Source organism: Gordonia sp. ABSL11-1, assembly GCF_030315685.1.
GTDB lineage: Bacteria > Actinomycetota > Actinomycetes > Mycobacteriales > Mycobacteriaceae > Gordonia.
The window spans coordinates 114398-171648 of the sequence record NZ_JASXSI010000007.1 but is presented as its reverse complement, the minus strand read 5'-3'; the positions used below and the strand labels follow the sequence as shown (position 1 = coordinate 171648).

Annotated in this window: 54 protein-coding genes and 1 pseudogene (2 of these 55 running past the window's edge); 27 read left to right on the top strand and 28 right to left on the bottom strand. The window is 68.2% G+C overall.

Annotation, left to right across the window (positions count from 1 at the left end; all coding sequences use genetic code 11):
- The 4 genes from QSJ19_RS10590 to QSJ19_RS10575 form a co-directional block, all read right to left on the bottom strand.
- Positions 1-1219, bottom strand: the 5' portion of a protein-coding gene (locus QSJ19_RS10590) for an ATP-binding protein (protein ID WP_286320241.1). 1457 nt of this gene lie to the left of the window's left edge; 1219 of the gene's 2676 nt are visible here — the first part of the coding sequence; the start codon lies at positions 1217-1219; the stop codon falls past the left edge of the window.
- Between the two features lie 25 nt (positions 1220-1244).
- On the bottom strand, positions 1245-2465 hold the full coding sequence (locus QSJ19_RS10585; protein ID WP_286320239.1) for a metallophosphoesterase family protein: 1221 nt from the start codon (positions 2463-2465) through the stop codon (positions 1245-1247).
- Between the two features lie 109 nt (positions 2466-2574).
- Entirely contained in the window at positions 2575-4089 is a 1515-nt protein-coding gene (locus QSJ19_RS10580) for an MFS transporter (RefSeq protein WP_286320236.1), read from the bottom strand.
- Positions 4086-4766, bottom strand: coding sequence for a PadR family transcriptional regulator (locus QSJ19_RS10575; protein ID WP_286320234.1), 681 nt, complete (start codon positions 4764-4766; stop codon positions 4086-4088). Before QSJ19_RS10575 ends, QSJ19_RS10580 begins: the two co-directional genes overlap by 4 nt.
- Positions 4767-4829: 63 nt before the next feature.
- Between QSJ19_RS10575 and QSJ19_RS10570 the strand changes: the two genes are divergently transcribed.
- The 4 genes from QSJ19_RS10570 (at position 4830) to QSJ19_RS10555 (ending at position 14492) form a co-directional block, all read left to right on the top strand.
- A complete protein-coding gene (locus QSJ19_RS10570) occupies positions 4830-5912 on the top strand; it encodes a glutathione S-transferase family protein (RefSeq protein ID WP_286320232.1) in 1083 nt (360 codons plus the stop codon).
- A complete protein-coding gene (locus QSJ19_RS10565; protein ID WP_286320230.1) occupies positions 5905-6675 on the top strand; it encodes a hypothetical protein in 771 nt (256 codons plus the stop codon). The genes QSJ19_RS10570 and QSJ19_RS10565 overlap by 8 nt, the downstream gene beginning before the upstream one ends.
- Positions 6672-10532 (top strand): ABC transporter ATP-binding protein, encoded by a 3861-nt coding sequence (locus QSJ19_RS10560; protein ID WP_502876131.1) that lies wholly within the window; start codon positions 6672-6674, stop codon positions 10530-10532. Before QSJ19_RS10565 ends, QSJ19_RS10560 begins: the two co-directional genes overlap by 4 nt.
- Before the next feature lie 189 nt (positions 10533-10721).
- On the top strand, positions 10722-14492 hold the full coding sequence (locus tag QSJ19_RS10555) for a multifunctional oxoglutarate decarboxylase/oxoglutarate dehydrogenase thiamine pyrophosphate-binding subunit/dihydrolipoyllysine-residue succinyltransferase subunit (RefSeq protein ID WP_502876135.1): 3771 nt from the start codon (positions 10722-10724) through the stop codon (positions 14490-14492).
- Positions 14493-14633: 141 nt separating this feature from the next.
- Here QSJ19_RS10555 and QSJ19_RS10550 read toward each other — a convergent pair whose 3' ends face one another.
- Complete coding sequence (locus QSJ19_RS10550; RefSeq protein WP_286320227.1) at positions 14634-15203, bottom strand: TetR/AcrR family transcriptional regulator; 570 nt, start codon at positions 15201-15203, stop codon at positions 14634-14636.
- 154 nt (positions 15204-15357) lie between these two features.
- Here QSJ19_RS10550 and QSJ19_RS10545 point away from each other — a divergent pair, with 154 nt between their 5' ends.
- A complete protein-coding gene (locus tag QSJ19_RS10545) occupies positions 15358-16935 on the top strand; it encodes a flavin-containing monooxygenase (protein ID WP_286320226.1) in 1578 nt (525 codons plus the stop codon).
- A 35-nt stretch (positions 16936-16970) separates the two neighbouring features.
- Positions 16971-17801, top strand: coding sequence for an SDR family NAD(P)-dependent oxidoreductase (locus QSJ19_RS10540; RefSeq protein WP_286320224.1), 831 nt, complete (start codon positions 16971-16973; stop codon positions 17799-17801).
- A gap of 30 nt (positions 17802-17831) precedes the next feature.
- Here QSJ19_RS10540 and QSJ19_RS10535 read toward each other — a convergent pair whose 3' ends face one another.
- On the bottom strand, positions 17832-18806 hold the full coding sequence (locus QSJ19_RS10535) for a type 2 periplasmic-binding domain-containing protein (RefSeq protein WP_286320222.1): 975 nt from the start codon (positions 18804-18806) through the stop codon (positions 17832-17834).
- A 72-nt stretch (positions 18807-18878) separates the two neighbouring features.
- A complete protein-coding gene (locus tag QSJ19_RS10530) occupies positions 18879-19496 on the bottom strand; it encodes a MarC family protein (protein ID WP_286320220.1) in 618 nt (205 codons plus the stop codon).
- Between the two features lie 38 nt (positions 19497-19534).
- Here QSJ19_RS10530 and QSJ19_RS10525 point away from each other — a divergent pair, with 38 nt between their 5' ends.
- Entirely contained in the window at positions 19535-20608 is a 1074-nt protein-coding gene (locus QSJ19_RS10525) for a magnesium and cobalt transport protein CorA (RefSeq protein ID WP_286320312.1), read from the top strand.
- A gap of 19 nt (positions 20609-20627) precedes the next feature.
- Here the strand turns inward: QSJ19_RS10525 and QSJ19_RS10520 are convergent, their stop codons facing one another.
- A complete protein-coding gene (locus tag QSJ19_RS10520; protein WP_286320219.1) occupies positions 20628-21203 on the bottom strand; it encodes a suppressor of fused domain protein in 576 nt (191 codons plus the stop codon).
- Positions 21204-21250: 47 nt separating this feature from the next.
- On the opposite strand from QSJ19_RS10520, the gene QSJ19_RS10515 reads away from it, so the two are divergent.
- Genes QSJ19_RS10515 through QSJ19_RS10505 form a run of 3 tightly spaced genes read left to right on the top strand, consistent with a single transcriptional unit; the run spans position 21251 to position 23313 of the window.
- Positions 21251-21925, top strand: coding sequence for a metallophosphoesterase family protein (locus tag QSJ19_RS10515; protein ID WP_286320215.1), 675 nt, complete (start codon positions 21251-21253; stop codon positions 21923-21925).
- Positions 21915-22772, top strand: a complete 858-nt coding sequence (locus QSJ19_RS10510) for a chromosome partitioning protein ParB (protein ID WP_187589168.1) — start codon at positions 21915-21917, stop codon at positions 22770-22772. The genes QSJ19_RS10515 and QSJ19_RS10510 overlap by 11 nt, the downstream gene beginning before the upstream one ends.
- Positions 22773-22824: 52 nt before the next feature.
- Entirely contained in the window at positions 22825-23313 is a 489-nt protein-coding gene (locus QSJ19_RS10505; protein ID WP_286320213.1) for a nucleoside deaminase, read from the top strand.
- On the opposite strand, the gene QSJ19_RS10500 is transcribed toward QSJ19_RS10505, so the two are convergent.
- The 5 genes from QSJ19_RS10500 to QSJ19_RS10480 form a co-directional block, all read right to left on the bottom strand.
- Positions 23294-24469: an ABC transporter ATP-binding protein gene (locus QSJ19_RS10500; protein WP_286320210.1), complete on the bottom strand. Its 1176-nt coding sequence runs from the start codon at positions 24467-24469 to the stop codon at positions 23294-23296. The genes QSJ19_RS10505 and QSJ19_RS10500 overlap by 20 nt on opposite strands.
- Positions 24470-24471: 2 nt before the next feature.
- Positions 24472-25302 (bottom strand): carbohydrate ABC transporter permease, encoded by an 831-nt coding sequence (locus tag QSJ19_RS10495; protein ID WP_286320208.1) that lies wholly within the window; start codon positions 25300-25302, stop codon positions 24472-24474.
- A gap of 6 nt (positions 25303-25308) precedes the next feature.
- Complete coding sequence (locus tag QSJ19_RS10490; RefSeq protein WP_286320205.1) at positions 25309-26457, bottom strand: carbohydrate ABC transporter permease; 1149 nt, start codon at positions 26455-26457, stop codon at positions 25309-25311.
- A complete protein-coding gene (locus QSJ19_RS10485) occupies positions 26454-27875 on the bottom strand; it encodes an extracellular solute-binding protein (RefSeq protein WP_286320204.1) in 1422 nt (473 codons plus the stop codon). Before QSJ19_RS10485 ends, QSJ19_RS10490 begins: the two co-directional genes overlap by 4 nt.
- Before the next feature lie 317 nt (positions 27876-28192).
- Complete coding sequence (locus QSJ19_RS10480) at positions 28193-28681, bottom strand: YflT domain-containing protein (protein WP_286320203.1); 489 nt, start codon at positions 28679-28681, stop codon at positions 28193-28195.
- 164 nt (positions 28682-28845) lie between these two features.
- Between QSJ19_RS10480 and QSJ19_RS10475 the strand changes: the two genes are divergently transcribed.
- The 4 genes from QSJ19_RS10475 (at position 28846) to QSJ19_RS10460 (ending at position 33347) form a co-directional block, all read left to right on the top strand.
- The gene (locus QSJ19_RS10475; RefSeq protein WP_286320202.1) at positions 28846-30168 is read left to right on the top strand and encodes a magnesium transporter MgtE N-terminal domain-containing protein; all 1323 of its coding nucleotides are present in this window, start codon (positions 28846-28848) and stop codon (positions 30166-30168) included.
- A complete protein-coding gene (locus QSJ19_RS10470) occupies positions 30165-30698 on the top strand; it encodes a DUF1003 domain-containing protein (RefSeq protein ID WP_286320200.1) in 534 nt (177 codons plus the stop codon). The genes QSJ19_RS10475 and QSJ19_RS10470 overlap by 4 nt, the downstream gene beginning before the upstream one ends.
- Before the next feature lie 277 nt (positions 30699-30975).
- Positions 30976-32112, top strand: coding sequence for a lytic transglycosylase domain-containing protein (locus QSJ19_RS10465; RefSeq protein WP_286320199.1), 1137 nt, complete (start codon positions 30976-30978; stop codon positions 32110-32112).
- A gap of 89 nt (positions 32113-32201) precedes the next feature.
- Positions 32202-33347: an Mrp/NBP35 family ATP-binding protein gene (locus tag QSJ19_RS10460; RefSeq protein WP_286320197.1), complete on the top strand. Its 1146-nt coding sequence runs from the start codon at positions 32202-32204 to the stop codon at positions 33345-33347.
- A gap of 16 nt (positions 33348-33363) precedes the next feature.
- Here the strand turns inward: QSJ19_RS10460 and tatB are convergent, their stop codons facing one another.
- From tatB to sigE, 4 genes are all read right to left on the bottom strand, one after another.
- A complete protein-coding gene (tatB, locus tag QSJ19_RS10455) occupies positions 33364-33825 on the bottom strand; it encodes a Sec-independent protein translocase protein TatB (protein ID WP_286320194.1) in 462 nt (153 codons plus the stop codon).
- 17 nt (positions 33826-33842) lie between these two features.
- Positions 33843-35390 carry a trypsin-like peptidase domain-containing protein gene (locus QSJ19_RS10450; RefSeq protein ID WP_286320193.1) on the bottom strand — a complete coding sequence of 516 codons (1548 nt, stop codon included), beginning with the start codon at positions 35388-35390 and terminating at the stop codon, positions 33843-33845.
- A 36-nt stretch (positions 35391-35426) separates the two neighbouring features.
- Complete coding sequence (locus tag QSJ19_RS10445) at positions 35427-36044, bottom strand: zf-HC2 domain-containing protein (protein WP_286320191.1); 618 nt, start codon at positions 36042-36044, stop codon at positions 35427-35429.
- Between the two features lie 174 nt (positions 36045-36218).
- Complete coding sequence (sigE, locus tag QSJ19_RS10440) at positions 36219-36830, bottom strand: RNA polymerase sigma factor SigE (RefSeq protein ID WP_286320190.1); 612 nt, start codon at positions 36828-36830, stop codon at positions 36219-36221.
- A gap of 315 nt (positions 36831-37145) precedes the next feature.
- Between sigE and QSJ19_RS10435 the strand changes: the two genes are divergently transcribed.
- Positions 37146-37814: an O-methyltransferase gene (locus QSJ19_RS10435; protein ID WP_286320189.1), complete on the top strand. Its 669-nt coding sequence runs from the start codon at positions 37146-37148 to the stop codon at positions 37812-37814.
- 63 nt (positions 37815-37877) lie between these two features.
- Here the strand turns inward: QSJ19_RS10435 and manB are convergent, their stop codons facing one another.
- Genes manB through rfbD form a run of 3 tightly spaced genes read right to left on the bottom strand, consistent with a single transcriptional unit; the run spans position 37878 to position 40766 of the window.
- Positions 37878-38960: a mannose-1-phosphate guanylyltransferase gene (gene manB, locus QSJ19_RS10430; RefSeq protein WP_286320188.1), complete on the bottom strand. Its 1083-nt coding sequence runs from the start codon at positions 38958-38960 to the stop codon at positions 37878-37880.
- Positions 38950-39846, bottom strand: coding sequence for a glycosyltransferase family 2 protein (locus tag QSJ19_RS10425; protein WP_286320187.1), 897 nt, complete (start codon positions 39844-39846; stop codon positions 38950-38952). Before QSJ19_RS10425 ends, manB begins: the two co-directional genes overlap by 11 nt.
- Positions 39843-40766, bottom strand: a complete 924-nt coding sequence (gene rfbD, locus QSJ19_RS10420; RefSeq protein ID WP_286320186.1) for a dTDP-4-dehydrorhamnose reductase — start codon at positions 40764-40766, stop codon at positions 39843-39845. Before rfbD ends, QSJ19_RS10425 begins: the two co-directional genes overlap by 4 nt.
- Positions 40767-41007: 241 nt before the next feature.
- Here rfbD and QSJ19_RS10415 point away from each other — a divergent pair, with 241 nt between their 5' ends.
- The 4 genes from QSJ19_RS10415 to QSJ19_RS10400 are packed head-to-tail and all read left to right on the top strand — an operon-like array spanning position 41008 to position 45029.
- Positions 41008-43029: an LCP family protein gene (locus tag QSJ19_RS10415; protein ID WP_286320185.1), complete on the top strand. Its 2022-nt coding sequence runs from the start codon at positions 41008-41010 to the stop codon at positions 43027-43029.
- Entirely contained in the window at positions 43017-43754 is a 738-nt protein-coding gene (locus tag QSJ19_RS10410) for a TIGR03089 family protein (protein WP_353507138.1), read from the top strand. The genes QSJ19_RS10415 and QSJ19_RS10410 overlap by 13 nt, the downstream gene beginning before the upstream one ends.
- 59 nt (positions 43755-43813) lie before the next feature.
- A complete protein-coding gene (locus QSJ19_RS10405; protein WP_286320183.1) occupies positions 43814-44188 on the top strand; it encodes a nitroreductase family deazaflavin-dependent oxidoreductase in 375 nt (124 codons plus the stop codon).
- Positions 44189-44201: 13 nt separating this feature from the next.
- Entirely contained in the window at positions 44202-45029 is an 828-nt protein-coding gene (locus QSJ19_RS10400; RefSeq protein ID WP_286320181.1) for a dienelactone hydrolase family protein, read from the top strand.
- A 129-nt stretch (positions 45030-45158) separates the two neighbouring features.
- On the opposite strand, the gene purE is transcribed toward QSJ19_RS10400, so the two are convergent.
- Both purE and QSJ19_RS10390 read right to left on the bottom strand, forming a co-directional pair.
- Positions 45159-45791 (bottom strand): 5-(carboxyamino)imidazole ribonucleotide mutase, encoded by a 633-nt coding sequence (gene purE, locus QSJ19_RS10395; RefSeq protein ID WP_286320180.1) that lies wholly within the window; start codon positions 45789-45791, stop codon positions 45159-45161.
- Positions 45788-46984 (bottom strand): 5-(carboxyamino)imidazole ribonucleotide synthase, encoded by a 1197-nt coding sequence (locus QSJ19_RS10390; protein ID WP_286320310.1) that lies wholly within the window; start codon positions 46982-46984, stop codon positions 45788-45790. The genes purE and QSJ19_RS10390 overlap by 4 nt, the downstream gene beginning before the upstream one ends.
- A gap of 99 nt (positions 46985-47083) precedes the next feature.
- Between QSJ19_RS10390 and QSJ19_RS10385 the strand changes: the two genes are divergently transcribed.
- Positions 47084-47644, top strand: coding sequence for a GtrA family protein (locus QSJ19_RS10385; RefSeq protein WP_286320179.1), 561 nt, complete (start codon positions 47084-47086; stop codon positions 47642-47644).
- On the opposite strand, the gene QSJ19_RS10380 is transcribed toward QSJ19_RS10385, so the two are convergent.
- From QSJ19_RS10380 to QSJ19_RS10370, 3 genes are read right to left on the bottom strand one after another with little or no spacing between them, the layout of a single operon-like run.
- On the bottom strand, positions 47616-48935 hold the full coding sequence (locus tag QSJ19_RS10380; RefSeq protein ID WP_286320177.1) for a sensor histidine kinase: 1320 nt from the start codon (positions 48933-48935) through the stop codon (positions 47616-47618). The two genes, QSJ19_RS10385 and QSJ19_RS10380, sit on opposite strands and share 29 nt — an antisense overlap.
- A gap of 20 nt (positions 48936-48955) precedes the next feature.
- The gene (locus QSJ19_RS10375; RefSeq protein WP_286320176.1) at positions 48956-49630 is read right to left on the bottom strand and encodes a response regulator transcription factor; all 675 of its coding nucleotides are present in this window, start codon (positions 49628-49630) and stop codon (positions 48956-48958) included.
- On the bottom strand, positions 49627-50199 hold the full coding sequence (locus tag QSJ19_RS10370; protein WP_286320175.1) for a PH domain-containing protein: 573 nt from the start codon (positions 50197-50199) through the stop codon (positions 49627-49629). Before QSJ19_RS10370 ends, QSJ19_RS10375 begins: the two co-directional genes overlap by 4 nt.
- A gap of 80 nt (positions 50200-50279) precedes the next feature.
- On the opposite strand from QSJ19_RS10370, the gene QSJ19_RS10365 reads away from it, so the two are divergent.
- A complete protein-coding gene (locus QSJ19_RS10365) occupies positions 50280-50870 on the top strand; it encodes a hypothetical protein (protein ID WP_286320173.1) in 591 nt (196 codons plus the stop codon).
- A 27-nt stretch (positions 50871-50897) separates the two neighbouring features.
- Here QSJ19_RS10365 and QSJ19_RS10360 read toward each other — a convergent pair whose 3' ends face one another.
- On the bottom strand, positions 50898-51689 hold the full coding sequence (locus tag QSJ19_RS10360) for a biotin--[acetyl-CoA-carboxylase] ligase (RefSeq protein ID WP_286320171.1): 792 nt from the start codon (positions 51687-51689) through the stop codon (positions 50898-50900).
- Between the two features lie 138 nt (positions 51690-51827).
- Between QSJ19_RS10360 and QSJ19_RS10355 the strand changes: the two genes are divergently transcribed.
- The 4 genes from QSJ19_RS10355 to QSJ19_RS10340 are packed head-to-tail and all read left to right on the top strand — an operon-like array spanning position 51828 to position 54527.
- Positions 51828-53456 carry an acyl-CoA carboxylase subunit beta gene (locus QSJ19_RS10355; protein ID WP_286320169.1) on the top strand — a complete coding sequence of 543 codons (1629 nt, stop codon included), beginning with the start codon at positions 51828-51830 and terminating at the stop codon, positions 53454-53456.
- 23 nt (positions 53457-53479) lie between these two features.
- Complete coding sequence (locus tag QSJ19_RS10350; RefSeq protein ID WP_286320309.1) at positions 53480-53719, top strand: acyl-CoA carboxylase subunit epsilon; 240 nt, start codon at positions 53480-53482, stop codon at positions 53717-53719.
- On the top strand, positions 53713-54363 hold the full coding sequence (locus QSJ19_RS10345) for a Maf family protein (protein WP_286320168.1): 651 nt from the start codon (positions 53713-53715) through the stop codon (positions 54361-54363). The genes QSJ19_RS10350 and QSJ19_RS10345 overlap by 7 nt, the downstream gene beginning before the upstream one ends.
- Complete coding sequence (locus QSJ19_RS10340) at positions 54360-54527, top strand: hypothetical protein (protein ID WP_286320167.1); 168 nt, start codon at positions 54360-54362, stop codon at positions 54525-54527. Before QSJ19_RS10345 ends, QSJ19_RS10340 begins: the two co-directional genes overlap by 4 nt.
- 739 nt (positions 54528-55266) lie before the next feature.
- Here QSJ19_RS10340 and QSJ19_RS10335 read toward each other — a convergent pair.
- Together QSJ19_RS10335 and QSJ19_RS10330 are read right to left on the bottom strand one after the other, a co-directional pair.
- Positions 55267-55449, bottom strand: coding sequence for a hypothetical protein (locus QSJ19_RS10335; protein WP_286320166.1), 183 nt, complete (start codon positions 55447-55449; stop codon positions 55267-55269).
- Positions 55450-55569: 120 nt separating this feature from the next.
- Positions 55570-55965: pseudogene (locus tag QSJ19_RS10330) on the bottom strand (MerR family transcriptional regulator); the annotation flags it as partial.
- A 183-nt stretch (positions 55966-56148) separates the two neighbouring features.
- On the opposite strand from QSJ19_RS10330, the gene QSJ19_RS10325 reads away from it, so the two are divergent.
- On the top strand, positions 56149-56310 hold the full coding sequence (locus tag QSJ19_RS10325; RefSeq protein WP_286320165.1) for a hypothetical protein: 162 nt from the start codon (positions 56149-56151) through the stop codon (positions 56308-56310).
- 208 nt (positions 56311-56518) lie between these two features.
- Positions 56519-57251, top strand: the 5' portion of a protein-coding gene (locus tag QSJ19_RS10320) for a hypothetical protein (protein WP_286320163.1). 629 nt of this gene lie beyond the right edge of the window; the window shows 733 of its 1362 coding nt (coding positions 1-733); it begins with the start codon at positions 56519-56521; the stop codon falls past the right edge of the window.

The window sequence follows — 57251 nt, the reverse complement described above, 5'->3', positions numbered from 1 at the left end:
CCACCGCAGCCCGGTCGACGGTGTTCGACGCCGACTCAGCCGCCAGCTCGTCACGGCGGGCGGCCAGGTCGTCGAGCTGGTCGAGTCGCGTCATGAGGTCGGCCAGCTCGCGACGCTCGCGGAAGGTCCGGAGGGCGATGCGTGCGGCGGTGAGCTCGGAACGCACCTGCTCCCACCGATCGCGCGCACCGCTGAGTTCGCCGGAGAGCTCGGCGGCGTCGGCTGCCGCCGCGGCAGCAGTGGCGCGGTAACGTTCGACGACTTCGGCAAGTCGTTCGGAATCCTTTGTTCGGGAATCGATCTCAGCTTGGGTGCGCTGCCTCTCGACGACATCGCGACGTGCCAGCTGGACCGCCGTCAGGAGGTGCCGGACCTCGCTGTCGGCCGATGCCACCGCGGTCTGCAGTCGCTCGACCTGCTCCCAGACCACCGCGAGTTCGTCCCGTTCGACGGCACGGAGTTCGGTGGCGCGTTCGACCTCGGCGCGACGGTCGATGGTCTCCCGGAGACGGCGGGCGTCGGCCTCCACCGCATCGCGGGCGGCCTCCAGCTGATCGTGCCGCCGTTGCGCATCGTCGACCGCGGCGAGCGCCGCGGACAGTTCCCCGGTCGGACGTCCCTGGCCCGGGGTGCGATACCGCCGGTACTCGGCGAGGACCGCCTCGATCAGGGCGTGATCGGCCGGGTCGTCCACGTCGGGGCCGCCGGCCGGATCGTGGTCGGGATCGGTGGTGCCGTCGGCGGCGCGGTCGAGAGCGCGCGCCAGCGCCGAGCTGTCCGTGAGTGCACCGAGCGCGGGATCTCCCGACTGGAGCAACCGCAGCGCCCGGAAGAGCGCCAGATCCGCATGGTCACCGAGGATCTCGAGCACTCGCTCGTGGGCGTCGCGGCCGCTGATCTGCTCCGCACGCGGCGCGTGCACCGTGAGCGTCGTCGACGGCTGCCGGTTGAAACGTTTTCCGTATGTGATATGCCATGGGCCACAGGTCATCTCGACCTCGACCTCCGAGCCGACGTCCCGGCCCGACGGCATGATGTCGCGCACCTTGGCGGACTTGCTGTCGGCGCGGGTGTGCAGCAACAGGTCGAGCGCCTCGATCATGGAGGACTTGCCCGCCTCGTTGGCACCTTCCACCACAGTGACACCGTGGTCGGCGAAGCGCACGTCGCGATCGGCTATGCCGCGATAGTCCCGGAGCCGCAGCCGGTGGATCCTCATCGCAGGATCCTCGACGGTGACGAGGTCATCGCGCCGTCCCTGCCAGGCGCGCCAGCAGCCCGAGCGCATCGCGAGCCGTCTCGGCTGCGACCGCGTCGTCGGAGCGGCTCAGTCCCAACAACTCGCGTGCCGCCTCCTGCACGTAGCCGCTCACCGCCAGATCGTCGGCGTCACCGTCGGCCGCTATCACGACGAGGTCGTCGTCGCGTTCGGAGCGGGTCACCGCCGCGAATCGGTCGGCGAACTCCTCGAGCAGGTCGTCGAGCACCGCGCTCTCCGCGACGGTCACCGCGCCGACGAGACCGAGTCGGACCACTACCCGCGGTTTGTCCTCGATCGCGTCGAGTTCGGCGCGTAGGGCCTCGATGTCGGCGGCGCCGGCGACATCACGGGTGATGCCGCGGAAGGACCACTGCCCGACGCGATGCGGGGTGACGTCGACCTCGCGACCGGCCGGTCCGCGGCGGAGGGTGACGACGAGCGCGTGACCGGGCTGTTCTTCGATGGTGTCGAAGTTCGTCACCTCGTGGGCACCCGCGTACCAGACCCGTTCGGTCCGGCCGACCTGCGTCACCGAATGGCGGTCTCCCAGTGCGACATAGTCGACGAGTCCCGCGTCGATCGAGGCCTCGAGACGCGCGAGCGCGATCAGAGCGGAGTCGTCGCCGGGACTCGTCGCGTCGGTCCCACCATGGCCGACGACGACTCGGATGTCCTCGCCCGGACGCAACCGCGACACCTGGGCGTCGACGAGATCCGATCCCGGATGCTTGTGCGACCACGGCGCCGCCACGATCTCGACGCCGTCACGTAACCGGTGCACCCCGGGCGTCGACAACACGATGACGTTGTCCGGGCACGCCTGGGCGAAGGTCCGAGACCGGTAGACACCCGCCGCGTCGAACGGATCATGGTTGCCGGGAAGGAGATAGACCGGAGCAGGGAATCCGGCGAGGATGTCGAGGGTGCGTCGGATGATGCGTGAGGACACCCGGTGATCCTCGAACACGTCGCCGGAGACGACGACGAACTCCGCGCCGGCGTCGAGCGCCAGCGCCCCGATCCGTTCGACCGCTTCCAGCCGGGCGGCGCCGTAGGCGTGCGCAGACTCGGCGTCGAGATAACGACGCGTCATACCGAGTTGCCAGTCGGCGGTGTGGACGAAGGTGACCTCACGGACGGCGCCCCGATGGCGCTCACCGTCGGGTGAGGTCACCTCGTCCAACTCGAACAACGGCACGGTCATGTGTCACCTCCGACTCTCGAGGAGATCCTACGAGTGCGGGCCGACAGACTGTGGGACGCGACACCGGGCGCCGGACCCCGCCGGCGGTGGGGCGGTGACCCGACCGTGGTCAGGCGGTCGGCACCTGCCCGGCGGCCGCGGGGTCGCCGGCCGGACTCGGCGGCGCCGTCGGCGGGGCCTGGTGTCGGGGCTTCACGAAGAAGAGCGCGGCGGCGACTCCGATGAGCAGCACGGCGGCAGGCAGATACAGTGTCTCGCCCATCGCTGTCGCGAATCCCTCGCGGACGACCGCCGGCAACTGGCCGACCGCACTGTGGTGTTCGGTGTCGACACCCGGCAGTTCCGCGGCCAGCCGGGTCTGCATCAGGGCGCCGACCGCGGCCGCACCCAGGACCGACCCGATCATCCGGGTGGTGTTGTACACGCCCGCACCCGCACCGGCCTGATGCCAGGGCAGGTTGCGCGTGGCCGTCGCCGCGAGCGGCGCCCAGATCCCGGCCGAGGCGATACCCATGAGACACATCGGGATGATCAACTGCCACACCGGCGTCGTCGGCCGGGCGATCATGCCGAGCCAACCGACCGCGATCGCGTTGAGGAACAACGCGGAGGCGATGATCGTGCGCGGGTGGACGCGATCGAGGATGCGCCCGACGATCGGCGCAAGGGCACCGGTCAGCAACGCCATCGGCACCATCATCACCGCGGAACGGGTAGGTGTCATGCCTCCGACGAGCTGCAGGAAGAACATCGTCGGGATCATCAGGCCGGAGATCGCGAAGCCCATCGACGCGATGCCGACGTTGGCCAGCGAGAAGTTCCGGTCCCGGAACAGCGACAGCGGGACGAGCGGCTCACCCTTGATACGCGACTGCCAGTACACGAACAGGGCCATCACGGCGACACCGCCGACGATGAGCACCCAGATCCAGGCGTTCCAGTCGTACTTCTCGCCGTCCTGGATGCCGAACACGAGGGCGAACAGGCCGATGGCGGACAGGAACACACCGATCCAGTCGAACTGGTGATCGTGGGTCTCGACGTCGGGCACGAGGATCGCGGCGAGGATCAGGCCGACCACGCCGACGGGCAGGTTGACGAAGAAGATCCACTCCCAGCCGAAGGCGTCGGTGAGGATGCCGCCGAGCAGCGGACCGACGAGGGTCGCGACGCCGGCGACGGTGCCCCAGACTCCCATGGCGGCGCCACGCTTCTCGGGCGGGAAGATCCGCGTGATCAGCGCCATCGTCTGCGGGGTGATGAGTGCGGCACCGACACCCTGCAGCGCGCGGGCGGCGATGAGTTCGCCGATCGATCCGGACAGTCCGCACCAGACGCTCGCGATCGTGAACACGAGCAGGCCGATCTGATAGACCCGCTTCGGGCCGAATTTGTCACCGAGGCGGCCGGTGATGAGCAGCGGCACCGCGTACGTGAGCAGGTACGCGCTCGAGACCCAGACGATCCCGTTGACGTCGGTGTCGAGTGCGACCTGGATCTGCGGCTGCGCGACGGCCACGATCGTCATGTCGACCAGGATCATGAAGAAGCCGACGCAGAGCGCCAGCATGGCAGCCCAGGGCCGCGTGGTCACCTGCGCGGCCGGGGTCGGGGTGGAGGTCATTCGTCGTTCGCTTTCTGAAGAGGTGTGCCCGCGACCACGGCGCTGCCGTGGTACGGCGAGTCGGGGTCGTCGAGCCATTCGATGGTGGAGGTTCGCAACCGGTCGACGAGGTCGGCGACCCAGTCGATCTGGGTGGCCAACGTCGCGATCCGGCAACCGACGTCGAGATAGAACATCTCTGGTGTGCCGCGGTCGCGGACGACCGTGGCCGCCGCATCCAGATCGGCGAGATCGGCGCGCATGGCGTCCAGGCGGATGCTCAGCAACTCGATCACGCGCTCGCGCGGCAGCCCGTGCGCCTCGGCGAGCGCGAGATACAGCTCGGAGTACTCGGTAGGGTGCCGCTCGAGGATCTGCTCGAGGCTCTCGAACAGCGCCTGTCGGCCGCGGTCGGTGATCGCGTAGACGGTCCGCTCGGGTCGATTGCCCTCCCGACGGACCTCATGGATCTCGATCAGTTCCTTGGCGGCCAGCCGATCGACCGTGTGATACATGGTGCCCGGCCGGAACTTCGCCAGGCGGTCCTCCCGTCGCTCGATCGTCGTCTGGAACATCTCGTAGGGGTGCATCGGTCGTTCGGCCACCAGACCGAGGACCAGAACCGCCAGGGGCGGCAGCGGTCCGCACGACGTCGATCCCACGTTGATGTCTCCCATGGTCCATGCCAAATATTCCATGTGGAATATACCGCTTGAAGCATCGGCTGCCAAGCGTCGGAGGCGATCACTACTGTGGGAGACATGAGCACCGAGAGGGCCGACGACCAACGCGCCGGAGACGGACACGGCGGCGAGCAGGGAGACGAGCAGGGCGTCTACGTGACCACCGGTCAGGAGTTCGTGCGCGACACCAAGTACATCGAGACCCGCATCACCCGCGACGGCCGTGACGGCTACCCCGTCGAGGCGGGTCGTTACCGGCTGGTCGTCGCACGCGCCTGCCCCTGGGCGAACCGCACGATCATCGTGCGCCGCCTACTGGGCCTCGAGGACGCGATCTCGATGGGCATGTGCGGACCGACGCACGACGCCGACTCGTGGACCTTCGATCTGGATCCGGGCGGGCTCGACCCCGTCCTGAACATCCCGCGCCTGAAGGACGCCTACGAGAAGCGCTTCCCCGGATATCCCAAGGGGATCACCGTGCCCGCGATCGTCGACGTCCCCAAGGGTGCGGTGGTCACCAACGATTTCCCACAGATCACCATCGACCTCGAACTCGAGTGGACCGAGCATCACCGGGCCGGCGCCCCGGACCTGTACCCGGAGCACCTGCGCGACGAGATCGACGAAGTGGCCCACGGCGTCTACACCGAGGTGAACAACGGCGTCTACCGGTGCGGTTTCGCGGGCAGCCAGGACGCCTACGACAAGGCCTACGCCCGGCTGTTCACCAAACTCGACGAACTCACCGAACGGCTGTCGGGACGCCGATACCTGGTGGGCGACACCATCACCGAGGCCGACATCCGACTGTTCACGACCCTCGCCCGTTTCGATCCCGTGTATCACGGGCACTTCAAGTGCAACCGTTCGAAACTGGCGGAGATGCCGGTGCTCTGGGCCTATGCGCGCGACCTGTTCCAGACACCCGGGTTCGGTGACACGATCGACTTCAGCCAGATCAAACGTCATTACTACGTGGTCCACCGCGACATCAATCCCACCGGGATCGTCCCGGACGGCCCGGACCTCACCGGCTGGCTGACGCCGCACCACCGGGAGGAGCTCGGCGGGCGGCCGTTCGGCGACGGCACCCCGCCGGGACCGCCGAAGCCCGCAGAAATCGTTCCCGCCGAGGATTGGGTTCCCACTCATGGTTGACACCAGCAAGCGTTCCGGCTCCGGATCCGGTGGCGCGCAACAGCCTCCCGGCAAGGCCGTCGAGGTGACCGGCGGTCTGCTCGACCGCGCGCAGCGGCTGCAGGCGCCGGCCGTGGCGAAGTACGTCCGCGGTCTGCGGACGGCACATCCCGAGGAATCGCCGGCCCAGATCATCGCCCGCCTGGAGAAGCACTACCTGACCGCTGTGACGGGGTCGGGCGGAGCGGTCGGGGCGACCGCCGCGGTTCCCGGGGTCGGCACGATGACCGCGCTGGGCGCGATGACCGGGGAGACCGCCTTCTTCCTCGAGGCCTCCGCCCTGCTGGCCCTGTCGATCGCCGAGGTGCACGGGATCCCGGTGCACGACTCCGAGCGGCGCAAGACCCTCGTACTCGCCGTCGCGCTCGGCGAAGAGGGCGTCGTCGCTCTCGGGCGACTCGTCGGAACGCAGGGCGGCGCCCTGCGCCGGCTCGGCGGCGCCGCGATCCCGGGCGGCGGTGTCGGCAAGCTCAACAAGATGCTGATCAACAAACTCACCAAGAAGTACGCCATCAAGCGTGCTCCTCTGCTGTTCGGCAAACTCCTTCCCGCCGGGATCGGCGCGATGATCGGCGGGGTCGGCAACCGTGCTCTCGGCAAACGTGTCGTCGCCAACGCCCGGGAGGCGTTCGGGCCGCCGCCGACCACCTGGACGATCGACGGCGAGGTCCTCGGTGACACCGCGCTCCCCGGAGCCGTACGGCTTCCCGAAGCGGATCGGTGACTCCGACGCTCCAGACCGAGACCCGAGCCACCCGACCCGAGCCGAGCTCGACCTCCGCAGACCCGACCGCCCCCCGCCGCTGGATTCGACGGCTGGCCGCCGAGTGCTGGCGTCATCGTCGATTGGTCCTGATCACCCTCGCGGTGACGGTGGTCGCGGTGGGCGTCGACCTGATCGCACCACTGCTCGCGAAGGCTGCCATCGACCACGCGACCGGCGCTGTCCACGACGGGCTCTCGCTGCGCACGATCGTGATCGCCCTGCTCGTCCTCGCCGTCGTCCGTTACGGCTGTCAGTTCGGACGCCGACTCACCGCGGGACGCCTCTCGATCAACGTGCAGAACGCACTGCGCCTCCGGCTGCTCGACACGCTCCTGCATCTCGACGGCAATGCGCAGAATCAGATCCGCACCGGCCAGATCGTGTCGCGGTCGATCTCCGACCTGCAGATCGTGCAGGGTCTGCTGGCGATGGTGCCGTTGTCGGCGGGGGCCGCGGTGCAGGTGGTCCTCGCGATCGGGATCATGGCCTATCTGTCCCCGCTGCTCACCTGCGTCGCGCTGCTCATCTTCCCGGTGGTGGGATTCGTCGTCTTCCGCACGCGCCGAACGCTCTTCGCCGCCACCTGGTCGGCGCAGCAGGCCGCCGCCGACGTCGCCCAGCACGTCGAGGAGACGGTGACGGGCGTGCGTGTCGTGAAGGGATTCGGTCAGGAGGAGCGTGCCGTCGACGAGCTCGTCGGCCTCGGTGGCCGGCTCTACTCGCTGCGTCTTCGGGCCGGGAAGATCAACGCGCGCTTCACTCCGACGATGGCCGCGATCCCGCAGCTCGGCATGGTGGCGGTGATCGCGGTCGGCGGTTACCTCACCATGCACGGCCACATCACGGCGGGGACCTTCCTGGCGTTCGCCACCTACATCGCGTCGATGACCGCGCTGGCACGACTGCTCACGAATCTCGTCGTCAGCGCCCAACTCGCGCGAGCGGCGGTGGACCGGGTCTACGACGTGATCGACCATCCCCACGATGCCGCGGAGTCCAACACCGCGACGTTGCCCGACGGCCCTCTCGGAATACGTCTCAGCGGAGTCGGTTTCGCCTTCGGTGATCGTCAGGTGCTCGCCGGCGTCGACCTGACTGTCGGGCCGGGCGAATGCGTCGCCGTGGTCGGGCGGCCGGGGTCGGGCAAATCCACGCTGGCCGATCTCGCCGGCCGCTACTACCGCCCCGACAGCGGGGTGGTCGAACTGGTGTCGGCCGACGGCGTCGCCCATCCGGTGGAGGAGCTCGCCCCAGATGCGCTGAGGGGCGCCGTCTCCGTCGTCTTCGATGAGCCGTTCCTCTACTCCGACACGATTGCCGCGAACATCGTGCTCGGCCCGACGACCGATCCGGACGCGGGAGCCGAACCGTCGGCACGGCTGATCTCGGCCGCGCGGCGGGCGGATGCCCTCGAGTTCATCGACGCGCTGCCGGAGGGGTTCGACACCGTCGTCGGCGAGCGCGGACTCACCCTGTCCGGCGGTCAGCGTCAGCGCGTGGCCCTGGCCCGCGCCCTGTATGCGGAATCGCGCGTCCTCGTGCTCGACGACGCGACGTCGGCCGTGGACGCCACCACCGAGGCGGAGATCCTCCGCTCACTGCGCGCCGATCAGCGGACGATGCTGCTGCTCGCCCACCGTCGGTCGACGCTCACCCTCGCCGATCGGGTCGCCGTCCTCGACGAGGGCCGCATCGTCGACATCGGCACCGTCGCCGAACTCGACGAGCGGTGTGCCCTGTTCCGGTCTCTGATGGCCTCCGCCGATCCGGAGGCGGCCGGTCGACGGATGGCGCAGGAGTTACCGCCTACCGTCGACCTCGATCGGCTGTGGCCCGAGGCGAGCGCGGAGATCTCCACCGAGGAACCCACGATCCGCCGGCCCGCTGCCCCCACCACTGGTCCCGGCGGCGGTGGCGCCAAGGGCGGCAGCGGAATCGGCGGTGCATTGGGTTCTATGCCCGCCACCCCTGAACTGCTCGCCGCGGTCGCCGCGCTGCCACCTGCCGACGAGGAGCCGCGGGTCGACGTCGGGGCAGCGCGTGCCGAGAGCCGCTCGTTCTCCCTGCGCGAACTGCTCACCCCGGTGCGATGGATGCTCGTCGCGGCCATCGTCGCGATCGCCGTCGACACGCTGGTCGGGCTCGCGTTCCCGACACTCGCGCGCACCGTCATCGACGCCGCGTCGCGTACCGACGAGTCGACCCTGTGGTGGGCCACCGCGATCGGCGTGGTCCTCGTCGGCATCGGCTGGATCGGCTCGGGTACCGAGATCCTGTACTCCACCCGCGCCGGCGAACGGGTGCTGTTCGGTCTGCGCGTCCGCAGCTACGCGCATCTCCAGCGCCTCGGCCTCGACTACTACGAACGCGAACTCTCGGGCCGCATCATGACGCGGATGACCACTGACGTCGACGCGCTGTCGACGTTCTTGCAGACCGGGCTGTCGACGGCCATCGTCGCCGCGTTCACACTGGTCGGGGTCAGCGTCGCGTTGGTCCTCACCGATCCCCTGCTGGGCGCGATCATGCTCCCGGTCTTCCCCGTCCTGATCGTCGCCACGGTGATCTTCCGGCGGATCTCGTCGGTCGCATACACGCGCTCCCGAGAACTCGTCAGCATCGTCAACGCCGACTTCCAGGAGAACATCGCGGGGATCAAGACCACCCAGACCTACCGCCACACACCGGCTGCCACCGCCCGGTTCACCCGTCGTGCTCTCGACTGGGTGCACGCCCGGATGGTGTCGCAGAGGGCGATCGCCACGTACTTCCCGTTCATCACCCTGATGTCCGATCTCGCGACGGCCGTCGCGATCGCCGTCGGCGCCCATCAGATCACCACCGGGCACCTGTCGGCCGGCACGCTGGTGGCGTTCGTGCTGTACCTGTCGATGCTGTTCGGACCGGTCCAACAGCTGTCCCAGGTGTTCGACGGATATCAGCAGGCGGTCGTCGGCCTGCGGCGCATCTCGGATCTGCTCCGCACGCCGAGCTCACTCGTCCGGCGCGATGACACCGTCGACGTCCCCACCGGCGGTTTCGACGGGCGCGCCGCGCTCGACGACGTCGGGTTCCGGTACAGCGGCGCCGAGCGCGACGCACTCTCCGACATCGACCTCACCATCGCACCCGGCAGCTCCCTGGCACTCGTGGGCAAGACCGGCGCCGGCAAGTCGACGATCGTCAAACTGCTTGCCCGATACTACGACCCGACGACCGGCGCGGTGCGGATGGACGGGACCGACATCCGCGACTTCACGCTGGCCGATTACCGCGGTCGCCTCGGCGTCGTGCCACAGGAACCGCATCTGTTCACCGGGACCGTGGCCGACAACATCGCGTATGGCCGTCCGGATGCCGACCGTGCCGCCATCGCCGCGGCCGCGCACGCGGTCGGTGCCGCGGGCATGATCGCCTCGCTCCCGGGCGCGATGAATCACCCGATCGGCGAACGCGGCCAGGGCCTGTCGTCGGGTCAGCGGCAGCTGATCGCGCTGGCGCGCGCCGAACTCGTCGAGCCCGATCTGCTGCTCCTCGACGAGGCGACCGCGACGCTCGACCAGGCCACCGAGGCGCTGGTCCTTGCCGCCGGCGAGGCACTGACCCATCGCCGGACATCGGTCATCGTCGCGCATCGACTCGCCACGGCGGCCCGCGCCGACGTCATCGCGGTGGTCGACGACGGACGCATCGTGGAGATGGGAACACACGCGGAGTTACTCACGTTGGGTGAGAGGTACCGCGCGTTCTGGGATGCGGGTGTCGCGCCCGACGTCGACGGTATCGCCACCGCTGGTGACATGCGCCGCAGATGAGCCCGGATGGTGAGGTCAGCCGCACGTCGGGTTCCGCGCGCGCGTAGCATCGGCAGGTGGTTCACCGATAGTCTTCACAAGGGACTTTCCTGGTGACAAGCGACCCGACACCAGAGGGAATTGAGGCGAGATAGCGCTGTGAGCAGTTCGATATCGGATTTCGGACAAAATACGTGGCTGGTCGAGGAGATGTACCAGCAATACAAGAAGGATCCCAAGTCGGTCGACCCGAGTTGGCACGACTTCCTCGCCACCTATGACCCGACGTCGAACGGCTCGTCTGCCGAGGCCCCCGCGGCCTCGTCCAACGGCGGCTCCGCCTCCGCATCCCCGACCGCACCCAAGAAGGCCGCCCCCGCCGCCGCGCCCCAGGACACGCCTGCGAAGCCGGCACCGGCCAAGCAGTCCAAGCAGGTGACCCTCGATCAGCAGCCCGCGGCCGCCGCGCCGACCCGCAAGTCGGGCCCGGCCAAGGAGTCCACCGCGACCAAGGCCGCCTCCGGTTCCAGCACCGCGAGCCGCGACGGCTCGTCCCGTTCACAGAACGCCAAGGCGAAGTCACCGGTGCACGCCTCCGCACCGACACCGTCGGAAGACGAGTCGAAGGTCCTGCGCGGGCCGTCGGCGGCCATCGCCAAGAACATGTCGGCCTCTCTGGAGGTGCCGACCGCCACGAGCGTGCGCGCCATCCCGGCCAAGCTGATGATCGACAACCGCATCGTCATCAACAACCACCTCGCCCGCACCCGTGGCGGAAAGATCAGCTTCACCCACATCCTCGGCTACGCGATCGTCCAGGCGATCAAGGCGTTCCCCAACATGAACCGCCACTTCGCCGAGGTCGAGGGCAAGCCCAACGTCGTCACCCCGGCGCACACCAACCTCGGTCTCGCCATCGATCTCGTCGGCAAGGACGGCAACCGCACACTGGTGGTCGCGGCCATCAAGAAGTGCGAGACGATGGGCTTCGCCGAGTTCTACACGGCCTACCAGGACATCGTGCGTCGCGCGCGTGACGGCAAACTGACCGGCGACGACTTCGCCGGTGTCACGATCTCGCTGACCAATCCCGGCACGATCGGCACCGTGCACTCGGTGCCGCGCCTGATGAAGGGCCAGGGCGCCATCGTCGGTGCCGGCGCGATGGAATACCCGGCCGAATTCCAGGGCGCGAGCGACGAGCAGATCGCGAACCTCGGTGTGGGCAAGCTGATGACGCTGACGTCGACCTACGATCACCGGATCATCCAAGGCGCGGAGTCCGGCGACTTCCTGCGGACGATCCACGAACTGCTCCTCGACGACGCGTTCTACGACGAGATCTTCACCGCGTTCCACATCCCCTACGAGCCCATCCGGTGGCGCCGCGACATCCCGGCCGGCTCCGTCGAGAAGAGCACTCGCGTGCTCGAACTCATTGCGGCGTACCGCAATCGCGGACACCTGATGGCCGACATCGATCCCTTGATGATGGACAGCGACGCCCGGGCCAGCCACCCGGATCTCGACGTCCTCACCTACGGGCTGACCCTCTGGGACCTCGACCGGACGTTCAACGTCGGCGGCTTCCACGGCCAGGAGAAGATGAAGCTGCGCGACGTGCTGTCGATCCTGCGCGATGCGTACTGCCGGCACGTCGGCGTCGAGTACACCCACATCCTCGAACCCGAGCAGCAGCGCTGGGTCCAGGAGCGGGTCGAGATCAAGCACGTCAAGCCGCCTGTCGCCGAACAGAAGTACATCCTGTCGAAGCTGAACGCCGCCGAGGCGTTCGAGACGTTCCTGCAGACCAAGTACGTCGGTCAGAAGCGCTTCTCGCTCGAGGGTGCCGAGGCGGTCATCCCGATGATGGACGCCGTGATCGACCAGGGCGCCGAGCACACGCTCAACGAGGTCGTCATCGGTATGCCCCACCGCGGCCGCCTCAACGTGCTCGCCAACATCGTCGGCAAGCCATACTCGAAGATCTTCACCGAGTTCGAGGGCAATCTGAATCCGTCGCAGGCGCACGGTTCCGGTGACGTCAAGTACCACCTCGGCGCCGAGGGCAAGTACTACCAGATGTTCGGCGACAACGAGATCAACGTCTCGCTCACCGCCAACCCGAGCCATCTCGAGGCCGTCGACCCCGTTCTCGAGGGTCTGGTCCGCGCCAAGCAGGACCTGCTCGACGACGACGACCAGTTCTCCGTGCTCCCGCTGATGCTGCACGGTGATGCGGCGTTCGCCGGCCAGGGCGTGGTCGCGGAGACACTGAACATGGCGATGCTCCCGGGCTACCGCACCGGCGGCACCATCCACATCGTCGTCAACAACCAGGTCGGGTTCACCACCGCCCCTGAGCATTCCCGGTCCACCGAGTACTGCACCGACGTCGCCAAGATGATCGGTGCGCCGATCTTCCACGTGAACGGCGACGACCCGGAGGCGTGCGTGTGGGTGGGCAAGATGGCCGTCGACTACCGTCAGGCCTTCGGCAAGGACGTCGTCATCGACCTCGTCTGCTTCCGCCGTCGCGGCCACAACGAGGGCGACGATCCCTCGATGACCCAGCCGGCCATGTATGACGTGATCGACACCAAGCGCGGCGTCCGCAAGAGCTACACCGAGGCCCTCATCGGTCGCGGTGACATCTCCACCAAGGAGGCCGAGGACGCCCTTCGCGACTACCAGGGTCAGCTCGAGCGGGTGTTCAACGAGGTCAAGGAGCTCGAGAAGTACACGGCGGAACCGAGTCCGTCCGTCGAGTCCGATCAGACGCTGCCGACCAAGCTCGTCACCGCCGTCGACAAGGAGGTCCTCGAGTCGATCGGCGACGCCTTCCTGAACACCCCGGAAGGTTTCGGGCCGCACCCGCGCGTCAAGCCGGTGCTGGAGCGTCGTCACGAGATGTCGCGGCACGGCAACGTCGACTGGGCGTTCGCCGAGTTGCTGGCCTTCGGCTCACTGGTCCTCGAGGGCCGTACCGTCCGCCTGTCCGGGCAGGATGCTCGCCGTGGCACCTTCACGCAGCGTCACTCGGTCCTCATCGATCGGGCCGACGGCTCGGAGTACACACCGCTCAATCACCTGAAGCCGGTCGACGGTGTCGACAACGGCGGCCAGTTCAAGGTGTACGACTCCCCGCTGTCGGAGTTCGCCGTCGTCGGCTTCGAGTACGGCTACTCCGTCGGCAACCCGGACGCACTCGTGTTGTGGGAGGCGCAGTTCGGCGACTTCGTCAACGGCGCGCAGTCGATCATCGACGAGTTCATCTCGTCCGGTGAGGCCAAGTGGGGGCAGCTGTCCGACGTCGTGCTGCTGCTGCCGCACGGCCACGAGGGCCAGGGTCCCGACCACACCTCGGGCCGCATCGAACGGTTCCTGCAGCTGTGTGCCGAGGGGTCGATGACGGTCGCGTTGCCGTCGACGCCTGCGAGCTACTTCCACCTGCTGCGCCGCCACGTCCTCGACGGAATCAGCCGTCCGCTGATCGTCTTCACCCCGAAGTCGATGCTGCGCAACAAGAATGCTGTGAGCCCGATCGAGGAGTTCACCGACGACAAGTTCCGCTCGGTGCTCGACGACCCGCGGTTCGTCAACGGCGCCGACCGCAGCAAGGTCAAGCGGGTGCTCCTCGTCAGCGGCAAGCTCTACTACGAGTTGGCCGCCCGACGCGACAAGGAGAAGCGCGACGACGTCGCGGTCGTCCGCATCGAGCAGCTCTACCCGGTGCCGCACCGCCGCCTCCGCAACACCCTCGAGCAGTACCCGAACGCCGAGGACTTCCGTTGGGTCCAGGAGGAGCCGGCCAACCAGGGTCCGTGGCCGTTCCTCGGCTTGTGGCTGCCAGAGGTGCTCCCGGATGTGCTCAGCGGTCTGCGTCGGATCTCGCGTCGCGCGATGTCGGCGCCGTCGTCGGGCTCGAGCAAGGTCCACGCGGTCGAGCAGCAGGAGATCCTCGACGAGGCCTTCTCCTGATCTGACGACCTGAACCGGCGCTCACCTGCAACACACCAGGACAGCCACCCCGAGTCCGCAACACCACCTCTGAAGCAAAGAGGGTGATGTGACGAAATCGGGGTGGCTGTCGGCGTGTTGTAGATCGGAGTCGGCGGGACGTCAGTCCTGGGCTGCCGAGGCCAGCGCCGGCAGTGCCGCCGAGATCAGCGAGAGCAACTGATCGCGGGTGATGACCGGCTCGGTGAGCCAGCTGATCGTGGTCTCCTCGACGAACGAGATCCACCCGTGCACGGTCATCTCGACGACGGGCGTGACATCGATGCCGAGCGCAGGCGCGTGATCGAGGACGCGGGCGGCCATCACCGCGCGCGTCTGGTCGAACACCTCACGCATCGCGGGATCGGCGCTCGACGACCCGCGCATGAACGCCATGTAGGCCTTGCGGTTGTCGCTGACATAGTCGATGAACGCCGACATCGATGCCGACAGCATCGTGATCGGGTCCCCCAGCGACGGGTCGGGTGCAGTGCACTCGAGCATCTCCTCGGCCTGTGCGCGGGCGATGGCGACGTGGAAATCCTGCCTGGATTCGAAGTAGTGGAACAACAACGCCCGCGAAACCCCCGCCGCCTCGGCGATCGCGTCGATCGACACCAGTTCCAGCGGACGGTCCCGCACCATCGTCAAACCGAGTTCGATCAGCTGATCCCTGCGCGCTTCCGGGCTCATCCGCGTCCGCCTGGCCGCCGGCGCAGCACCTGGGGTCACCGCCACAGTCCGTGTCCTCTCTGCCGTCATGCCTGGTGAGCTCCACCATATGCCTTTATTGATCAGCATTCAACAAGCTATTGACGGCCATTCAGTAGACCTTTATGGTGGAACCATGACAATGATCGATGTACAGATCGCCATCATCGGGGCAGGCTTCTCCGGCCTGGGCGCAGCCATCAAGCTCAAGCAGAACGGGTTCGACGACTTCGTCGTCCTCGACCGGGGCACCGACTTCGGCGGCACCTGGCGCGACAACACCTACCCGGGCGCCGCCTGCGACGTCCCGTCGCATCTGTATTCGTACTCCTTCGCGCACAACCCGCAATGGTCGCGCTCATACTCGCATCAGCCCGAGATCCACCGGTACATCAACAAGGTGGCCACCGAGCACGACATCGCCGCGAACACACGCTTCCGCACCGAGGTGAGCAACGCGCAGTGGCACGAGGACGAGCGCCGCTGGGTGCTCGACATCGAGCGCGACGGCAACCGTGAGCAGGTCCGCGCCCAGATCATGATCGGCGCCGTGGGACCCCTCTGCGAACCCAACCTCCCCGACATCGACGGATTCGACTCGTATCAGGGCACGATCGTGCACTCGGCCCGCTGGGACAACGACCTCGATGTCACCGGCAAGCGCGTCGCCGTCATCGGCACGGGCGCGTCGGCGATCCAGCTGGTTCCCGAGCTCGCGAAGGCCGCCGGCAGGCTCGACGTCTACCAGCGCACGGCACCGTGGATCGTCCCGCGCACCGAACGCCCGTACTCGGCGCCGGAACAGTGGGCGTTCGCGCACGTGCCCGGATATCAGAGCGCTGTCCGCGGCGCGATCTACGTGATGAACGAGGTGACGGCTTTCGGCCTCACCTACTCGCCTCGATCGCTCAAGCCGGTCGAACTCGTCTGCCGCGCCAACATCTCCCGCGCCATCAAGGACCCCGAGACCCGCCGCAAGGCCACGCCGACATTCCAGGTCGGCTGCAAGCGAATCCTGCGCTCCAACGACTGGTATCCCGCCATCGCCCGCCCCAACGTCGACCTGGTCACCGACGGCATCGCACGCGTGACCGAGAACGGGATCGTCACCAAGGACGGGACGGAGCGTGAGGTCGACATCATCGTCGTCGCCACCGGATTCCACGTCACCGACTCACCGGTGTTCGACCGCATTGTCGGCACCGACGGCACCAGCCTCGCCGGGGTGTGGGAAGAGATCGGGATGCAGGGCTACAAGGGCTCCTTCGTCAACGGCTTCCCCAACATGATGCTGATGATCGGGCCGTCCACCGGGCTCGGCCACACCTCGATGGTCTACATGATCGAGTCTCAGCTCAACTACCTCGTCAACTACCTGAAGACCGTTCGCGCACAGGGAATCACCCGCGCGGAGGTCAAGTTCGACGACCAGCGGCGCTACAACGCCGACGTCCAGCACAGCCTGCGCAAGAGTGTCTGGGTCAACGGCGGGTGCTCCTCCTGGTACAAGGACCATCACGGCAACATCACCACGCTGTGGCCCGGGTTCACGTTCAACTTCCGGCGGATCACCAAACAGTTCGACATCGCCGCCTACGATGTGGAACGTCGCGGTGGACGCGCACTCTCGTCCGTCGCCGACAGTGCACACGATGCCGCTCACGCCCCCGCCGACGACTCGACCGGCGACCGGTCCGCCGCCGTGACCGCCTGACCTGACCGACCCACCGACCCACCCAGGAGCAACAGATGAAGGATTTTCGTGACAAGGTCGTCGTGATCACCGGCGCCGGTTCGGGCATGGGCCGCGATCTCGCGGTCCAGCTGGGCCGCATGGGTGCCCGGCTGGCGATCTCGGACATGAACCCGGACGGCCTGGCGACCACCGAGAAGCTGGTCTCCGACGCCGGTGCACAGGTACACGCCCAGATCCTCAACGTCGCCGAGCGCGAGGCCGTACTGGAGTACGCCGACACTGTCGTCGCCCACTACGGTCGGGTCAACGTCGTCTTCAACAACGCCGGTATCGCCCACCACGGCGAGATCGAGCGCACGGAGTTCAAGGACATCGAACGGGTCATGGATGTCGACTACTGGGGAGTGGTCAACGGCACCAAGGCCTTCCTCCCCCACCTGATCGCCTCCGGCGACGGTCACGTCGTCAACACGTCGTCCCTCTTCGGCCTGCTGGCCGAACCCGGCCAGGCCGCCTACAACTCGGCGAAGTTCGCGGTGCGCGGGTTCACCGAGGCGCTCAACCAGGAGATGATCCTGGCCAAGCACCCGGTCAAGGTGACCTGCGTCCATCCCGGCGGGATCAAGACGGCGATCGCCCGCAACGCCACGACCTCCGGCGACCACGATCAGAAGAAGTCGGCCGAGTTCTTCGATCGCTACCTGGCGCGGATGACATCGGAGGATGCCGCCGACGTCATCATCAACGGGGTCCGCAGGAACCGTGCCCGCATCCTCGTCGGCACCGATGCGAAGCTGCTCGACCTCTGGGTGCGTCTGGTCGCCTCGGGCTACCAGGGCATCACCGCGCGGGTGACCGGATGGGCTCTCTCCAAGACGAAATGACCGAGTGATCTCGACGAGCTGGTCGGCCGATCACAGTCCGTGCTCGGCCAACCATTCGTTGGCGAGGTCCGCGGGGCGGGCGCCCGCGGTGGCCTCGCGCCCGAGGGCCGCGAGGTCCGCCGTGGTCAGTTCGCCCGCCACCTTGTTGAGGGTCTTGACCTCGTCACGAGAGAACGCGGCACTGCGGTAGACGGGCACCAGTTCCTGTGCCCGCGGACCGGATTCGACGTCGGCGGGCTCTTGCGGCGCACCGGACGCGCCACCCGACGGTGCGGCCGACGCCGACTGCGCGGCACCGCCCTCGCTGGTCGACTTCTCCGCGGAGGCGAGCGCCCGGATGTCGGACGCCGCGTCCTGCTTGTCGTCACCCGCGACATCGAGCGGGGTGAGGATGCCGATCGCGCGCCCCGTCGCGATGCGGGCGACCGCGACCGCGACGGAACCGACCGACTCGGTGGGCCCGAACCGGCAACCGGCCGCGGTGAACGCATCCATCGTCGGGACCTCCGGCGCGCCGACGACGACCACGGGGAGTCCGGCCGGCAGTTTCCCGCAGCTCGCGAGGTCGGTCGCTGTCACCGCCTCCGCGGCCGCTGACGCGACGAAGATCTGCGGCGTCGCCGACACCATCGTCGCGTCACCGACCGAGACCCCTTGCGGGAGAGATCTGTTCAGGTCCTTGTACACGTCTTCGGCGGTGGCCGGGGCCAGCTGCGGTGCCAGCTGATCGAGCAGCAGACCGCTGAACGCCGGGAACAGGTCGATGCTGGTGGCATCCATGTCGTCGAGGAGGGTGCGGTAGTCACCGCGTTCGACGGTCGGCGACACCGCACTGCCGGCGTTGCGCAGGGCACCGGCGTAGATGTGCGCCATCACCGTCATCATCGGTGTGTCCGGTGCCCCCATGACCAGAGGCCGATCGGCGGGCGCCGGTTCCGAGCAGCCCGCCACCGTGGCGGCGAGGGCGAGGATCACCAGTATCGCTGTCGCGGCACGCTTGATCACGCGCACCACAGTACTGTCCCGGGCTCCACGATCCTCCGTGCGCCCTCTCGGACTGCGATCGGGGTGGCGAGGTCATCCCGCGGCGATGAACCCCGCGATGGAATCGGCGATGAGCTGAACGGCGATCGCCGCGAGCAGCAGACCGGCGATCTTGGCGAGAAGGGTGATGCCACCGACGCCGAGAACCCGGATCAGCGCGGTCGAGTAGCGCAGCACGATCATCACCACGAGGTGCACGCTGAGGATCGCCGCAGCGATCGCGACGTAGCCGCCGGCCTGGCCGGACACGCTGCTCACCTCGACGATGACCGCGGCGATCGCACCAGGACCCGCCAGCAGCGGCGTCCCGAGCGGCACGAGCGCCACGTTGACGTCCTCACTCGCCTGAGGTCTGCCGGCATTGCCCAGGCCGGTGAGCAGTTGCAGTGCGACGAGCAACAACAGCAGCCCGCCGGCGCCCTGCAGGGCGGGGATGCCGATGTGGAGGTAGTTCAGGATCGCTTTCCCGGCGACGGCGAACACACTGATCACCAGCAGACTGACCAGCGGCGCCTGCCATGCGGCCCGCCGACGGTACTCGGGTGGACGGTGTCCGACGAGACTGAGGAAGAGCGGGATCTGCCCGGGCGGATCCATGATCACGATCAACGTGATGAGGGTCGTCGTGTAGACGGTCACGTCGAAGGGCACGCGGTGATCTTACGAGTAGCATCCGTCCTGTGCCCTCGATGCCGCACCTCCGACCCGGCGGTCTCGTTCCCGCGCGACGGGACAAGCGACCGCTGCCGCGTATACCGGTGCCCGTGGCCAGGGCGGTCGTCGATTGTGCGGTCTACATCGACGGCGTGCGGCGACCCGGGCGTGTCTCCTATCGAGAGGCGCTACAGGAGGTCCGTTCGACCGGTGAGGGCTTCGTCTGGCTGGGACTGCACTCCCCCGACGACGAGCAGATGCAGGGTGTCGGCGAGGTGTTCGGACTGCACGAACTCGTCGTGGAGGACGCGGTGTCGGCCCATCAGCGGCCGAAGCTCGAAGTCTACGACGAGACTCAGTTCCTGGTTTTGCGCACCGTCAAGTACGTCGAGCACGAGTCGATGGAGAAGGCCAGCGAGGTCGTCGAGACCGGTGAGATCATGGTGTTCACCGGCGCGGACTTCGTCATCACCGTCCGTCATGGCGATCACACCCATCTGTCCGGCGTCCGCCGGCGACTCGAGGCCCGCCCCGAGAGATTGGCCCTCGGGCCCACCGCAGTCCTGCACGCGATCGCCGACCTCGTCGTCGACAGCTATCTCGCCGTGACCGACGACATGGAGACCGACATCGTCGCCATCGAGGAGGCGGTGTTCGGCGCCCAGCGTTGGCTGAACATCGACCCGGTGTACCTGCTCAAGCGGGAGGTCCTCGAACTCCGCCGGGCGGTGACACCGCTGACCGGGCCGCTGGCCCGGTTGACGGCTCAGAACCCGCTGGTGCCCAAGGAGATCCGACGCCACTTCCGTGACGTCGCCGATCACCTCACGACGGTGATCGACCGGGTGGTCGAGTACGACGAGGTGCTGACGTCGCTGCTCGGCGCAGCCGCGGCGAAGGTGGGCATTCAGCAGAACAGCGACATGCGCAAGATCTCTGCCTGGGTCGCGATCGGTGCCGTGCCGACAATGGTCGCCGGCCTCTACGGCATGAACTTCGACATCCTTCCGGGCATGCACGACCGGCAGGGATTCGTCATCGTGTGCCTGGTGTTGTTGATCGCCTGCACGTCACTGGCCGTGGTGTTCCGACGTCATCACTGGCTCTGATCGTCGACACCCACACCGGTCAGAGCGTGGCGCCGGCCCGATCCGGGGACATCACGTCGATGCCGGCCTCCCGCCAGGCGCCGCGGAGCGCGTCGGCACCCTTCAGACGCACCCAGGCCGCCTCGTTGGCCGTGATCGGTACGGCGCGGAGGAATCGGACGGGTTCACGGGGTGCGTCGAGCGTCACCTCACCGAGGTCGTCGGCCTCGAGCAGCACGGCGGTGCACATCGCCCCGTCCCAGAGTTGTTCCGACAGATCGACGAGCGCGTCGACGTCGAGCACGAGGCCCTCCACCGCCGGCGCCGCGGCCAGCGTCGCCATCCGTCGGTGCAGGCCGGGTAGGGCGGTGCTCCCGTGCATCCGTACGACCAGTTCCGCACGAGGGCCGCGGAGGGGGTCGGCGTGCAGGTCGGTCGGGTCCGCCATCGGGTGCCGGGAGCAGCCGACCGTGACGTACAGGACGTCGTCGCCGGAGACGAACCGCAGGACGTCGATCGGCTCCACGCCGAGGAAGGTCACCGACGCCCGCTGTGGCGCACTCGCCAGGGTCGCGGCGAGATGGTCGTCGATCCGACCGGTCACCTCATCGCTCACGCGTCCACCGTAGTCGCCGTGCCGTCCCGGGCCGTAATCTGACAGTCGTGGTGCGTGTGCTGGCGGTCGCGGACGAGGTCGTGGACTCCCTGACCTTCGGAGTCGGCATCGACGCACGCCCTGATGTGATCCTCGGTGCCGGCGACCTCCCGTTCGAGTACCTCGAGGTCCTCTCGACCCTGTGCGACGCACCGTGCGTGTTCGTGCCGGGCAACCACGACCGCGATCTGTCGGGATACCGACACGGACGTGCCGGATGGTTGCGCGCCGGGCTGCCCAGCGAGGAGCCCGGCCCACGCGGCGCGATCAACGCCGACCGCCGGACCGTCGAGGTCGCCGGCCTGAGCATCAGCGGGCTCGGCGGTTGCCGTCGCTACAACGACGGCCCCAATCAGTACACCGACGTCCAGCAGCGCCTGCGGTCATGGCGGTTGACCTGTGCCCGCCCGTCACCCGACATCCTGTTGACCCACAGCCCGGCCCGCGGCGTCGGCGACGGTGATGACCGGCCTCATCGTGGCTTCGACTGCTATCACGGACTTGTGCGGTCGCTGCGACCGACGCTCCTCGTGCACGGGCACGTGCATCCGTTCGGCATGCGCCCGCACGACAAGATGATCGGCGACGAGACCATCTCGATGAACGTCGTCGGTTACTGTCAGTTCGACATCGAACCCGGTTCGCGGGAGTTCCGGATCGTGAGGCGACGACATGGCGCGTGACACCGGATTCCCTTCTGCGGACGCGGAGAACGATTTCGCGCGGATGCGGCGTCACGCCGAGATGTCGCGCCTGCTTGCGTGGTTCACCCGCCAACCCGCCGACGTCAACACGATCCTCCCGTTCGACGAGGTCGTCGCGGCGCTCGGCCGACTGGGCGAGACCTACCTGGGACTGCAGCAGGTCGAGGTGTCCTCGATCGTCGGAAGTGTGGACCGCACCAAGGATTTCGACCGGTACTTCCGTCCGACGTCGTCGCGGATCCGGGCCCGGTGGCAGCGCCTGGCCGTCGCGCAACGACGCGGCGAGTCGGTGCCCCCGGTGCAGCTCTACCGGATCGGATCGATGCACTTCGTGATCGACGGGCATCATCGGGTGTCGATCGCGATCGCGCGCCATTTTCATCACATCGACGCCTATGTGACCGAGATCCACACTCGTATCTCGCCCGACGGCATCAACGTCGAGTCGGATCTGATCCTCAAGGATCACCGTCGGCTGTTCCTGTCGCGGGTGCCGCTGAGTGGCGCACAGGCCGCCGCCATCCGACTCGCCGACCCGTTCGACTACGCCGAACTCGCGGAGAACGTGGAGGCGTGGGGATTCCGCCTCAGCCAAGAGGTCGGTGAGTACATCAGCCGCGTCGACGTCGCCCGCCGCTGGTTCGGCGAGGAGTTCCTCCCGGTCGTGCGTATGGCCCGGCGTGCCGAGATCCGGCCGGACCTGATCAGCGACGCCGAGCTGTACATGTGGCTGGCGTGCGAGCGATATCGTCTGGTGCGCAAGCACATCTGGGATGACGAGATCCTCAAGGAGCTCCACGACCAGGGCCGGCGCCGCCGTCGATGACCCGGCACGAACCGAGCACGCGAGCGGCGATTCGAATCAGGAGGGCCGACACATGACCATCACCGATGCCGACATCCGGCGACTGCGACGGTGCGTCGACCTGGCGCAGGAGGCGTTCGACGACGGCGACGAACCGTTCGGGTCGATACTCGTGGCCGACGACGGCACGGAACTGTTCGCCGACCGCAACCGGGTGTCCGGCGGTGACGCGACCGCCCACCCCGAGTTCGCGATCGCACGATGGGCGGCAACACATCTGAGTTCGCAGGAGCGAACAGCAAGCACCGTGTACACCTCTGGTGAGCACTGTCCGATGTGCTCGGCGGCGCATGCCTGGGTCGGTCTCGGCCGGATCGTCTACGCGTCGTCGTCGGCACAGTTGCAGCGATGGCTCGCCCAATGCGATGCACCGCCGTCACCGGTGGCGGCACTGCCGATCCGCGACGTCGCCCCGAACCTCGAGGTGGACGGCCCGGTGGCGGAGTTCGCGCCGACGATGCGCGAACTCCATCACGCCCGCGTCAGCCGAGACGCAGGTTGACCCCCGAGGCCTGATCGAACACGGCGACCTTCGCCGGGTCGTAGAACAGTTCCGCCGATCCACCGCGGGAGATGGACGACTCCGGTGCGACGCGGGCGATCATCTGCCCGCCACCGATCTCGGCGCCCGAATCCGCCGACAGCTCCGCGAGCGCGTCGCTCGTCGCATGCGGCGAGTCGACGTTGAAGTAGACATAGTTGTCGGAACCCATCGACTCGATCACGTCGACGGTCGCGGTGAAGGTGGCCCCGGCCGAACGTGCCGACGTCTCCACGAGCGCGGCGTCCTCGAGGTGCTCCGGACGGATGCCGACGAGGACGTCGCCGTTGCTCTGTGCCCGTTGGGCATTCGCGACGATCTTCTGGTGATCGGGCACGTTCACCCGGCCGATCGGGGTGTCGATGCCGTCGCTGCCGAGGCGACCCGGCAGGAAGTTCATCGCGGGAGAACCGATGAACCCGGCCACGAACAGGTTGTTCGGTGTGTTGTAGAGCTCCTGCGGCGTCCCGATCTGCTGGACGTACCCACCACGCAGCACGACCACCCGATCACCGAGGGTCATCGCCTCGGTCTGGTCGTGCGTGACGTAGACGGTGGTGGTGCCCAGGCGGTTCTGCAGGCGGGCGATCTCCGTCCGCATCTGCACGCGCAGCTTGGCGTCGAGGTTCGACAGCGGCTCGTCCATCAGGAACGCCTTGGGCGAGCGCACGATCGCGCGTCCCATCGCGACACGCTGCCGCTGACCGCCGGACAGGTTCGCCGGCTTGCGGTCCAGATACGGGCCGAGATCGAGGATCTTCGCGGCCTCGTCGACCTTCGTTGCGATCTCGGCTTTGCTCAGCTTCGCCAGCGTCAGCGGGAACGCGATGTTGTCGCGGACCGACATGTGGGGATAGAGCGCGTAACTCTGGAACACCATCGCGATGTCACGGTCCTTGGGTGCACGGTCGTTGACGCGCTCCCCGCCGATCCGCAGCTCGCCCGACGAGATGTCCTCGAGGCCCGCGATCATGTTCAGCGTCGTCGACTTACCGCAGCCCGACGGTCCGACCAGGATGATGAACTCGCCGTCGGCGATGTCGATGTCGACCCCGTGGACCGCGGTGGACCCGTCCGGGTACTGCTTGGTGACGTTGTCCAGAACGATGTCGGCCATGGTTATCCCTTCACCGCGCCGGAGGTCAGCCCGGCCACGATTCGACGTTGGAAGAAGAGCACGAAGATGATGATCGGAATGGTGATGACAACGGCGGCCGCCGCGATCGATCCGGTGGGTTCCTCGAACTGACTGTCACCGGTGAAGTTCGCGATCGCGACGGGGGCGGTGATGGCGCGTTCGGTGGAGGTGAGCGACAGGGCGAGCAGCAGGTCATTCCAGGCGAAGATGAACACCAGGATCGCCGCGGTCACCACACCTGGGGCCGCCAACGGGGCGATCACCTTCCGGAACGCCTGCCACGGGGTGGCCCCGTCCATCTTGGCCGCCTTCTCCAGCTCCCACGGGATCTCGCGGAAGAACGCCGACAGTGTGTAGATCGCCAGCGGGAGCGCGAAGGTGATGTACGGCAGGATCAGTCCGGGCCAGGTGTCGAACAGGCCGAGGCCGCGCTCGATGTTGAACAGCGGTGTGACGAGCGAGATCTGCGGGAACATCGCGATCAGCAGTGCCGCACCGATCAGCAGCTTCTTGCCCGGGAAATCCAGCCGTGCAACGGCGTAGGCGGCCATCGTGCCGAGGATCACCGCGATGAGCGTGGTGATCAGGCCGATGCCGATGGAGTTGCGCAACGCACTGGTGAACGCACTCGTCTCGAAGATGCCGGCGTAGTTGTCCCAGGTCCATTCCTTGGGGATGAAGCTGCCGTCCTTGACGCTGCCCGGGGGCTTGAACGACAGGCTCACGATCCACAGCAGCGGGATGATCGCATAGAGGATCACCAGGATGTTGGCGATCGACCACCAGGCCTTGTTGCCGATTCCGGTCTTCACGCGGCCCTACCTCCCCTCGTTGTCGGAACCGGGCGCCGCGGTGCCGAAGCCCTTGATGAAGATGAACGCGATGATCGCGACGCAGATGAAGATGACGATGCTGATCGCCGATCCGACGCCGAGGTTGAAGGCCTTGAACAGGTTGTCGTAGCCCAGCATCGACACCGAGTAGGTGTTGTTCGAACCGCGGGTCAGCACGTAGATGTTGTCGAACACACGGAACGCGTCCAGGGTGCGGAAGAGCAGCGCGACCAGGATGGCCGGCTTCATCAGCGGGATGATGATGCGCCACAGTCGTGTCCACGCTCCCGCCCCGTCCACCTGCGCCGCCTTGAGCAGGTCGTCCGGTACCAGGGCCAGACCTGCCAGCAACAGCAGCGCCATGAACGGCGTCGTCTTCCAGACCTCGGCGAGGACGATGATCGCGAGCGACGGCCACTGCTGGGTCAACGGTGCGCTGCCGTCGGGCAGCAGGTTGGCGAGATAGCCGGTCTCCGGCGTCCAGGCGTAGTACCAGGAGAAGGCGGCGGCAACGGTGACGATGCCGTACGGGATCAGCACCACCGTGCGGATGGTGCCCTTGCCGAAGATGGTGCGGTGCATGACCAGCGCGATCGCCATGCCGAGGACGAGCTCGATGATCACGGACACCACCGTGATGCCCAGGGTCACCGTGAACGCCGTCCACCAGTAGCTGTCACTCAGCACTGTGACGTAGTTCTCGAACCAGACGAAGCTGCGTTCACCCGGCGCCGACAAGCTGGACTTGTTCAGCGACAACCAGAACGCGTAGACGATCGGGTAGCCCGTGACCAGGGCCATCATGGTGGCCGCGGGCGCGACCAGCCAGAACGCGAGTCGCCGCTCGGCGGCCTTGCCCTCACTGATCTTCTTGCCGCCCTTGGCCGGCGCGGGCTGCGGACGCTCGGCGGTGGCCACCGATCCGCCCGACGGCGCCGCGGCCGCGGACGCGCCCGAGGCGGCGGCCGCCGACGACGACCCCGCGGGAGGGGTCCACGCATCCGAGTACACCGGTTGCGCCCCGGTGTCGCCGATCGACGGCGGACGGACCGATGGTTCGCGCGGCGGCGCGTCGTCGGGAAGGCTGTGGCGACCCGCGCGGGGGCGGTTCTCGCCGTTGTCACCGGTTGTCATGGGATCAGGCCCTCCCCGTCGATGGCTTTGCGAACCTGCTCGGCGAGCTCGTCGACCAGCGTCTCCGGGTCCCAGGCACCGACCGGACTCAGCTTCGCCGTGAGTAGCGTCGAGATCGCTTGGTAGACCGGCGAAGCCGGCCGGAGCGCGGCGTTCTCGGTCTCGAGCTGGGTGCGGATGTCCTCACCCATCGGGTACGCCGCCTTGAAATCGGGATCGTCGTAGATCGACGAGATCGTCGGTGGCGTACCGCCCTCCACCGAATAGACCTTCTGCGCCGCCTCGTTCGTCAGGCATTCGGCAGCCTGGAACGCGAGGTCCTTCTGCTGCGAGGTGCTGGCGACCGCGATGTTGACCCCGCCGAGGGTGGTCTTGGTCGGCAGATCCTTGCTGACACCGGGATACAGGGCGAAGTCGAACTTGGAGCGGACGGTCTTGTTGACCGGTCCGAGTTGCGCGTCGGTCGGCGGATTCGCGTTGTCCTCCGACAGCAGTCCGGCGTACTGCTGCATCTCCGGGAACCACGGCACGTCGCCGGCCGCCGCATTGGATCGCATGGAGGAGAACACAAATGGCCAGTTGACCTCGAACGCCGCGCTACCGGTCTCCATGCCCAGTCGGGCAGACGATTCGTCGGAGTTCGTCAGCGACGGGTCGCGGCCGGGCGCGGTGGCGATCGCCTTGAGCACCTGCAGCGCCTTCACGGTGGCGGCACGGTGCTCCGGGGTGTCGTTGAGCGTCACCAGGTTCGGGTCCTCGGTGCCGACGACCGAACCGCCGGCACTGGCGAGCACCGAGTTGAACCACACCATGAGGCCCTCGTACTGCTTGCCCTGGACCATGATGTAACTCGGCCCACCCTTGGCGCGGATGGCCTCCGTGTCGGCGAGCATCTCGTCCCAGGTCGTCGGCGCCTGCGTCTTGTTCAGGTACTTGCGCATCAGATCGGGCCGGTACCAGAGCAATTGGGTGTTGGTCCAGGTCGGGATCGCATAGAGCCGCTTGTCCGCGTCCTCGTCGGTCTTCCACATCGCCGTCTCACGGGGTCCGCCGAGGTTCGTCTCGGCGACCTTGGCCGCCAATGCATCCGGCACCGGTTCGATCCAGCCGGCGTCGGCGAACTCGGCGGTCCACACGACGTCCATGCCCATCAGGTCCAAGCCGGGATCGTTGCCCGCGAGGCGGCGCGCCAGCTGCAGGCGCTGGTCGTCGGCGGACTTCGGGAGTGGCGTGGTCACGATCTTGTAGGCACCGTCGGAGTCCGCGGAGCACTTCTGACCGACCTTGTCGATGAAGGTCGCCCCGTCCGCGGGCGGATAGATGTTGAGCACGCGGGGCGTGTAGCCCGATCCGCATGCCGTCACGATCGGCAGGGCCGCGACCAGCGCCGCAGCGGCCACCACCAGTTTTCTCCTCATCGGGAGTCGGATTCCGCGGTCCGGAGATCGCCCTGTCGGGATGCGATCGTCGGGGATTCGACCGAATTCGGAAGTGCCAGCTCGGAACCGCACGCAGCCTCCTTGTTGTCGTTCTCGGTGCAAGACAACGAGGCTGCACCGGTCAACGTCTGCTGCGTAACGTTATATGTCGCAGTTCGTGACATGCAACACATTCGGCATGGGCGTGCCAGAAGTGGTGGAAATCGTGATCTGCCGGGCGACGGATGTGCGTCCACCTGCACCGCGGTTTCGCGGTGGTGCATCCCCGGGCCGGTGCCGCGGCGGTCCGACCGCGATCAGTTCGACAGTTTGCTGAGCATGTCCCGCGCCTTCTCGGCGCTGCGCGGATCACACAGCACGTCATAACGACCGGCGACGAGCTGCATCGTCGAGGCGAAATCGCGCTGGCCGCGGGTCGCGGCATACGGGATGGTGGCCGAGATGAGGCCGAAGACGATGCCGCCGATCAGACCGAACAGCACCGGTGCGAATCCGGTGCCCGTCACGACCAGGGACACCAGCAGCCCGAAGAACAGACCCAGCCAGGCTCCGGAGACGACACCGCCGCCGATCACCTTGCCCCAGGTGAGCCTGCCGATGACGCGCTCGACCTGCATCAGGTCGACGCCGACGATGGTGACGTCCTGGACCGTGAAATTCTGGTCCGACAGGTGATCGACGGCACGCTGCGCCTCCGCGTAGGTCCCGTACGAGCCGATTGGCCAGCCCGTCGGCGGAGTGGGCAGACCGGGGGTCTCTCGACCGGAGCGCATCGGGTTGGTCATCTCGCGTCCTCCACTGGTTCTCTGCTGCAGTGAGCCGGTCGCCGGCTCGTAGTCCCCACCAGGGCGCACAGTAGTCGACACCCGCGTGTGACGTCGCGGGAGAAGTCGGCCGGCAGCGCGTGTGCGTGCGCTCCGTGCATCCCGATGCCACTACCCTTACTCCCATGGCGTCGGTGAGCAAGGTGTTCGTGGCCAGACTGGTCGGTCTCGCCGTGCTCGGACCCGACGGTGAGTCGATCGGACGGGTGCGCGACGTGGTGATCGCCGTCCGTCTGCCCGGGCAGCAGCCACGCGCGTTGGGCCTCGCCGTCGAACTCACCACCCGGCGACGCATCTTCGTCCCGATGCTGAGGGTGACCGCCATCGAGCCACACGCGGTGACCCTCAACACCGGAACGGTGAGCCTGCGGCGGCTGCACCTGCGGCCGGGCGAGGCCCTCGCCATCGGGCAGATCCTCGACTCACGTGTGCGCGTGGACGATCCGGACCTCGAACACCTCGCCGGTATCGATGTCAGCGTGGTCGACCTGGGGATCGAACGCACGCGCACCCGGGACTGGGTCGTCGCCCGGATCGCCGTGCGCCCGGGCCGCAAGGGTTTCCGGCGCCGCGGCGAGACCCATGTCGTCGACTGGCACCGTGTGCACGGTCTGTCGCAGACCGAGCTCGATCTGCCCGGGCAGGGTGTGGCGCAGGCTCTGCAGCAATTCGAGGGCATGCGGGCCGCCGACGTCGCGAACGCCCTGCGCGAGCTGCCGGTCAAGCGCCGCGACGAGATCGCCGCCGCCCTCGACGACGAACGACTCGCCGATGTCCTGCAGGAACTGCCGCCCGACGACCAGACCGACCTGTTGGCCCATCTCGAACTCGATCGGGCCGTCGACGTCCTCGAGGCGATGGACCCCGACGATGCCGCCGACCTCCTCGGCGAGCTGCCCGACGCGGAGGCCGAGTCCCTGCTCGAACGCATGGATCCCGAGGATTCCGAACCGGTCCGCCGGCTCCTGGTGCACAACCCCGACACCGCCGGCGGTCTGATGACCTCCGAGCCCATCATCGTCACCGCCTCGACGACTGTCGCGGAAACGCTTGCGCGCGTTCGTAATCCGGATATCACCCCGGCGGCGGCGAGCCTGGTGTTCGTCGTCCGGCCGCCGACGGCGACACCGACCGGCAAGTACCTGGGCTGCGCTCACCTGCAGGCCCTGCTGCGCGAACCTCCCGCCAACATCGTCGGCGGCATCCTCGACACCGACCTGTCCCACCTCGATCCGGAGGACTCACTCGAGACGGTGACCCGGTACTTCGCGACCTACAACCTCGTCTGTGGTCCGGTGGTCGACGACGAGGGTCATCTGCTCGGCGCGGTCAGCGTCGACGACCTGCTCGACGAGCTGCTGCCGCGCGACTGGCGCGAGACCGAACCCGAGGATGCCGAACCCATCGGCGACATCACGGGCATCAACACCGCAGGAGCAGGTGCGTGAGCGCCGAGCAGTCCGGTCGTCGACTCGACACCCCCCGCCAGAACCGTCGGCTGTCGTTCAACCTCGACTCCGACGTCGTCGGCGTCTACGCCGAACGGATCGCCCGCTTCCTGGGCACCGGACGCTACCTCGCGATCCAGACGGTCATCGTGATCGTGTGGGTGGCCCTCAACCTCATCGCGGTGTCCTGGCGCTGGGACCCGTATCCGTTCATCCTGCTCAACCTCGCGTTCTCGACGCAGGCCGCCTACGCCGCGCCGCTGATCCTGCTGGCGCAGAACCGTCAGGAGAACCGGGACAAGGTCGCCCTCGACGAGGATCGGATGCGCGCGGCGCAGACCAAGGCCGACACCGAATTCCTCGCACGCGAGCTCGCCGCGGTCCGCCTCGCCGTCGGCGACACCGTCACGCGCGACTATCTCCGCAAGGAGTTCGACGACCTGCTCACCGAGCTGACCGACCGGCTGCGCGTGAACGATCTCGACCGGCCGGTCGGGGACGACGACGACGAGGTGACGCGCCCGTCGTAACGAATCGTCGTTCATCCGGCGATCAGATGCATGTAGTCAAGAATTGTCGGGTTCCTGCATTGGGGCAGTCGTCCCATATGTATGGTGGGTCACACGTCGGACGCACGGGAGGCTGGTGTCCGGGTTGCCCTGTCAGGGCAGGTCCGACGGTTATCCGCGAGATCTCGGGGGCGGACATGGTCGTGTGTCAGAGCAACGGAGTGCGTGTGGACGGGCAGTCGAATCCGACGTCGAGCCGATCGGTCGTGTGCGGACCGACCCCGACCGGGACCGGCCGGTGAGCCCGCGATTCCTCCGGCGCGCACAGGGACCGCGTCGCACACGGCTCCCCCGCCGCGCGTTGTCCGTCGGTGCGGGCGGCGTCCTGGTCGGCGCGATGCTGCTGGGTGCCGCGACGTCGAGCGCCACCGGTGGGACCATCACAGCAGCTCCCGCGACCGGCGGCGACGCCCTTCCCGTCGCGGCCGCCGAGATCGTCCCGGGCGGCCCGGTGACCCTGCTCGGTTTCGCCCCGCCGCCCAAGCCGGTCGTCGAGCCGACCGTGCTGCCACAGTTCCGTATCGCCGCCGATCTCCCATCGGGTCCGCTCGGCATCCCGGGTGTCGTGCTCCAGGCCTACAAGCTCGCGGCCAATCGCGTCGGCGCCGAGAGCCCCCAGTGCAAGCTGCCGTGGTTCCTGCTCGCCGGCATCGGCCGGATCGAGTCAAACCACGCCTCCAACGGGTCCGTCGACCAGTACGGCACCACGATCAACCCCATCGCCGGACCGGTCCTCGACGGCTCGTTGGCCGGCAATGCGGTCATCCGCGACACCGACGGCGGCCGGATCGACGGCGACGGCGCCCACGACCGGGCCATGGGTCCGATGCAGTTCATCCCGAGCACGTGGGCGAGCTGGGGCACCGACGCCAACGGTGACGGCAAGGCGGATCCCAACAACGTGTTCGACGCGACCTATTCGGCGGGGCGGTACCTGTGTGCCGGGGTCACCGACATCATGACGGAGAAGAACAAGGTGGCGGCGGTGCTCCGCTACAACCACTCGATGGAGTACGTCGCGAACGTGCTGGGCTGGGCAGGCGCGTATGCGACCGGGGTCATGCCGACCAACCCGATCCCGGAGCCCAAGCGCACGGCGAGCAAGTCGTCGAGCAGCAAGCCCTCCACCCCCAAGCCGGGTGAGAGTTCGTCCTCGCCGTCGTCGCCGGAGAGCTCCTCCACCACCCCGCCGCCGGAGACGTGCATCGGCGCACTGTGTCTGCCGCCGAACCTCATCCCGCCGCAGTTGCTGCCGCCACAGCAACGCCCCGCGCCGACGCAGGCGCCCACCCGGGTCGCGCCCGAGAAGGCACCGGCCACCCCGACTGAGCAGGCCCCGGGGGCGCGTACCCCGACCACGACCGCGCCGCGCTGAGTCCGCCCGTCGGCCTCCCGCCCGTCGCGGCCCGCACCGTCGGTGCCGGGCGGCGGACCGTGTCGTCACGGCGGTTAAGCTGGGAAACGATGACTACCGGAGTTGTACCCACCGAATCGGCGATCCGTGCTGCGCTCAGCAAGGTGAACGATCCCGAGATCGGCAAACCGATCACCGACCTGGGCATGGTGAAGTCGATCGGCGTCCAGGACGACGCCAGCGTCGACGTCACCATCTACCTGACCACCTCCGGCTGTCCCATGCGCACCGAGATCACCGGCCGCGTGGAACGTGCCGTCGCCGACGTGCCCGGCGTCGGCCAGATCTCCGTCGACCTCGACGTGATGGACGACGACCAACGCACCGAACTCCGCAAGAAGTTGCGCGGCGACAAGGCCGAACCGGTCATCCCGTTCGCCCAGCCGGGGTCGCTGACCCGCGTCTATGCCGTCGCGTCGGGCAAGGGCGGCGTCGGCAAGTCGAGCGTGACGGTCAATCTGGCGACCGCGCTCGCCGAGCGTGGGCTGACCGTGGGGGTGCTCGACGCCGACATCTACGGACACTCGGTTCCGCGCATGCTGGGCAGCGATGCCAAGCCCACCCAGGTCGAGCGGATGATCATGCCGCCGATGAGCCACGGGGTGCGGTTCATCTCGATCGGGCAGTTCACCGACGGCAACACCCCGGTGACCTGGCGCGGCCCGATGCTGCACCGCGCGCTGCAGCAATTCTTGGCCGACGTCTACTGGGGGGACCTCGACGTCCTGCTCCTCGACCTACCGCCCGGCACGGGCGACGTCGCGATCTCGATCGCGCAGCTCATCCCGGGCGCCGAGATCCTCGTCGTGACCACCCCGCAGCAGGCGGCGGCGGAGGTCGCCGAGCGGGCCGGTGCGATCGCACTGCAGACCCGGCAGAAGATCCTCGGGGTCGTCGAGAACATGTCGTGGATGGAACTGCCCGATGGCTCGCGGATGGAGCCGTTCGGCTCCGGGGGCGGCGCGAAGGTCGCCGAGCGGCTGACGCAGGCCGTCGGCGCGCCGGTCCAACTGCTCGGGCAGGTGCCGCTGGAGACGACGCTGCGCGAAGGCGGTGACGCGGGCGTGCCGGTCGTGTTGTCGGAGCCGGAGTCGGCGGCCGGGTCGGCGCTGCGCGCGATCGCGGAGAAGCTGGCGGTACGTCGTCGGGGGCTCGCCGGTATGAGCCTCGGCATCGACACCACGCGTCACGACTGATGTCAGACGCAACGGGTCAGGTGGCGTCCCAGTCGCTGATGCTACGTTTCGTCGACGTCGTGTCCGGCGCCTCCGACGACCGGTCCGCCGCGGCGTCGGAGGCCTGATCGGCCGGCCCCGGCAGGGGCGCCGACACCGGCTTGATCTCCGGGGTATCCGTGGTGTTGCGGTCGACGGTCGTCGGACCCAGTCCGAGCTTGAAGACCGAGTCATCGCCGTCGAGAAGATGTCTGGTGACCACGGCACGCGGGGTCATCCCCCGCAGTTCGTTGAGCTCCGACAGCGGTTTGCGCAGTTCGTCGAAGTCGGAACCGAGCTCGTCCTTGAGCTGGTTGGTGGCCCCGGTCGCATAGTCGCGCACCTGCCGGAGCGACTTCATCGTCCAGGAGACGGCACCGGGCAGGCGATCCGGTCCGAGGATGATCAGTCCGGCCGCAAGCAGGACGACGATCTCACCCCAACCGATACTGCTGAACATCGCCTCATCCCCCGCTGTCAGTCACTGGCCGGCATGATCGTCCCGCTGAACGTGCGGCCGTCTCGCCAGTAGGTGAATCCGACCTTGCCGTCGATCTTCGCCGTCCGGACGGCGACCGTCAATTCATCGGCGCTCTCGATGGTGCGCCCGTCGAACGAGGTGATGACATCGTCCTCGCGGACACCGGCGCGATCGGCCGGGCCACCGGCCACGACGTTGCGCACCTGGGCGCCGAGCACGCGGTCGTTGCGCACCGAACTCGCGTTCACGCCGATCTGCGGATGGTTCACCGTGCCGTTGCGGATGAGTGTCTGGGCGATGGGCACGACCTGGTTGATCGGGATCGCGAAGCCCAGGCCGATCGATCCGCCGCCCGGGACGAGCCCCGCGGTGTTGATACCGACCACCTGCGCCTCGTCGTCGACGAGCGGGCCACCGGAGTTGCCGGGGTTGATCGCAGCGTCGGTCTGGATGGCGTCGATGACCGCGTCGGTGTCGGATTCGGCGTCGGGCCGCAGTGGGACCGGCCGATGCAGCGCACTGACGATGCCACTGGTGACGGTGCGGTCCAGTCCCAGTGGAGACCCGAAGGCGATGACCTCCTGGCCGATCTGGAGATCGTCGGAGTTCCCGAGCTTGGACACCGTCAGATTGTCGACGTTGTCGACTTTCACGACGGCGAGGTCGGTTTTCGTGTCGCGTCCGACGATCCGGGCCGGTACCCGTTTGCGGTCGAAGAAGACGGCTTCGAGTTTGGCGTTGCGGTCGTTGGCGGCCATCGCGATGACGTGGTTGTTGGTGACGATGTAGCCGCCCTTGTCGATGACGAAGCCCGATCCGGTACCGACCGAGCTGGAGGTGCGGACATCGAGTGCGACGACCGACTTCTCCACGGCGCGTGCCACACCGGCGACCGGCGACTTGGCATCGCCGTTCGTCTGCTCGCCGGTGGAGAGCTGCACCGAGTCGGAGTTGAGTGGGGACACCACCTCGGCGGTCCAGCGTCCGATCAGCCCGCCGAACACCCCGACAAGCACGGCGAGGACCGCGAGGGTGGCGAGAGCGTGCCAGCTGACGCGTTTGCCGAAGAGCACGTCCTGGATACCCAGTTTCGGGCCGGATTCGGTGGGCTCGGCGATCGTCGGCCGGGCCAGCGCCGGGCCCGACATCGCGGCGACGCTCTCCGGGTCGCGCCACGGGTCGGGGGGCGACGGGGCACCACCCGGCTCACCGTAGGCCGCGAGCGGATCGCGTTGGAGTGTCTCGGTTTCGCCGGAGGGCCGACCGAATGCCTCGGCGAGCACCGGATCCGGGGCGGACACCTCGGGCGCGGGACGATCGGTGGACTCGGAGGTCTGCGCGAACGACCCGTGGACCCCGGCGGGCCTGCCGAACACCGCGACGGTCTCCGGTGAGAAGGCGGTGTGGCGGACGCGCCCGGCGTCGTGCCGGCGATCCCGGTCCCCGTCGCCGCCGGCCCCCTGGTCAGCCGCTGCGTGGTCGTCGCCGGACGCGACGGCGCCGCCGGACTCACCGGTCGCGGTGTCCTCGGCGGCGTCGGTCATGCGGTCGAGTTCGCTCTCCCCTGTGTGGTCCACCTGTCAGCGGCCCCGCCAGCGACTCATCCGTGCCCTCGTACTCTCTTGTCCATCGCGATCCGCCTCGGGTGCGCCGGTTCTCCGGGTCCGATCTGCGGGAATACCGGCGACCGGGAATCCCGGGGCCGCCATCGGGCTGGTGGACCCGTCGCGGTCCCACGGGGCCACCGCCGGCTGGGGATCGGTCTCCGCCTCACCGGACACACCGGTGAGGTCGATCTCGCGGGTGGGGATCTGGCTCAGCTGTCCGAGCAGTCCGGCGGGAATCGAGACGTCGCCGGCGGAACGGAGTCGGGTGCGCGCCGCGATCTGTGCGTCGACCGCCGACATGCACTCGGGGCAGTGCGCGAGATGTTGGGTGGCGCGCATGTGCGCGGTCATGCCGAGTTCACCGTCGACGAAAGCTGCCACGGCCTCCGACGCGAGGTGCTCGGTCGAGGCGAAACGGCGTCCGCCGGGCGTTCCCGGCGCGCGGTAGGTGCGATTCGGCGCGAAGGACGCGGTCACCGGTGACCAGGTCGCGGGATTCCACGCGGAACGGCGTCTGCGGCGGAGATTCGACATGGGTAGCGGGCTGTCGGCCTGCTGCCCCGAGGTGGGTCGACCTCGGTTCATCTCCATCTGACGCTCACCTCTTCCACCGCAACGGTCTGCTCCGGCCGTTGTCTCGAGTCCCGTTCCACGCTACTGCGCTGTCGGCGGATGTGCTTCTCGCACCGCAGTCGAGCGCGGCCACCCAGCCTATCCGAAGGTGATAACGAAGCCCGAACGCCCGGGGTTCCCGGCCGTGAGGATCTAGCCGACGGTGCCGACGGCGACCGAGCGGCTGCCCGTGTGACCACGGGCGGTGAGGTGATCGCGGATCGTCTGGCGACCGCGGTGGATGCGGCTGCGGACGGTGCCCAGCTTCACGCCCAGCGTCGCCGATATCTCCTCGTAGGACAGTCCCTCGATGTCGCAGAGCACGACCGCCGCGCGGAACTCCGGCGGAAGGGCGTCGAGCGCCTCCTGCAGATCGGGATCGAGGTTCGCGTCGTGGAAGATCTGCTGTGGATCCGGGGTGTCGGCGGGCACGCGGTCGTACTCCTCGGGCAGCGCCTCCATGCGGATCTTGCTGCGCCGACGGACCATGTCGAGAAAGAGGTTGGTGGTGATGCGGTGCAGCCAGCCCTCGAAAGTGCCCGGCTTGTAGTTCTTGAGCGACCGGAACACCCGGATGAAGGTCTCCTGGGTCAGGTCCTCGGCGTCGTGCTGGTTGCCGGACAGGCGGTAGGCCAGCCGGTAGACGCGGTCGGCGTGCTCGCGCACGAGTTCGTCCCACGTCGGCATGAGGTTGTCATCACCGGTGGCGTCGAATCCGGCGGTCCCGGACGGGACGACTTCTGCAGACCCCTGAGGATCGGTCATCGTTGGTGGCCAGTTCCCTTCCCCGGACATCACGTCGGATGACGGATGTTCACGATGGTAAACCACGTGTACCGGCAGTCTATTCCCGCACTCCCGGCGGCTCCGTGGGCGAGGGTCGCCCGTCCCACGAGTGCGTTGGTGCGCTAGTAGAACCCTCTCCTATCGTGGTGTGGTCGCCGTGTGAGTGTCCTGAGGTTTCGCTGAGGAAGTCTGACCGGCCGTCGAACCCACCTGACCTCCGACTTCTGCCGTCGACTTCGCCGCCGGTGGCGCGCCGCGCACACAATCGCCGACGGCGGGACATAACCTCGGGGGGTGACCGACTCATCAGGCGATTCCCCCGACACCGGTGCGCCCGGCGGGAGCGCACTCATCGACTATGCGGAATCGGCGATCGTCGAGGACGACGCGCTGCTGGCCGCCCGCGGCCGTGCCGAGGAACTCGGTGCGCCGGCCGTCGCGCCCGCCGTGGGCGCCCTCCTCGCGCTGCTCGCCCGCTCGTGCGATGCCCACGCCGCCGTGGAGATCGGTACCGGCGCCGGCGTGAGCGGCCTGTGGCTCCTCAACGGCATGTCCGACGACGGCGTGCTGACCACCATCGATCCCGAGTCGGAGCATCATCGAGCGGCCCGCCAGTCGTTCGCCGGAGCCGAGATCGCGCCCGGCCGGACCCGGCTGATCAACGGCTATCCGACGGAGGTGCTGCCACGTCTGGCCGACGAGTCCTACGACCTCGTCCTCGTCGACGGCCCGCTCATCGATCACCCCCGCCATGTCGTCGAGGCGATCCGGATCCTGCGTCCAGGTGGAGTTCTCGTCGTCCACAACGCCACCGCCGACGGCGCCGTCGCCGATCCGTCACGAACCGATCCGCCGGCCGCCGCGGCCCGTGAGGCCGCCCTGCTGATCGCCGACGACGAGCAACTGCTGCCCGTGGTCATCCCGCTCGGCGCAGGCGTGCTGGCGGCGGCCAAGGCCCGCTGACCACGCGCCTCCCGCCGCCGAGCATCCCGACTGCGATGTCCGACGCCGGTACTCCGACCCGGCTCAGACGTCGGTGGAGAAGCGGATTCCGTTGTCGGGCACCTGGACTCCGGGCCAGACCCGGGCTCCGCGCAGCAGTTCGCATCGCGCACCGACGTCGGCGCCGTCACCGATCACGGTGTCGCGGATGAGGGCGCGCGGTCCGATCCGGGCTCCGAACCCGACGATGCTGCGCTCGACCACCGCACCCGCCTCCACGACGGCACCGTCGAAGATGACGGCACCGTCGAGGCGCGCCCGTGGGCCGATCTCGGCTCCGCGTCCGACGACGGTCCCGCCGATCAGGACCGCGCCGGGTGCGACACCGGCTCCGTCGTGCACGAGCGACTCACCGCGACGGTCGCCGAGCGCCGGCGACGGCGCGATGCCGCGGACGAGGTCGGCGGATCCGCGCACGAAGTCCTCGGGCGTCCCCATGTCGCGCCAGTAGGCGTGATCGACGTGTCCGTGGATGTGGCGCCCCTCCTGCAGAAGCTTTGGGAACACCTCGCGCTCGACGGACACCGCGCGGCCGGCCGGGATCTCCTCGATGATCGACCGGCGGAACACATAGGTGCCCGCGTTGATCTGGTCGGTGGGCGGGTCCTGGGTCTTCTCCAAAAACGCCGTGACCCGTCCGTTCTCGTCGGTCGGTACGCAGCCGAAAGCGCGCGGATCGCTGACCGGCACCAGATGGAGCGTGACGTCGGCGCCGCTGCTGTGGTGTGCGTCGAGGACCTCGCGGACGTCGGTCCCACCGAGCACGTCGCCGTTGAAGACGAGGACGGTGTCCGAGGTCAGTTCGTCGAGGACGTTCCGGATCCCGCCGCCGGTGCCGAGGGGTTCCGGTTCGGTCACATAGCGCAGCGAGAGGCCGAGTTTCGAGCCGTCCCCGTAGTACTCGGAGAACACCGGCGCCTGGAACGAGGTGCCGAGGACGACGTCGTCGATGCCGGCAGCCTTGATCCGCGACAGCAGATGGGTCAGGAACGGGACTCCCGCGGTCGGCAACATCGGTTTCGGTGCCGACAGCGTCAGCGGGCGCAGGCGCGTGCCCTTCCCGCCCACGAGGACGACCGCCTGCACCGAGGGGTTCTCATTGGCCACCGGTTTCCTCCTCATGGGATCGATCGAACGAACGTCGGGCCGCGATCACCGCGACCCGTGAGCGAAGTGCGAGACCGACGCGCAGCGCCAGGCGCAGGGGGGCGCGCAGCACACCAGGATGGCGATCCGCCTGGAACTGATAGGCGCTGCGGTGATGTGCGGGCAACATCTTCTCGGGATTCCGCCCTGCCGCATGACCTTTGGTGTGCACGATCTCCGACGACGGGACGTAGACGTTGAGCCAGCCCGCCTTGCCGAGGCGATCGCCGAGGTCGACGTCCTCCATGTACATGAAGTAGCGCGAGTCGAATCCGTCGACCGCGTCGAACGCGTCGCGGCGCACCAGCAGGCACGATCCGGACAGCCAGCCGACCGGGCGCTCGCTGGGCGCGGCGTTGTCGGCACGGTAGGCGGCGGTCCACGGGTTCGACTTCCAGACGGTGGAGAACAGGGCGTGTCCGATTCCGGAGACCAGATCCGGCACCCGGCGGGCGGACGGATAGATCGACCCGTCGGGCTCCTGGATGAGCGGACCCAAAGAGCCCGCCCGCGGCCACCGTCGCGCCGCCTCCAGCAATTCGTCGAGCGAGCCGGGCCCCCATTCGACGTCGGGGTTGGCCACCGCGACGAACTCGATCGACGGATCGAGCTCGGCGACGGCACGATTGATCCCGCCGCCGTAGCCGATGTTCCCGCCGGTCCGGACGAGGGTCACGTTGTCGAAGTCACGTTCGGCCGCCTCGGGCGCACCGTCCGTCGATCCGTTGTCCGCGATCACCACCCTCGGCACCTCGGCCGCGGTCGCCTTCTCGAGGCTCTGCAGGAATGCCGTGAGGTACTTCCCCGACGAATAGGTCACCGTCACGACGGCCAGCTGAGCGGTCACGGGGTCAGGGTATCCAACGACGGTCCGGGATCCGCGATCGCCGCGTGCAGCGCCGAGCGCCAGTCGCGGAGCGGGGTGAGGCCGGCGTCGGCCCACGATCGGCCCGACAGGACCGAAAAGGCAGGTCGGGGCGCCGGGCGCGGGAACTGGTGGGTGGTGCACGGCCGGACCCGGCCCGGGTCGGCACCGATCTCGGCGAACACGGCCTGGGCGACTGTGTGCCAGGTGACGCTGCCCTCGTTGGTCGCGTGCAGGACGGCACCCGCGGTCCGGTCCCGTCGTCCGACCGACGCCAAGCCCCACAGCGCCGCCGCGAGGTCGACGGCATAGGTGGGTGAACCGGTCTGGTCGTCGACGACGGTCAGTTCGTCGCGCTGCGCCTCGAGGCGGCGCATGGTGCCGACGAAGTCCGGGCTGTCGGGTCCGCCGGTGTAGACCCAGGCGGTGCGCACCACGGTCGCGGTCGGATCGGCGTCCAGCACCGCTCGTTCCCCGGCGAGCTTCGACGCCCCGTACACGGTCTCGGGGATGCCGGTCACGTCATCGGGCTCGTACGGCCGGGTCCGCCGTGGGCCGGCGTCGGTGGCAGCCGCCCCGGCGAAGACGTAGTCGGTGGACACGTGGATGAGCCAGGCACCGGCGGCGGCGGTCGACCGAGCGAGGTACGCCGGTCCGTCCCGGTTCACCGCATATGCGCCGTCCGGATCCGATTCCGCTCCATCCACATTCGTGAAGGCGGCACAGTTGAGCACCACATCGTCGGCACGGAGCCCGGCAAGGGCGCTCGTCACCGACGATGCATCGGTGATGTCGATGTCGGCGGAGGTCAGGGCACGCACGTCGGCGTTCGCGGCCGATACCGCGCGCAGAGCGGTGCCCAGTTGCCCGCCTGCCCCGGCGATGTACATGGTCGGACTCATGCGTCACATCGTGCCGTACTCCGCCGAATGGTGGTGGATCACCGCGGTGTGCCGAGTGGTGATGTCGATCTCGGTCGCGTGCATCGGCGTTGCGTTCTCGATTTCGTTCTTCACTTCAGTAGCCTTGCGTCAGCACAGCAACATCCGACACGTCAACACCACGGATCTCGTTGCTCTCACGAGTAACAGCGGCGCTGGGCCGCGGCCGGAGTTGACCTGGACGCAAAGGACTGACCCGCCCGTGGAGTCTCGACCCGATGGTGCACGTCGGCGCCCCGGTGGCCGCGCACGTCCGGACGAGCCGACCCCGCAGCCGCGCGAGCGATCCGATCCCCGACGCCGCGCCGAGGGACAGCCGGTCGATCCACCGCCCCGTCGTCGCCGCCGACCGCCGGATGCCGGTCCGCGCCCGGCCGGCGATCCCTCCCCCAGCCGACGCCGCGTGCCCCGCGACCAGCAGGGTCCCGCAGAGCGGACCGGACGACCCGAGCAGTCCGGACCGCGCCGCGAATCGGGTCGTGCACAGCAGGGTCGCGCCCAGCAGCCGCGTCGACGTCCTCCGACCGACGCACCGGATCTCGGCCGCCGCTCGTCCGGTGAGATCCACACCGGCGACGGCAGTCCTCGTCGGCGCCGTCGATCCACCCGGGATGAGACCGGCACGGCTGCGGCCATGCGTCCCCGCGGTCCGAAGGCCACCGGCCCCGGGCGCAGGCGTGGGTCGGCGCGGCCCACCGCAGCCGGCGGCGGCTCACCCGCCGCGCCGTCACCCGACACCGCGGTGAGATCGACCGCACAGGCCGGGCTCGCGGGCCGTCTGGGTCGACGACCGAAGGCCAGCCGCGCCGGGATCGGCCGCGGACTGGTCGCGTTCTTGTCCGTCGCCGTGCTCCTGTGCACCGGATATGCCTGGAACAACGTCAAGAATCTGAACTCCAACATCACCCAGCTCGGCGGACTCGAACTCGGCGGCGCGAACGACGGCGCGGTCGACATCCTGCTGGTCGGTACCGACTCACGTACCGACGCCAAGGGAAACCCGTTGTCGCCGCAGGAACTCAAGCTGCTGCGCTCGGGCGACGAGGTCGCCACCAACACCGACACGATCCTGTTGATCCGTATCCCCAACGACGGGTCGTCGGCGACCGCGATCTCGATCCCGCGTGACTCCTACGTCGACGTGCCCGGGATCGGGATGTCGAAGATCAATGCCGCGTACGGCACCACCAAGGAAGGCGTCCGTGAGCGCGAGGTGGAATCGGGTGCCGACGAGAAGAAGGCGGAGAAGGACGGCACGCAGGCCGGACGTCGCGCATTGATCGACACCGTCGCCGACCTCACCGGCGTCAAGGTCGACCATTACGCTGAGGTCGGGCTGCTCGGGTTCGTGCTGCTGACCAACGCCGTCGGCGGTGTCGACGTCTGCCTGAAGGAACCGGTGCGCGAACCGTATTCGGGTGCACGGTTCAAGCGGGGTCAGCAGACCCTCAACGGCCCGAAGGCGTTGAGCTTCGTGCGCCAGCGCCACGGACTCCCCCGCGGCGATCTGGACCGGATCACCCGGCAGCAGGTGTTCATGGCCTCGCTCACCCAGAAGATGCTGTCCGCGGACCTCCTCGCCGATCCCGGAAAACTGTCCGAACTGCAACGGGCCGTGTCCCGCTCGGTCGTCATCGACGACAACTGGGATGTGATCAAGTTCGCCGAGCAACTGAAGGACCTCAGCGGCGGGCGGGTGAAGTTCGCGACGATCCCCGTCGTCACCGAACAGGGCTGGAGCGAGGACGGTCAGCAGAGCGTCGTCGAGGTCGACCCGAAACAGGTCCACTCGTTCACCGACAATCTGTTGAACAGCAAGAAGAATCCGGAGGCGGTGGAACGTGGTGACTACACGGTGGACGTCGTGAACGCTGGGACGATCGACGGCCTCGCGTCGAATGTCGCGAACATCCTGACCAACAAGGGTTTCCAGGCCGGCAAGACGGCGAGCGGCAAGGCCGACGACCGGAACTCGGTGGTGTACACCCACTCCGACGACGACGGTGCGCGTCAGCTGGCCAAGGATCTCGGCGGCGCCGAGGTGCGGGTCGACTCGTCGCTGCCCGACAAGCGACTGAAAGCTGTGCTCACCAACACCTATGCGGGTCCCGGCTCGATCGTCGACACAGGCACCCAGGTCGACAACACACCGGCCAGCGAGCGTGTCGGCAACAACCGCCCGCCGATCACGGCAGGCACCGACGATCCGACGTGCGTGAACTGATGGCCGGCCCCACCGTCACCGCGGTCGTGTTCGACGCCGTCGCCGACTGGTCCCAGCCGCTCCTGACGTTCTACGACGACGTCTCGGGCGAGCGCACCGAGCTGTCGGCGGCCACACTGGGCAACTGGGCGGCCAAGTCGGCGAACTTCTTCGTCGACGAGCTCGGACTCCGGCCCGGCGACGAGGTGCTCATCGACCTGCCGGAGCACTGGCAGACGGCGGCGATCATGCTCGGTGCCTGGTGGGCGGGGACACACGTCCTGTTGCCCAGCCGTGCCGACAGCGGCCAGGGGATGCTCGGCGCGGCCGTCACGTCCGCCGCGGAGATCGACAAGTACGACGACGTCGACGAGCTGCTGGTCGCCTCGCTCGATCCGTTCGCGATGGGAGTCCGCGATCTGCCGCTCGGCGTCACGGATTTCGCAACCGCCGTGCGAGTGCACGGAGATCAGTACACGTCACGTCCCGTGGTCAGCGGACCGGTGCTCGACGAGCTGACCACCGAGGATGTCCTCACCGCCGCGCGCTCGGCCGCGTCGTCCGACGGCATCGGCCCCGGCGCACGTGTTCTGACGGCACGGCCGTGGCGTACGGCCGATCAGATCACCGCAACCGTGCTGGCCCCGCTGGTCAGCGGGGCATCGCTGGTCACTGTGGCCCATCCCGACCCGGATCGGCTCGAGGCACGTGCACAGACGGAGCGCGCCGATGTCGTCCTGCGTTGAGTCGAATCCACCACCGCGAGCCCTCCCATGATCAGGCCCCGTGCGGCATCCTCGTACCCATGAGGATTCCCAAGACCGTCGCGCGTGTCAACAAGGTCGTCACCAACCCGATCCAGCGTCAGTGGGCACCGAAACTGGCTCCCTGGGCCATGATCGAACACGTCGGACGCAAGTCCGGCAAGCGGTACACCATCCCGGTCCTGGCCTGGGTCGACGGTGATCAGTTGTCGATCGTCCTCACCTACGGCCGCGAGACCGACTGGGTACGCAACGTGCAGGCCGCCGGCGAGTTCGGGATCACGCGGAAGTCGCGCCACAGCAGGGTGGTTCGGCCACGGATCATCCCGTCCGACTCGCCCGACGTGGCCAAGGGGGCCCGGATTCCGGCACGATTCTTCGACTCGGTGCTGACCGGGACGATCGTCGACGGCTGAGGCAGGACGACACATGGCAGACGATGCACTCGATGACTTCACCGTCCGCGACGTGACGATCGGCAGTACCACCCGGCGCGTGTACTCGCAGGGCAGCGGCCCGGCGGTCATCGTGATCGCCGAAATGCCCGGGATCAGTCCGAAGGTCGCCGATTTCGCCCGCAAGGTCGCGGCGCGCGGACTCACCGCGGTGATGCCGTCACTGTTCGGCGTCGACGGTCGCGACCCGCACCCGTCCAATCTCGGCCGGATCGGGGCCGTACAGAACATGGTCGGCACGATCGCGAGGGCATGCATCAGCCGTGAGTTCACGGTGCTCGCCACCGGCAAGACCTCACCGATCGCCGACTGGCTGCGCGGACTCGCCGCCGAGGAGCACGAACGGTGCGGGGGCCCGGGTGTCGGTGCGGTCGGCATGTGTTTCACCGGCGGATTCGCGCTCGCGATGGCCATCGATGACAGGTTGCTGGCGCCGGTGCTGTCGCAGCCGTCGTTGCCGTTCGGCATCATCCCGTCACGCAACCGCAAGATCGATCTCAGCGCGGCGGACCTCGCTCGGGTCCGATCCCGTTGTGCTGCAGGGCTGCAGGTCATGGGTCTGCGGTTCGAGGGCGACCGGTTGTCGCCGGGAAACCGATTCGATCACCTTCGCGAGCAACTCGGGGACGCATTCATCGCCGTCGAACTCCCCGACTCGGCCGCCAATCCCGATTCGCTTCTCCCGACGCCTCATTCGGTTCTGACCGAGGATCTGATCGACGAGCCGGGGCAGCCGACCCACGACACTCGCGAGCGGGTGCTGGACTTCTTCGTGGAGAAGTTGGTGACGGCGGCGGGATGACGGGGGCGACGGCGCAAGCCACGTTCCGGGGCCATATACAGGTGCAGTCCTGGACGCCGGGCGCGACAACCGTTGTCGGCGACGGGCTCCAGGACCGCAGTTGTATCGGGCCACCGTTCTGAGCGCGGGCTACTCCTCCCCGAGTAGCCGCCTGCGCAACGCCTCATCCTTGTCCAGCACCATCTCTTCCAGGCCGCGCTGGAAATCGACCATGCGCGAACGCAATCCGGCGTCTGACGACGCGAGGATCCGTACGGCGAGCAACCCGGCGTTGCGGGCACCGCCGATGGAGACCGTCGCGACCGGGACACCGGCCGGCATCTGGACGATCGAGAGGAGTGAGTCGAGCCCGTCGAGCGTCCGCAGTTGCACCGGGACACCGATCACCGGCAGCGGCGTCGCCGACGCCACCATGCCCGGCAGGTGCGCCGCGCCGCCGGCACCGGCGATGATGACGGAGATCCCGCGGTCCGCGGCACCCGACGCGTAGTCGAGCATGCGCTGCGGGGTCCGGTGCGCCGACACCACGCCCACCTCGAACGGCACCTCGAACTCGGCAAGTGCCTCGGCGGCGGCTTCCATTGTCGGCCAGTCGGAATCGCTGCCCATGATCAGCCCGACGCGTGGCCGGGTCGGCTCGGGCGCAGGCGTGGCCGGCTCCTCGGTCCCGGGTGCGCGCGTGTCCTGCGTGGCGGCCACGTCCGGCGACGGTGCGCCCTCGCGGGTCGCGTCCGGCGAAACGGGGTCGGGTGTGTCGGTCATGAGTGCGGATCCCATCCATCGGTCCATTCGGCATGCGACATCCAGTGCGCGGCCCGCTCGGCGCGCTCGCGGACCTCGGCAACCGAATCCTTGTCGGTACCAACAATGTTGACGTGACCGATCTTGCGATCGGGACGCTCGCCCTTACCGTACAGATGCACCTTGGCATCGGGCATGCGGGCCATCAGGTGGTGCAGCCGCTCATCCATCGACATCGTCGGCGCCTCGTCGGCGCCGAGGATGTTGGCCATGACCGTCACCGCCGTCCGGGCCGCGGTGTCGCCGAGCGGGTAATCGAGCACCGCGCGGAGATGCTGCTCGAACTGTGAGGTGACCGCACCGTCCATGGTCCAGTGCCCGCTGTTGTGCGGCCGCATGGCGAGCTCATTGACCAACAGGTCGCCCTCGGTGGTCTCGAACAACTCCATCGCCATCACGCCGACGACACCGAGTGCCGACGCCAGGCGCAGCGCCATCTGCTGAGCCTGCTCGGCGACATCGTCGGACAGACCGGGGGCAGGCGCGATGACGACCGCACATTGCCCCTTGCGTTGCACGGTCTCCACCACGGGCCACGCCGCACCCTGGCCGAACGGCGAGCGGGCCACCATCGCCGACAGCTCCCGCGCCATCGCGACCTTCTGCTCGGCGATCAGTCCGACACCGTTGCCGTGCTGCGCGTCGAACACCGCCAGCGCGTCGTAGCGGTCGTCGAGCAGCCACACACCGCGACCGTCGTAGCCGCCACGGATCGCCTTGAGGACGATCGACCACCCGTTCCGCTCGCCGAACGCGATCAGTCGCTCACGGGCCTGCTCGCGCTCATCGGTCAAATCGGCGAAATCCGGCGCGGGCAACCCCAGCTCGGTGACCCTGCCGCGCATCGCGAGTTTGTCCTGGGCGAAGTGCAAAGCCTTCGACGGCGGCCGGACCGCCACCCCGTCCGCCTCCAGCGCCTGCAGGTGCTCCAGCGGCACGCCCTCGTGGTCGAACGTCAGCGCGGTGGACCCCTCCGCGGCACGTCGAAGATCCGACAGGTCGTCGTGGGAGCCGAGCACCACGTCGGCGCTGACCTGCGCCGCGGGGTCGGTGTCGCCGGCCGCCAGGACCCGGAGACACTGCCCGAGCGCGATGGCCGCCTGATGGGTCATCCGGGCGAGCTGACCACCACCGATCATCGTCACGGTGGGCATGCGAGAAGTCACGCGACACATCGTGGCACGAAGCCGACATCATTCGCAGGACCGCCCGGAGAAGTCACGCGCCGATTTTGTTTCGTACACTCGGACCTTGTGCCCTTCATCGACGAGCTGGTCGCTCGACTGCCCGAGCCGGTTCGTCGGCTCCTCATGCAGCACCACGAGTTGATCAAGTTCGGCCTCGTCGGCGGAACCACATTCGTCTTCGACCTGGCCATCTTCTACCTCCTCACCTTCACGGTCCTCGAGTCCAAACCGGTCGTCGCGCGGGTGATCTCCGGCACATTCGCGACCATCCTGAGCTACGTCCTCAATCGGGAGTGGGCGTTCAAGAACCGCGGCGGACGCGAACGCCATCACGAGGCGATGCTGTTCTTCGTGATCAGCGGCGTCGGCGTCATCCTGGCCGCCGCGCCTCTGTGGGTCGCCAACAACGTCTTCGACCTCCGCAGCAACCTCACGGTGACCGAGCTGGTCGTCATCGACTTCGTCCTCGGGTTCCTGATCGGCAACCTGCTGCAGATGGCGTTCCGCTTCTGGGCACTGCGCAAGTTCGCGTTCCCCGAGGAACTGCTGCGCGGCGGTGACGCAGGCTCCACCGACCTGCACCCCTCGCTCGAGGAACTCACCGATGAGGAACTCGGTCACGCGTGATCGTCGGCGGGCGGACATCCTGGTCCGGCCCATGGGACGACGGCGTGACGATCGAGAACACCGCCGGGCGGCGTGAGGTGAGTTCGAGGCGACCACCATCGGCCTCGACCAGCGCGCGCGCCAGCGACAGGCCCACGCCGTTGCCCCGGCCGGCGGAGAAGCCGCGCCGGAAGATCATCCCGACGAGTGCGTCGTCGACCCCGGGCCCCTCGTCGGCGACCGTGATCCGCACCATGTCCGCGGGCGGCAGGTCGTCGACCGCGATGCGGCAGGTGCCCGCACCGTGCTGCAGTGCGTTGTCGACGAGGACGCTCAGCGCCTCCCGCAGTCGTCCGGGACGTGCGCTCACGGCCGTGGTGCTGCCGGTGAACGTCGCCGAGATCGACCGGTTGGCCGCGGAGAACGACGTGCGGAAGTCGCCGATGAGGGTGCGCACCATCGCCTCCACGTCGATGTCGTTCGGTGACGCCGGGTCGTTGCGGGACGCGGCCACCATCTCGTCGAGCTCACGGGAGAGCCGTTCGACCTGCTCCAGCGCTGCCTCCGACTCCGCCACGACCGCGGGGTCGTGGTGCAGGGACAGTTCGTCGAGACGCAACTGGATCGCGGTCAGCCTGCTGCGGAGCTGATGCGAGACGTCGCCGACGATCTCGCCCTCGCGTTCGAGCCGCAGGGCGATCTCCGAGTTCGCGTCACCCAGGGCTCGCGAGACGCGGTCGAGTTCGCTGATGCCGTATGACTTCCACTCGGAGCGGAAGTCGCCTTTCGCCATCGCCGCGGCGCGCTGGGCGAGATCGATCAGCGGATCGGCGATACGCCCGGCGGTGACCGCCGCCACGATCGTGCCCGCCGCGATCGACGACGCGACCACCAGCGCGACGATGCCGATCGCCGCCAACTGATCGTTGCGCACCTGATCCATCGGGATCTCCAGCAGGATCGACCCGGCGTTGCCCAATCCGATCGCGTCCTTCATCGTCGCGCCCTCGATCGGCTCGCCGACGATCGTGACCGCCTCCACCCCACCACCGACCGGATACCGCACGGTCAGCCTGCCGCCCGCGGGCAGCAACAACTGGAACGCCTCGACGTCCAGCCCGCCCGGCGCCACGCTGCCCTCGGCGCCCTCCTGCCGGATCAGCTGATCGGAGATGAGCTTGAGCCGGCTGTCCAGGTTCTGGTGCGCGTTGTCGGAGACCCACCACCACGCGATCACGCTCAACGGGATGCCCAGCAACAGACCGACCGCCACGATCATGGCGATCATCGTGTTGAGAATCCGACGACGCATCGAGGAGTCCCGACGCTCGATCAGGGGTCGAACCGGAAGCCGACGCCGCGCACGGTGACGATGTGTCGCGGGCGGTCGTGCTGGTCGTCGCCGATCTTCCGGCGCAGCCATGAGATGTGCATGTCGAGCGTCTTCGACGACCGCAGATCGGCCGACCCCCACACCTCGGTGAGGATCTCGTCGCGGCTGACGACCTGTCCGGGTCGTTCCATCAGGAAGCGGAGCAGATCGAACTCACGGTTGGCCAGGAAGAGGTCCTCGCCGTTCACCAGGACCCGGCGGCCACGGCTGTCGAGCTGGATGTCGCCGCCGTCGAGCACCTCGTCGGCGCTCTGCTGGCGTCGGAGCAGCGCACGGACGCGCGCCAGCAACTCGGCCAGGCGGAACGGCTTGCCGACGTAGTCGTCGGCGCCCGCGTCGAGGCCGACGACGAAGTCCACCTCGTCGGTGCGCGCCGTCAGCATCAGCACGGCCAACTGGGGTCGGGCCGTCCGGACACGCCGGCACACCTCCAGCCCGTCGATCTCGGGCAGACCCAGATCGAGGATGAGCAGTTCGAACCGGTTGTCGAGGGCCTGATCGAGCGCCGCCGAACCATTCGTCACCACCTCGCAGCCGTATCCCTCGCGGGTCAGCGCCCGCGCCAACGGTTCCGCGATCGCAGCATCGTCCTCGGCCAGCAGCACGTCGGTCATCGACCCACCCCCTCGTCGCGTCGTCGGTCGTCCTGCGGATCGCCGGTCAGCGACCCCTCGTCGTCGAACTCGTCATGGACGTCGAGCACCTCGTGATAGAGCAGCGCATGCACCCTCTCGACCTGCGGGATGTCGTCGAACGACAGCGGCTCGTCGGAGGCGGATTCGATGATCAGTGTGCCGGTCCGCAGCAGCCGGTCGATCGGACCGTGCCGGAACTCGACCGTGTTGATCCGGCGGATCGGGATGTCGATACCCGATCGCGTGACGATGCCGTTGCGGAAGATGACCCGACGATCGGTGAGGACGAAATGCGTCGACTTCCAGGACACGAGCGGGCGGACGAAGAACCAGACGAAGCCGACCAGCCACACCACCCCGACGATGATCAGCAGCACGAGACGGGCCGTCGAACCAATCTGCGCGCCGGTCACGATGCCCGCCAGAATCCCCGCGACGGCGGTGATGAGGAGGAACAGGATGAACGGTCCGAGCAGGCATTTCCAATGCGGATGCCGGTGCAGGACGATCTCCTCGCCGGGGGCGAGGTTCTCCCGTGGATAGGCCATGGCTGCCAGCTTAATCCGCGTGTGACCACGTACACTGCGGACTACACCGCTGCAGGTCCGAGCCCGATCAAGGAGAAGCCATGAGCTACCACGATCCCCGTGACCCGCGTGATCCTCGGACCGCGCGTTACGAGCCGGGGTATGAATCGCAGGCCTACAGCCGGTCCGCGCCCTACAACGACCCCACCGAGCAGTACGCCGGCGATCCGCGCTACCGGTCCGAGCCGGCGCGTCCGAGACAACGTCTGGGACCGAACATCAATCCGACGATGTTCGTCGGCGGCGTCGTGATGACCGGGGTCGTGACCGGTTTGGCCGCCTGGCTGGTCGCCTGGGTGATCCGGGCGATCGTCGAGCGCGTCAACGAAGCGGGCAAGTTCGGGGTCTGGAATCCGGTGGCGCGCGACGAGATCTGGTTCGCCGTCGTCGGGTTCCTGTGTGCCCTCGCCGCGGGCGCGCTCTGGTACGTCCTCCAACTCGTCACGCCATCGCCGGATCAGTTCTTCCGCTGGATCGTCGGTCTGCTGATCGCCGCGGCGGTCATCGTACCGCTCGTGCTGTCGGCGGAGATCTCGGTGGGCATCGCGACCGCGGTGCTGCACCTCGTCATCGGCATACCGATTCTCGCCCTCGTGCCGGCCATGGGACACAAGAGCATTCAGCGCGCCTGAGCTGTCGACGATCTAGCCGTCGACCACTCAGTCGTCGAGGGCGCGCAGGTGGGTGACGTCGCCTGCCGCGGCCACCACCTCGCGGCCGTCGGCGTCGATGACGATCCGTCCCGCCGCGTCGACGCCGGTCGCCGTGCCGACGATCTCCCGGTCCCCCGGCAGGACCAGGCGCACCCTCTTTCCGACGGTGTCGCTGCGGGACCGGTAGGTCTGCGCCAGTCGGTCGACGTCGGTGGGCCACAACTCGAGCAACGCGGACAGCTCCTTCAGGAAAGCCGCGGCCAGCGCGGTCGCGTCGACCGGACGGCCGGTACTGATCCCCAGCGAGGTCGCGGTCGGCACCGGGAGCTGATCCGGCGTCATCGCGGTGTTGATCCCGATCCCGATGACAGCGATCCCCCCGGCGACGCCCTGCGTGTACTCCGACAGGATCCCGGCCACCTTCCGGTCGTCGACCAGCACGTCGTTGGGCCACTTCAGGCCGGGCCGCACCCCGACGGTCTCGTCGATGGCCGCCACCGCCGCCAATCCGGCGATCAACGAGAGCCAGCCCAGATGTTCGGTGTCGTCGCCGACCGCCACCGCCGACGACATCGCGAGCTGGCTGCCCGCGGGCGCGACCCACACCCGCGCATGCCGACCGCGGCCGGCGGTCTGATCGGTGGTGATGCGCACGAGGCCGTCGACGTCCTCGGTGGCGGCCCTGGCGACCAGATCCGCGTTGGTCGAACCCGTGGCGTCGACCACCTCGACCCCGCGCCAGCGCGTGTCGGCGACGAGATCGGTGAGGGCGGCGGCATCGGGGGCATCCATGGTCATGACCCAGACGCTACTGCCTCGGCGGCCACCTCCGGGCCAGCATCGTCGCAGGCCCGACCGATCGCTCGGGAACCTGAGGCGAATCTCACGTTGTACCGGTTGACGTGGCTCACACCCGGGTCGTTAGCATCGTTGTTCATGACGACAGCTTCGCGCGAGGATGGCGCTGCTCCTGACATCCACACGACGGCCGGAAAACTCGCCGACCTGCGCAACCGTCTCGAGGAGACGAAGCACCCCGTGGGCGAGGCGGCGGTGGAGCGCATCCACGAGAAGGGGAAGCTCACCGCCCGTGAGCGCATCACCCATCTCCTGGACGAGGGCTCCTTCGTCGAACTCGACGCCCTCGCGCGGCATCGCAGCACCAACTTCGGACTCGCCGACCGCCGTCCCCTCGGCGACGGGGTGGTCACCGGTTACGGCACCATCGACGGCCGCGAGGTCTGCATCTTCTCGCAGGACGCCACCGTCTTCGGCGGCAGCCTCGGCGAGGTCTACGGCGAGAAGATCGTGAAGGTCATGGACCTCGCGATCAAGACCGGCCGGCCGCTGATCGGCATCAACGACGGTGCCGGCGCACGCATCCAGGAAGGCGTCGTCTCCCTCGGCCTGTACGGCGAGATCTTCCACCGCAACGTCCGCGCCTCCGGCGTGATCCCGCAGATCTCCCTGATCCTCGGTGCGGCCGCCGGCGGGCACGTCTACTCCCCTGCGCTCACCGACTTCGTCGTCATGGTCGACCAGACCAGCCAGATGTTCATCACCGGGCCGGACGTCATCAAGACGGTCACCGGCGAGGACGTGACGATGGAGGACCTCGGCGGCGCGCACACGCACATGTCGAAGTCGGGTACCGCGCACTACGTGGCGCAGGACGAGGAGGACGCCCTCGAGTACGTCAAGGACCTCCTCGGTTACCTACCCAGCAACAACCGTGCCGAGGCACCGCGCCTCCCGGTCGATCAGCCGGCCGCCGGGTCCATCGAGGACACACTGACCGACGAGGATCTCGAGCTCGACACCCTGATCCCCGATTCGCCGAACCAGCCGTACGACATGCACGAGGTTATCCGGCGCATCCTCGACGACGACGAGTTCCTCGAGGTGCAGGCGGAGTACGCGACGAACGTGCTCGTCGGCTTCGGCCGCGTCGACGGACGCAGCGTCGGCATAGTCGCCAACCAGCCAACTCAGTTCGCGGGCTGCCTCGACATCAAGGGCTCGGAGAAGGCAGCGCGATTCGTGCGCACCTGCGACGCGTTCAACATCCCGATCGTGACCCTGGTCGATGTGCCCGGCTTCCTGCCCGGCACCGACCAGGAATACAACGGCATCATCCGCCGCGGCGCCAAGCTGCTCTACGCCTACGGCGAGGCCACGGTCGGCAAGATCACCATCATCACGCGCAAGGCCTACGGCGGCGCCTACGACGTCATGGGCTCCAAGCACATGGGCGCCGACGTCAACCTCGCCTGGCCGACCGCCCAGATCGCCGTGATGGGCGCATCCGGCGCCGTCGGGTTCGTCTACCGCGGCAAGCTGAAGGAAGCCGCAGCCAACGGCGAGGACGTGGACGCACTCCGCCTCGAGCTGCAGCAGGAGTACGAGGACACCCTCGTCAATCCGTATGTCGCGGCCGAACGCGGGTACGTCGACGCGGTCATCCCGCCGAGCCACACCCGCGGCCAGGTCGCCACCGCGCTGCGGCTGCTCGAGCGCAAGATGGTGACCCTGCCGCCCAAGAAGCATGGGAACATCCCCCTGTGAGTGCAGCGGAGACGGACAGCACCGTGCCCAGTGAGACCACACCCACCGACGACAACGCCGGCGCGGCCCCGTTCCTGCGGATCGTGCGCGGAAACCCGACCGACGAGGAAGTGGCCGCGCTCGTCACCGTCGTCGCGGCCGCCGCATCGTCGGCCAGTGGCGGCCCCGCCGAGACCGGCCCGCGCGACGACTGGGGACGCCCCGAAGACCGGCTGCGGCCTGCGTGGGGTGCGCCCACCAGCTTCACCAACCTGAGGTGGTGACCTCGACCTCGGTGATTCTCGGGTCCGCCTCACCGGCCCGGCTGCGCGTGCTGCGTGGTGCCGGACTCGATCCCCGGGTCATCGTCTCCGACGTCGACGAGGACGCGATCATCGCCGGTCTCGGGTCCGCCCCACCCGCCGAGGTCGTCGTCCGTCTCGCCGAGGCGAAGGCCGACGCCGTGGTCGCCGCAGTTCTCGACGCCGGCCACCCCGCCGACAGCGACGCCACGGACACCGTCGTGTTGACCTGCGACTCGATGCTGCTGTTCGACGGGGACCTCAGCGGCAAACCACACACCCCTGAGGTCGCCGGTGAGCAGTGGCGACGGATGCGCGGGAAGTCGGCCGAGCTGCTGACCGGTCATGCGGTCTCCCGCGTCGCCGACGGCCGCGTGTCGGCCCGGGTGACCGCGGCCGCGTCCACCACCATCCGGTTCGCCGACGTGTCCGATGCCGCGATCGACGCCTACGTCGCGACGCGCGAGCCGCTGTCGGTGGCCGGGGCGTTCACGCTCGACGGACTGGGCGGCTGGTTCGTCGAGGGCATCGACGGAGATCCGTCGTCGGTGCTCGGCATCGGCCTTCCGACGGTCCGTCGCCTGCTCGACGACGTCGGTGTGGACGTCACGTCCCTCTGGACATGACCCGCCCGGACACCGGCCGCCTCACCCCCGATGACGATCTGTTCGTCCGGATGGAACACGCATTGCGGCTGCCCGTGGTCAACCAGTGCGTGTGGCACCTCAATCGCGATGTCGACCCCGAAGCGCTCGCGGTCTCGCCCACCGGCTGCGCCGTGGCCGCCTGAACAGGCTGGTCCGGCGCAGTCCGACGCCGCGGCCACCCAGTACATCCTCGACGCCTACCCCGAGAGCATGGTGCTACCTGAGTTTTGTCAATTTAGTGCGGCCCGCGAATCGCGGTGAGGGCTTCGTGCAGGTCGTCGGGTAGTGGGTCGGCGGCGGTGATGGTGTGCTCGGCAGGCTACGTCGCATACTGGGTCGCCGTCGTATCAGTGCCTGCGATCAGCTTGCTGCTCCTCGGATTCATCCGACGTCGCACGATCTTGGATTTACACCCAGCCCGACATCCTCGCCCGTACCCGAGCCTCCACGGCATCGCACGGTCACACCGAGACCGACGCGACCCTGCGGCACAACACTGGCAGAGGTCGACAGGAGGCGAATCCGGCGGCCGAAAACACCCGGCTGCGTCATCAACTCGCGGCCGCCCACCGCCAGCTCCACGCGGGCACACACCAGCGACCAGCATGACAATCCCTCATCGACGCTGCGCCGCGATGGGCCGCGAGGATTCACGCTACGGGCGAACAGACCGTGCACCCTCCCCTGGTGACGCTTGCCCCGGGGTGGAAAGTGGATGTCGCGGCGGTCGACAATCGGCGGTGGTCGTCCCGCCTTGGGGTCCCCCCGACCCGTTGGCGGGACGCCCCTTCCTCAGACCCAGTGCAGTCACGTGACTTTCGGCCCGCAGGCGCGCATCGTGTGCATGACAAGTCTCGACTACGAACTACCCGTGCCGAGGTTTCACCACCATGAGCTGGTGAACAAGGCAGCCAGCATCGCGGCGGTGGTGACCAGCAGCAACGCTGAGATGATCAGTTCGCTGCGCGGTGCGGTCACCAACGATGGCTGCTCATCACCGTTGTTGTCGCTGGCCAGTGTGATTGGTATGGCTTCGGGCGCCGATGATTCTGGTGGTGTGTTCATGTGTGTCCCCCGTCATGATGCCGGCAGATCCTCCCCTGCCACGCCGCATAACCCGCTTCCACGGTAAGGCATTCCACCGACACCCGCCGTGTCCACATGGGCCGCGCGGGAGGGAACCAGTTACGCACTGCGGCGCCGTGTGGTGCGTCGACGGGCCAGCTCGTCGGTCACCACCGGTGTGGTGGCGGTGGCGTCTTCGGCCTCGAAGTCGTGCACGGTGCCGGCCAGATCGGCCACGGTGTGCCCGACAGCGATCGCGAAGACGCCTTGTCCGCCGCGTAGCAGGTCGACGACCTCGTCGCCGGAGGTGGCTTCGTAGCCGGTGGTGCCGTCGCTGATCAGGGTGGTGCGCGCCAGATCGGTGGTACCGCGCTCGGCCAGGAACTCGACAGCCGCGCGGATGTTGCGCAACGAAGTACCGGCGTCGAGGAGGCGTTTGACGATCTTGAGCACGAGGATGTCGCGGAAGCTGTAGAGCCGTTGGCTGCCGGAGCCGGCGGCGGCTTCGCACTCGGGGTGAGCAGCTAACACTCGACTCGGTCCGCGGCCCGTCGTGGCGGATGCACGAGCCTCCGACCGCTCCGTTCGGCCAGCAAACAAGTTATTGCGTCGCTGACCGAATCCCCCTCTCGACGTTCACAACTGGCGGTCCTGGGCCAGGCCCTGCCCGACCGGTTGTTCCACCGCCCGTCTACGACGATGACCGCACCGCTGCGCCTCACGTCGAACCTCGGTCGCCTCAGCCCGGGATTCGCGTCCCTCGGCGGTCGGCGGCCGGTGCCGGGGGTCAAACGCGCCGCCGTCACCGTAGGCGCCGACATCGCGACGATCCGGAGGATGGCCGGCGGACTGAGCGCATAGATCTCCCAGAGTGATGGAGGTCATACCTCGGCATTCACCTCCCTGGGACCCCGATCGGGTCGCCGACTCAACCGTGCTCGCCGCTCTTGTCCAGCGAGAACTCGGCCGCTGGGGTCTCGCCGGCGAACCCTGGTGCCGATACTGACGGTCGAGGCCCGTGCGCGTCATACCCTCGCCCCGCGACAGCCCGCCATCTACCCTCACGAACGTGACTTCACCCGTCGAGCGCACGACCCACGACGACGACCTCTTCATCCGGATGGATCGCGCCTTCGGGGTGCCGGTGCTCAGCCAGGCGATCTGGCGACTCACCGAACCGCTGGACGCCGACGAACTCGACCGGATCGGCCGTCGCCTCCAGCAGACCCCGCTGAGTCGCGTCCTGCACCGCAGCCACGTGCCGCTGGCCCGGGACCACTGGACCGCGGCGGGCGGCGCGGCCGGGCGGACCCACTCCGACCCCCCGTTGGCCGACGACGAGATCCTGGAGTGGATCGAGAGCGCCGCGGATGTGCGCTTCGACCTCGCCGACGGACCGGTGTGGGAGTTGCGCGCCGCGGAGCTCCGGTCGGGCGGCGGGCTCGTGACGATGTGTTCGTCGCACGCCGTCGGCGACGGTTGGCTCGGCGGACTGTCGATCCTGCAGGCCACCGCCGACACCGACGTCACACCCACCTACCGACCGGTGGCGCCGACGCTGACCGACGACATCCGCGACGCGGCCGGGCAGGCACTCTCCATCGGAAGCAATCTGGCTGCGCTGGCACGTGATTCGTGGACCGCCCGGCGCAGTCCGGTAGTTCAGTCCGACGCCGCGCCGGTGACGTCGCAGTCGACCTCCGCCCCGCCTACCCCCAGCGAGGCGGAGATGGCCCGCGAGACACCGATCCGGACGCCGCTGGCCATCGTGTCCATCCCGGGCGAGGAATGGCGCTCGACGG

Bases quoted from the DNA above. Each gene is read 5' to 3' on its own strand.
- QSJ19_RS10585 (WP_286320239.1), bottom strand. From the start codon at position 2,465: ATGACCGTGCCGTTGTTCGAGTTGGACGAGGTGACCTCACCCGACGGT.
- QSJ19_RS10580 (WP_286320236.1), bottom strand. From the start codon at position 4,089: ATGACCTCCACCCCGACCCCGGCCGCGCAGGTGACCACGCGGCCCTGG.
- QSJ19_RS10575 (WP_286320234.1), bottom strand. From the start codon at position 4,766: ATGGAATATTTGGCATGGACCATGGGAGACATCAACGTGGGATCGACG.
- QSJ19_RS10570 (WP_286320232.1), top strand. From the start codon at position 4,830: ATGAGCACCGAGAGGGCCGACGACCAACGCGCCGGAGACGGACACGGC.
- QSJ19_RS10565 (WP_286320230.1), top strand. From the start codon at position 5,905: ATGGTTGACACCAGCAAGCGTTCCGGCTCCGGATCCGGTGGCGCGCAA.
- QSJ19_RS10555 (WP_502876135.1), top strand. From the start codon at position 10,722: ATGTACCAGCAATACAAGAAGGATCCCAAGTCGGTCGACCCGAGTTGG.
- QSJ19_RS10550 (WP_286320227.1), bottom strand. From the start codon at position 15,203: ATGAGCCCGGAAGCGCGCAGGGATCAGCTGATCGAACTCGGTTTGACG.
- QSJ19_RS10545 (WP_286320226.1), top strand. From the start codon at position 15,358: ATGACAATGATCGATGTACAGATCGCCATCATCGGGGCAGGCTTCTCC.
- QSJ19_RS10540 (WP_286320224.1), top strand. From the start codon at position 16,971: ATGAAGGATTTTCGTGACAAGGTCGTCGTGATCACCGGCGCCGGTTCG.
- QSJ19_RS10525 (WP_286320312.1), top strand. From the start codon at position 19,535: ATGCCGCACCTCCGACCCGGCGGTCTCGTTCCCGCGCGACGGGACAAG.
- QSJ19_RS10510 (WP_187589168.1), top strand. From the start codon at position 21,915: ATGGCGCGTGACACCGGATTCCCTTCTGCGGACGCGGAGAACGATTTC.
- QSJ19_RS10505 (WP_286320213.1), top strand. From the start codon at position 22,825: ATGACCATCACCGATGCCGACATCCGGCGACTGCGACGGTGCGTCGAC.
- QSJ19_RS10500 (WP_286320210.1), bottom strand. From the start codon at position 24,469: ATGGCCGACATCGTTCTGGACAACGTCACCAAGCAGTACCCGGACGGG.
- QSJ19_RS10490 (WP_286320205.1), bottom strand. From the start codon at position 26,457: ATGACAACCGGTGACAACGGCGAGAACCGCCCCCGCGCGGGTCGCCAC.
- QSJ19_RS10485 (WP_286320204.1), bottom strand. From the start codon at position 27,875: ATGAGGAGAAAACTGGTGGTGGCCGCTGCGGCGCTGGTCGCGGCCCTG.
- QSJ19_RS10480 (WP_286320203.1), bottom strand. From the start codon at position 28,681: ATGACCAACCCGATGCGCTCCGGTCGAGAGACCCCCGGTCTGCCCACT.
- QSJ19_RS10475 (WP_286320202.1), top strand. From the start codon at position 28,846: ATGGCGTCGGTGAGCAAGGTGTTCGTGGCCAGACTGGTCGGTCTCGCC.
- QSJ19_RS10460 (WP_286320197.1), top strand. From the start codon at position 32,202: ATGACTACCGGAGTTGTACCCACCGAATCGGCGATCCGTGCTGCGCTC.
- tatB (WP_286320194.1), bottom strand. From the start codon at position 33,825: ATGTTCAGCAGTATCGGTTGGGGTGAGATCGTCGTCCTGCTTGCGGCC.
- QSJ19_RS10450 (WP_286320193.1), bottom strand. From the start codon at position 35,390: ATGACCGACGCCGCCGAGGACACCGCGACCGGTGAGTCCGGCGGCGCC.
- QSJ19_RS10445 (WP_286320191.1), bottom strand. From the start codon at position 36,044: ATGGAGATGAACCGAGGTCGACCCACCTCGGGGCAGCAGGCCGACAGC.
- sigE (WP_286320190.1), bottom strand. From the start codon at position 36,830: ATGACCGATCCTCAGGGGTCTGCAGAAGTCGTCCCGTCCGGGACCGCC.
- rfbD (WP_286320186.1), bottom strand. From the start codon at position 40,766: ATGAGTCCGACCATGTACATCGCCGGGGCAGGCGGGCAACTGGGCACC.
- QSJ19_RS10405 (WP_286320183.1), top strand. From the start codon at position 43,814: ATGAGGATTCCCAAGACCGTCGCGCGTGTCAACAAGGTCGTCACCAAC.
- QSJ19_RS10400 (WP_286320181.1), top strand. From the start codon at position 44,202: ATGGCAGACGATGCACTCGATGACTTCACCGTCCGCGACGTGACGATC.
- purE (WP_286320180.1), bottom strand. From the start codon at position 45,791: ATGACCGACACACCCGACCCCGTTTCGCCGGACGCGACCCGCGAGGGC.
- QSJ19_RS10390 (WP_286320310.1), bottom strand. From the start codon at position 46,984: ATGCCCACCGTGACGATGATCGGTGGTGGTCAGCTCGCCCGGATGACC.
- QSJ19_RS10380 (WP_286320177.1), bottom strand. From the start codon at position 48,935: ATGCGTCGTCGGATTCTCAACACGATGATCGCCATGATCGTGGCGGTC.
- QSJ19_RS10375 (WP_286320176.1), bottom strand. From the start codon at position 49,630: ATGACCGACGTGCTGCTGGCCGAGGACGATGCTGCGATCGCGGAACCG.
- QSJ19_RS10370 (WP_286320175.1), bottom strand. From the start codon at position 50,199: ATGGCCTATCCACGGGAGAACCTCGCCCCCGGCGAGGAGATCGTCCTG.
- QSJ19_RS10365 (WP_286320173.1), top strand. From the start codon at position 50,280: ATGAGCTACCACGATCCCCGTGACCCGCGTGATCCTCGGACCGCGCGT.
- QSJ19_RS10360 (WP_286320171.1), bottom strand. From the start codon at position 51,689: ATGACCATGGATGCCCCCGATGCCGCCGCCCTCACCGATCTCGTCGCC.
- QSJ19_RS10355 (WP_286320169.1), top strand. From the start codon at position 51,828: ATGACGACAGCTTCGCGCGAGGATGGCGCTGCTCCTGACATCCACACG.
- QSJ19_RS10340 (WP_286320167.1), top strand. From the start codon at position 54,360: ATGACCCGCCCGGACACCGGCCGCCTCACCCCCGATGACGATCTGTTC.
- QSJ19_RS10335 (WP_286320166.1), bottom strand. From the start codon at position 55,449: ATGAACACACCACCAGAATCATCGGCGCCCGAAGCCATACCAATCACA.
- QSJ19_RS10325 (WP_286320165.1), top strand. From the start codon at position 56,149: ATGACCGCACCGCTGCGCCTCACGTCGAACCTCGGTCGCCTCAGCCCG.